Origin of the sequence: Hydrogenophaga electricum, assembly GCF_030160815.1 — a bacterium.
Taxonomy (GTDB): Bacteria; Pseudomonadota; Gammaproteobacteria; order Burkholderiales; family Burkholderiaceae_C; genus Hydrogenophaga; species Hydrogenophaga electricum.
Genome location: NZ_BSPB01000025.1, coordinates 1 through 42,987 on the forward strand (window position 1 = coordinate 1; position 42,987 = coordinate 42,987).

The 42,987-nt window shown below is 67.9% G+C and carries 44 protein-coding genes and 1 pseudogene; 13 read left to right on the forward strand and 32 right to left on the reverse strand.

The features are described 5' to 3' along the window. Positions 1-125: 125 nt before the first annotated feature. The 13 genes and pseudogenes from queC to flgB form a co-directional block, all read right to left on the reverse strand. Positions 126-845: pseudogene (gene queC, locus QQK43_RS14470) on the reverse strand (7-cyano-7-deazaguanine synthase QueC); the annotation flags it as partial. 55 nt (positions 846-900) lie between these two features. After that, positions 901-2,154, reverse strand: a complete 1,254-nt coding sequence (locus QQK43_RS14475; RefSeq protein WP_234265305.1) for an HDOD domain-containing protein — start codon at positions 2,152-2,154, stop codon at positions 901-903. A 23-nt stretch (positions 2,155-2,177) separates the two neighbouring features. Further along, the gene (gene flgL, locus QQK43_RS14480) at positions 2,178-3,392 is read right to left on the reverse strand and encodes a flagellar hook-associated protein FlgL (protein ID WP_284308315.1); all 1,215 of its coding nucleotides are present in this window, start codon (positions 3,390-3,392) and stop codon (positions 2,178-2,180) included. Between the two features lie 20 nt (positions 3,393-3,412). Beyond that, on the reverse strand, positions 3,413-5,323 hold the full coding sequence (gene flgK, locus QQK43_RS14485) for a flagellar hook-associated protein FlgK (RefSeq protein WP_284308316.1): 1,911 nt from the start codon (positions 5,321-5,323) through the stop codon (positions 3,413-3,415). A gap of 13 nt (positions 5,324-5,336) precedes the next feature. Next, positions 5,337-6,257, reverse strand: coding sequence for a flagellar assembly peptidoglycan hydrolase FlgJ (gene flgJ / locus QQK43_RS14490; protein WP_284308317.1), 921 nt, complete (start codon positions 6,255-6,257; stop codon positions 5,337-5,339). A 7-nt stretch (positions 6,258-6,264) separates the two neighbouring features. Next, on the reverse strand, positions 6,265-7,368 hold the full coding sequence (locus QQK43_RS14495) for a flagellar basal body P-ring protein FlgI (RefSeq protein WP_284308337.1): 1,104 nt from the start codon (positions 7,366-7,368) through the stop codon (positions 6,265-6,267). 125 nt (positions 7,369-7,493) lie between these two features. Then, positions 7,494-8,192: a flagellar basal body L-ring protein FlgH gene (locus QQK43_RS14500; protein WP_284308318.1), complete on the reverse strand. Its 699-nt coding sequence runs from the start codon at positions 8,190-8,192 to the stop codon at positions 7,494-7,496. A 31-nt stretch (positions 8,193-8,223) separates the two neighbouring features. Beyond that, positions 8,224-9,006 carry a flagellar basal-body rod protein FlgG gene (gene flgG / locus QQK43_RS14505; protein ID WP_234265310.1) on the reverse strand — a complete coding sequence of 261 codons (783 nt, stop codon included), beginning with the start codon at positions 9,004-9,006 and terminating at the stop codon, positions 8,224-8,226. 20 nt (positions 9,007-9,026) lie between these two features. Next, positions 9,027-9,767, reverse strand: coding sequence for a flagellar basal-body rod protein FlgF (gene flgF, locus QQK43_RS14510; protein WP_284308319.1), 741 nt, complete (start codon positions 9,765-9,767; stop codon positions 9,027-9,029). A gap of 34 nt (positions 9,768-9,801) precedes the next feature. Continuing rightward, positions 9,802-11,010 (reverse strand): flagellar hook protein FlgE, encoded by a 1,209-nt coding sequence (gene flgE / locus QQK43_RS14515; RefSeq protein ID WP_284308320.1) that lies wholly within the window; start codon positions 11,008-11,010, stop codon positions 9,802-9,804. A gap of 37 nt (positions 11,011-11,047) precedes the next feature. Continuing rightward, the gene (locus QQK43_RS14520; protein ID WP_234265313.1) at positions 11,048-11,710 is read right to left on the reverse strand and encodes a flagellar hook assembly protein FlgD; all 663 of its coding nucleotides are present in this window, start codon (positions 11,708-11,710) and stop codon (positions 11,048-11,050) included. A 15-nt stretch (positions 11,711-11,725) separates the two neighbouring features. After that, positions 11,726-12,130 carry a flagellar basal body rod protein FlgC gene (gene flgC / locus QQK43_RS14525; RefSeq protein WP_284308321.1) on the reverse strand — a complete coding sequence of 135 codons (405 nt, stop codon included), beginning with the start codon at positions 12,128-12,130 and terminating at the stop codon, positions 11,726-11,728. Between the two features lie 24 nt (positions 12,131-12,154). Beyond that, positions 12,155-12,556 carry a flagellar basal body rod protein FlgB gene (gene flgB, locus QQK43_RS14530; RefSeq protein WP_234265315.1) on the reverse strand — a complete coding sequence of 134 codons (402 nt, stop codon included), beginning with the start codon at positions 12,554-12,556 and terminating at the stop codon, positions 12,155-12,157. Positions 12,557-12,736: 180 nt separating this feature from the next. Between flgB and flgA the strand changes: the two genes are divergently transcribed. The 3 genes from flgA to QQK43_RS14545 all read left to right on the forward strand — a co-directional run bounded on the left by flgA (position 12,737) and on the right by QQK43_RS14545 (position 14,382). Beyond that, positions 12,737-13,525, forward strand: coding sequence for a flagellar basal body P-ring formation chaperone FlgA (flgA, locus tag QQK43_RS14535; protein WP_284308322.1), 789 nt, complete (start codon positions 12,737-12,739; stop codon positions 13,523-13,525). A gap of 114 nt (positions 13,526-13,639) precedes the next feature. Then, complete coding sequence (gene flgM / locus QQK43_RS14540) at positions 13,640-13,984, forward strand: flagellar biosynthesis anti-sigma factor FlgM (protein WP_234265317.1); 345 nt, start codon at positions 13,640-13,642, stop codon at positions 13,982-13,984. A 23-nt stretch (positions 13,985-14,007) separates the two neighbouring features. Continuing rightward, positions 14,008-14,382, forward strand: coding sequence for a hypothetical protein (locus tag QQK43_RS14545; RefSeq protein ID WP_234265318.1), 375 nt, complete (start codon positions 14,008-14,010; stop codon positions 14,380-14,382). Positions 14,383-14,446: 64 nt separating this feature from the next. Here the strand turns inward: QQK43_RS14545 and QQK43_RS14550 are convergent, their stop codons facing one another. The 18 genes from QQK43_RS14550 to flhD all read right to left on the reverse strand — a co-directional run bounded on the left by QQK43_RS14550 (position 14,447) and on the right by flhD (position 32,120). Then, positions 14,447-15,157 carry a haloacid dehalogenase type II gene (locus QQK43_RS14550; protein WP_284308323.1) on the reverse strand — a complete coding sequence of 237 codons (711 nt, stop codon included), beginning with the start codon at positions 15,155-15,157 and terminating at the stop codon, positions 14,447-14,449. Between the two features lie 30 nt (positions 15,158-15,187). Continuing rightward, positions 15,188-16,321, reverse strand: coding sequence for a PQQ-dependent sugar dehydrogenase (locus QQK43_RS14555; protein WP_284308324.1), 1,134 nt, complete (start codon positions 16,319-16,321; stop codon positions 15,188-15,190). 71 nt (positions 16,322-16,392) lie between these two features. Further along, positions 16,393-16,989, reverse strand: coding sequence for an NnrU family protein (locus QQK43_RS14560; RefSeq protein ID WP_234265321.1), 597 nt, complete (start codon positions 16,987-16,989; stop codon positions 16,393-16,395). 70 nt (positions 16,990-17,059) lie between these two features. Then, positions 17,060-17,842: an NUDIX hydrolase gene (locus QQK43_RS14565; RefSeq protein WP_234265322.1), complete on the reverse strand. Its 783-nt coding sequence runs from the start codon at positions 17,840-17,842 to the stop codon at positions 17,060-17,062. Positions 17,843-17,905: 63 nt separating this feature from the next. Continuing rightward, positions 17,906-18,748 carry a methyltransferase domain-containing protein gene (locus QQK43_RS14570; RefSeq protein WP_284308325.1) on the reverse strand — a complete coding sequence of 281 codons (843 nt, stop codon included), beginning with the start codon at positions 18,746-18,748 and terminating at the stop codon, positions 17,906-17,908. Then, positions 18,741-20,081, reverse strand: a complete 1,341-nt coding sequence (locus tag QQK43_RS14575) for a bifunctional cytidylyltransferase/SDR family oxidoreductase (RefSeq protein ID WP_284308326.1) — start codon at positions 20,079-20,081, stop codon at positions 18,741-18,743. Before QQK43_RS14575 ends, QQK43_RS14570 begins: the two co-directional genes overlap by 8 nt. Beyond that, positions 20,075-21,697 carry a LicD family protein gene (locus tag QQK43_RS14580; RefSeq protein WP_284308327.1) on the reverse strand — a complete coding sequence of 541 codons (1,623 nt, stop codon included), beginning with the start codon at positions 21,695-21,697 and terminating at the stop codon, positions 20,075-20,077. Before QQK43_RS14580 ends, QQK43_RS14575 begins: the two co-directional genes overlap by 7 nt. Before the next feature lie 27 nt (positions 21,698-21,724). Then, positions 21,725-22,441, reverse strand: coding sequence for an RNA polymerase sigma factor FliA (locus QQK43_RS14585; RefSeq protein ID WP_234265326.1), 717 nt, complete (start codon positions 22,439-22,441; stop codon positions 21,725-21,727). Between the two features lie 4 nt (positions 22,442-22,445). Next, the gene (locus QQK43_RS14590; protein WP_234265327.1) at positions 22,446-23,249 is read right to left on the reverse strand and encodes a hypothetical protein; all 804 of its coding nucleotides are present in this window, start codon (positions 23,247-23,249) and stop codon (positions 22,446-22,448) included. Beyond that, a complete protein-coding gene (flhF, locus tag QQK43_RS14595) occupies positions 23,242-24,717 on the reverse strand; it encodes a flagellar biosynthesis GTPase FlhF (RefSeq protein ID WP_234265328.1) in 1,476 nt (491 codons plus the stop codon). The genes QQK43_RS14590 and flhF overlap by 8 nt, the downstream gene beginning before the upstream one ends. After that, positions 24,714-26,795 (reverse strand): flagellar biosynthesis protein FlhA, encoded by a 2,082-nt coding sequence (gene flhA / locus QQK43_RS14600; protein ID WP_234265329.1) that lies wholly within the window; start codon positions 26,793-26,795, stop codon positions 24,714-24,716. The genes flhF and flhA overlap by 4 nt, the downstream gene beginning before the upstream one ends. Further along, positions 26,792-27,952, reverse strand: coding sequence for an EscU/YscU/HrcU family type III secretion system export apparatus switch protein (locus QQK43_RS14605; RefSeq protein WP_284308328.1), 1,161 nt, complete (start codon positions 27,950-27,952; stop codon positions 26,792-26,794). The genes flhA and QQK43_RS14605 overlap by 4 nt, the downstream gene beginning before the upstream one ends. A 192-nt stretch (positions 27,953-28,144) precedes the next feature. Further along, positions 28,145-28,771 (reverse strand): protein phosphatase CheZ, encoded by a 627-nt coding sequence (locus QQK43_RS14610; RefSeq protein ID WP_234265331.1) that lies wholly within the window; start codon positions 28,769-28,771, stop codon positions 28,145-28,147. Positions 28,772-28,791: 20 nt separating this feature from the next. Then, entirely contained in the window at positions 28,792-29,166 is a 375-nt protein-coding gene (cheY, locus tag QQK43_RS14615) for a chemotaxis response regulator CheY (RefSeq protein WP_234265332.1), read from the reverse strand. 27 nt (positions 29,167-29,193) lie between these two features. After that, positions 29,194-30,162 (reverse strand): flagellar motor protein MotB, encoded by a 969-nt coding sequence (motB, locus tag QQK43_RS14620; protein ID WP_234265333.1) that lies wholly within the window; start codon positions 30,160-30,162, stop codon positions 29,194-29,196. Between the two features lie 44 nt (positions 30,163-30,206). Beyond that, entirely contained in the window at positions 30,207-31,067 is an 861-nt protein-coding gene (motA, locus tag QQK43_RS14625) for a flagellar motor stator protein MotA (RefSeq protein ID WP_234265334.1), read from the reverse strand. 151 nt (positions 31,068-31,218) lie between these two features. After that, positions 31,219-31,755, reverse strand: coding sequence for a flagellar transcriptional regulator FlhC (gene flhC, locus QQK43_RS14630; protein ID WP_234265335.1), 537 nt, complete (start codon positions 31,753-31,755; stop codon positions 31,219-31,221). Positions 31,756-31,784: 29 nt separating this feature from the next. Further along, entirely contained in the window at positions 31,785-32,120 is a 336-nt protein-coding gene (flhD, locus tag QQK43_RS14635) for a flagellar transcriptional regulator FlhD (RefSeq protein WP_234265336.1), read from the reverse strand. 516 nt (positions 32,121-32,636) lie between these two features. On the opposite strand from flhD, the gene QQK43_RS14640 reads away from it, so the two are divergent. From QQK43_RS14640 to QQK43_RS14655, 4 genes are all read left to right on the forward strand, one after another. Beyond that, entirely contained in the window at positions 32,637-33,461 is an 825-nt protein-coding gene (locus tag QQK43_RS14640; RefSeq protein WP_234265337.1) for a flagellin N-terminal helical domain-containing protein, read from the forward strand. A 146-nt stretch (positions 33,462-33,607) separates the two neighbouring features. Next, complete coding sequence (gene fliD, locus QQK43_RS14645) at positions 33,608-35,026, forward strand: flagellar filament capping protein FliD (RefSeq protein ID WP_284308329.1); 1,419 nt, start codon at positions 33,608-33,610, stop codon at positions 35,024-35,026. A 200-nt stretch (positions 35,027-35,226) separates the two neighbouring features. Beyond that, positions 35,227-35,661, forward strand: a complete 435-nt coding sequence (gene fliS, locus QQK43_RS14650; protein ID WP_234265339.1) for a flagellar export chaperone FliS — start codon at positions 35,227-35,229, stop codon at positions 35,659-35,661. 2 nt (positions 35,662-35,663) lie between these two features. After that, the gene (locus QQK43_RS14655; protein WP_234265340.1) at positions 35,664-35,960 is read left to right on the forward strand and encodes a flagellar protein FliT; all 297 of its coding nucleotides are present in this window, start codon (positions 35,664-35,666) and stop codon (positions 35,958-35,960) included. A gap of 148 nt (positions 35,961-36,108) precedes the next feature. Here the strand turns inward: QQK43_RS14655 and fliE are convergent, their stop codons facing one another. Next, complete coding sequence (gene fliE / locus QQK43_RS14660) at positions 36,109-36,432, reverse strand: flagellar hook-basal body complex protein FliE (protein ID WP_234265341.1); 324 nt, start codon at positions 36,430-36,432, stop codon at positions 36,109-36,111. A 184-nt stretch (positions 36,433-36,616) separates the two neighbouring features. Between fliE and fliF the strand changes: the two genes are divergently transcribed. The 6 genes from fliF to QQK43_RS14690 all read left to right on the forward strand — a co-directional run. Further along, complete coding sequence (fliF, locus tag QQK43_RS14665; protein ID WP_284308330.1) at positions 36,617-38,287, forward strand: flagellar basal-body MS-ring/collar protein FliF; 1,671 nt, start codon at positions 36,617-36,619, stop codon at positions 38,285-38,287. A gap of 29 nt (positions 38,288-38,316) precedes the next feature. Continuing rightward, positions 38,317-39,312: a flagellar motor switch protein FliG gene (gene fliG / locus QQK43_RS14670; protein WP_234265343.1), complete on the forward strand. Its 996-nt coding sequence runs from the start codon at positions 38,317-38,319 to the stop codon at positions 39,310-39,312. Beyond that, a complete protein-coding gene (locus tag QQK43_RS14675) occupies positions 39,296-40,027 on the forward strand; it encodes a FliH/SctL family protein (protein WP_234265344.1) in 732 nt (243 codons plus the stop codon). Before fliG ends, QQK43_RS14675 begins: the two co-directional genes overlap by 17 nt. Beyond that, positions 40,020-41,474 (forward strand): flagellar protein export ATPase FliI, encoded by a 1,455-nt coding sequence (gene fliI, locus QQK43_RS14680; protein WP_234265345.1) that lies wholly within the window; start codon positions 40,020-40,022, stop codon positions 41,472-41,474. The genes QQK43_RS14675 and fliI overlap by 8 nt, the downstream gene beginning before the upstream one ends. Before the next feature lie 5 nt (positions 41,475-41,479). Further along, a complete protein-coding gene (fliJ, locus tag QQK43_RS14685; RefSeq protein ID WP_234265346.1) occupies positions 41,480-41,947 on the forward strand; it encodes a flagellar export protein FliJ in 468 nt (155 codons plus the stop codon). Then, positions 41,944-42,987: hypothetical protein (locus tag QQK43_RS14690; RefSeq protein ID WP_284308331.1), on the forward strand; the 1,044-nt coding region annotated here is incomplete at its 3' end. The genes fliJ and QQK43_RS14690, both read left to right, overlap by 4 nt.

Sequence of the window (42,987 nt, forward strand, 5' to 3'; positions counted from 1 at the left end):
CGGGTCGAGGTCTCGGCGCTGCCGATATCACCGGCGGGTGCCGGCGGCTCCGGGGCCGCTTCGGCCGGCTGATCCGGCGCGGCGGGCAGCGGCGCCGCCTCGGCGGTGGCGGCTGTGTCTTCGCCCCGGTACTGGTGCCAGCCGCGCGCACGCAGCTCGCACGCGGGGCAGGTGCCACAACCGTAGCCCCAGTCGTGGCGGTGTTCGCGGTCACCCAGGTAGCAGGTGTGGCTCTGCTCGATGATGATCTGCTCCAGCCGCTCACCGCCCTGCGGCACCCGGGTGGCGTCCCCGAGCCGGCGCGCCAGACGCCAGGTTTCGGCCTTGTCGATCCACATCAGCGGGGTTTCGATCAGGAAGCGCCGGTCCATGCCCAGCGACAGCGCCAGCTGCATGGCCTTCATGGTGTCGTCGCGGCAATCGGGATAGCCGGAGAAGTCGGTCTCGCAGACGCCGGTGATGATGACCGGGATGCCGCGCCGGTAGGCCAGGGCTCCCGCCAGGGTGAGGAACATCAGGTTGCGGCCGGGCACGAAGGTGTTGGGCAGCCCGCTGCTCTCCATGCGGAACGCTTCGTCGCGCGTCAGCGAGGTTTCGCTGATCTGCCCCAGCACCGACAGGTCGAGCACGTGGTCCTGGCCGAGCCGGGCGCCCCAGGCCGGAAAACCATCGCGCAGGGCCTGCAACACCTGGCCCCGGGCGGTCATCTCCACGCTGTGGCGCTGGCCGTAGCTGAAGCCCACGGTTTCCACCCGCAGGTAGCGCGAGAGCGCATGGGCCAGGCAGGTGGTGGAGTCCTGCCCGCCGGAGAACAGGACGAGGGCGGCGGTGTGGTGCTGGATCATGGGCCGATGGTAGCGCCGCCCCCCGCCAGCACCGGGCCTGGGGTCTTGCGGTGGATCAGGCCGGCCGCTGCGCGCGGAAGGCGATGCGGTGGTCGCGGCTGCTCGACAGCATGCGGATGAGCGCGCGGTTGGCGTCTTCCAGATCGATGTCGTGCTGCTCGCAGACCTTGGGCAAGCTGGCCAGCCGCGCCGGGTCGCCCTGCGCCCGGGCCACGTCCACGTAGGCGTTGTAGGGACCGGTCTCGCGCAGCACCGCGTCGAGCACCCGTTCGGGCAGCGGCAGCTTGCGCACCAGGTCGGCCAGCGGCTCCTGGAACAGCTCGCCCATGTGCGAAAGCATCGCGCTCAGGAACACCTCGGCCCGCAGGTTGTCCGGCGAGCCCGGATCGAGCAGGTGCTGCGCCATGCGGGCGTGCATCACCATGGCGTAGCGCACCGGGTGCAGCGCCGGATCGCTTTCCGCCCCGGGGCGCTGATCAAGCAGCCACTGGGTCAGCCGGGTGAAGCCGACCATCATCAGCGCGTGGCGCAGGGAATCGACCTCGCTGCGCAGGTTGAACGCCGCCGAGTTGACGAACAGCAGCAGCCGGTAGACCAGCACCGGATCCTGGCGCACCAGGCGCTCGATCTGGTCGAGCGAGACGTCGCGCTCGATGGCCAGCAGCAGGTGCGTGATCATGTGGGCGTCGCACGACGGCGGGCGGTGGCGGCGGGCGTAGAGCACGTCGGCATCGGGCCAGTCCAGGACGCCCCAGGCACCGGCTTCGTCAAGGCAATGGTCGGCCAGCGCGCGCGAAGCCACGCCCTCGTAGATCTGGCCCGGCATCACCGGGCTGCGGCGGGTGGGCGGCGGCCCGCCTTCGACCGGGCGCGCGGCCAGCGCCTGCAAGACCTCTTCGGGGCTGAGGGTCAGGAGGCTGAGCACGTCCAGCGGCGCGATGACTTCGCCCTGCACCTCGGCCAGATCGGCGTGGCGCAGCAGGCGGTGCCCCTTGCGGACGGCGATCGCCAGCCAGGCCATGCCCTCGGGCGTGCGGAACGGCGCCGAGGGCACTTCGATCCAGGTGTTGGGCACCGGTTCGCACGCCAGCGCCTGCATGAGCATGCGCGGGGTGTCGGGTGCGACGATGAGCGCGGGCGCGGAGATGGGCCAGTCGTCGCCCAGCACCTGCATGAGGTGGCGCGCGTCCACCGCCTTCGGGTTGAGCGTGCACATGGGCATGCGCACGGCCGCCAACTGGCGGGACCGGTTCCAGACGGGCTGGTACCCGAGCGCGATGCTGTCGAGAACGGTGCGGCTGTGACCCATGGCGTCTCCGGTTCAGCGCCGGCTCATCCGAGGTACTGGAACAGCGACAGGCGCTGCACCTGGGCATAAGACTGGAGCGCCGCCTGCAGACCCACCTGCTGATTCTGGAAATCAGAGATGCCCTTGATCATGTCCATGTCCACCAGCGACGACTGTTCGGCTTCGTACTCCACCTGACGGTCGGCCAGCCGATTGTCCAACGAATCGGCCCGGTTGAGCCACTGGCCAGCCTGGCTGCGGGCAGCGAGCACGCGGTCGTAGCCGGCGTCCAGCTCGGTCAGTGCGCGGCCCAGGGCCTGGGTCAGTTGCGGCGTCTGCCCGGTGCTGGCGCCGTTGAGGGCGTCGATGGCGTCCTGCATCACCCGGAACAGGTCGGTCGACCCGCTCACCGGATCGACGGCCACGCTGTCACCGGCCTTCGGCTGCCCTTTCAGCTCGACGGCCAGACCGTCGAATTCGATGGTGCCCGGCTGGTAGGCGACACCGCTGTGCGCGGGCACCGGCAGGCCGGTGGTGGTGTCGGTCACCGTGTACTGCAGGGTGCCCCCGGCGTTGGCGAAACTGATGCTGTAGCCGTGGCCGGTCACCGCAGCAGGGTCGGCCACGCGGCCGATGTCGGTGGTGACACTGCCGGCGTTGCCGCTGCCCAGCGCCACGGTGAAGGTGCCGTTGCCCGGTGGCACGCTCATCCAGACCGACTGACCATCAAGCGATTGCGGCAGTGTGAGGTCGCCAGCGGCCACCTGGCCGCTCTGCCCGTCAAAGCGCACACCGTTGCCGCCGGGGCCGTACACCTCGACAAACGGCACCGAGGAGCCGCCCTGCCCCCCAAAGAGCGTGCGCCCCATGCTGTCGGTCTGGTTGGCCACGGCGAGCAACTGGTCGCGCAGACCTTCGATTTCCTGCGCGATGCTTTTGTAGTCGGCGCTGCCGTAGGTGGCGTTGCCGGCCTTCAGGAACAGTTCACGCACCTGCTGGATGGTTTCGCCCGCCGAGCCGAGCGCACTCTCGACCTGGGCCAGACTGGTGCGCGAAGCCTCCACCGCGCGCTGGTCGGCCACGGCGCGGGCCAGGCGGTTCTGCGCCGCTTCGGCCTGCACGGCGGCGGCCGGGTCGTCGCTGGCGCGCTGCACGCGCTTGCCCGCAGACAGCTGCGCCTGCAGTTGCGCCAGATCCGACTGGCGCTTGTTGAGGTTCGCGACGGTCGTGTCGTAGCTGTGGGCGGTGGCGACTCGCATGACGGGGATCTCTCAGTTCATCAACGCACGGTCTGCAAAATGGTGTCGAACATGCTCTGCGCCATCTGCAGCAGCTTGGCCGAGGCCTGGTATGCCTGCTGGTACTGCAGCAGGCGCGCGGCTTCTTCGTCGAGGTTCACCCCCGACACCGACTGGCGCGCCGTTTCGGCGCTGGCGGCGATGCTGCTCGAATAGGTGGCCGCGAACTGGGCGCCCTGCACCCGCGTCCCCAGATCGGAGATCACCGTGCCGTAGCCGTTGGACAGACTCACACCGTCGTAGGTCGTCAGATCGCGCAGGGCCAGCATGCCGTTGGCGTTGCCGGCGTTCTGCTGCCCACCACCGGCCGGAGTGGCCGTGACGGAGAACGAATCGCCCGCCGAGGGTGTGCCCCGCAGCGTCAGGCTCCAGCCGTTGAACTGCATCGGCTGACCCGGGGTGTAGTTGTAACTGGCCGGCGGGCCCGGGTTGTCGGGCGCGGGATTGTCCGGGCCCAGGCCCGTGACGGTGAAGCTGCCGTCGGCCTGGAACGTGATGGTCACCGGATCGGTGAGGTTGGCGGAATCGCTGACCGCGTACAGGTTCTCGATCGACGCGCCGCCGGTGTTGCCGCTGGCGGGCGTGATGATCACCGGGCTGCCGGCTGCCAGGCGGTCGGCCGCGCTCACGGCCATCTGCATGTTGCGCGCGACGTCGGCATAGGGTTTGATGAGGAACACGTCCCCCACCGCCCCGGAGCCGCTGGCGGCCTCGAACTGCAGGCCGTCGAACGTGGCGGGCAGGCTGCCGAACGACTGGCTGGTGCCGTCGGACAGGCGCACCAGGGTCACCCCGCTGGCATCGAAACGCATTTCGTAGTTCGACGCCTGGAGCTGCGTCGCGTCGGCCACCGACGCGGCGATCTGCGCGGTGCCGGTATTGCCGACCGCCGCCAGGCCCTGTGCAGGGGCCGCGGCGACGAAGAAATCGCCACCGGCATTGCCCTGCAGGTCCACCCCCAGCTGGTGCTGCGCGTTGACCGTGCTCGACAGCACGAGCGCCATGCGCCCGAGCTGGTTCTGCGCCGACGCCAGGTCCTGCGTCATGAAGGTCATCAGGCCACCGAGTTCACCGCCCAGCGAGCTGGGTGCCAGCGTCATGGAATAGCCCGACTGCTTGAAGACCACGTTGATCTGCGACGGATCGGTGGTGTTGCGCTCCACCGCCAGGCTGGACGCCTTGGTGCCCAGCACCAGCGGCTGGCTGCCGCCGGCGAACACGCTGAGCGTGCCGTCGTCGGCGGCCACGGTGGACACCTGCATGAGCTGGCTGAGCTCGGCCACCAGCTTGTCGCGCTGGTCGAGCAGGTCGTTGGGCGAGCTCTTGCTGCCCTGCGCCTCGATGATCTTCTGGTTGATCTTGGCAATGTCCTCGGACAGCCGGTTGACCTGCGTCACCGTGTCGGTGACCTGCTGCGACGTGGTGCGCGCCAGCAGGTCGATCTGGGTGGCCGTCTCGCGCAGGCGGGAGGCCAGTTCCTCGCCACGGCCGAGCACCACCACGCGCGCGGCCTGGTTGGTCGGCGACGAGGCCACGTCGGTCCAGGCGTTGAGCAGTTCGTTGACGGAGGCACCCAGCCCGTCTTCGCCCACCGGGAACAGGTTCTCCAGCTGCTGCAGGCGTGCCAGACGGGTGCTGTCGGCGGCCGCCAGCGAGGCCGTGAGTTGCGCCTCCCGGGTGAGGTACACGTCGTGGGCCCGGGTCACGGAGTCGATCTGGACCCCCATGCCGTAGTACTGCGAACCCAGTTGCTGGTAACCGGCCGACGCCAGGTTGGCCGTCTGCCGCGAATACCCGGCCGTGTTGACGTTGGCGATGTTGTTGCCGATGACCTGCAGCGTCGACAGGTTGGTGTTGAGCGCCCGGGTGGCGATGTTCAGAACCGATGCCATGTTGCGCCCCGTGTCAGCTGTTCAGGCGCTGCAGGCTCAGCGCGGTGTTGATCGCCCGCCCCAGCTTGTGGGCGTACTGCGGGTCGGTCGCGTAGCCGGCCTTCTGCAGGCTGCTGGCGAAACCGTGCGCCGAGTCGAGCTGGTCCATGACCTTGCCATAGCGAGGGCTCTGGCTGATCAGGCGCGCATAGTCGCGGAACGAATCGGCGTAGGAGTCGTAGGCGCGGAACTTGGCCACGGTCTTGCGCGGCACGCCATCGACGTATTCGGTGGTGGTGATCTCGGCAACCTTGCCCTTCCAGTTCGCACCGGCCTTGATGCCGAACAGGTTGAACGCGGGCGAGCCGTCCTTCATGCGGATCTCGCTGCGGCCCCAGCCGGTCTCGTGGCCGGCCTGCCCGAGCATGAAGCTGGCCGGAATGCCGGACTCGCTCGCCACCTGGGCCGCCGCCTCGCCGTGCTGGGCCACAAAGCCGCTCTGCCGCGTGCTGGCCGCGCCAACGCGGCTGACGGTGCTGGGCACGCCCGCCACGTCGGTGCCGGCGGCCTCGCGCTGCACCGCCCGCACGGCGGAGCGGTTCAGCGGCTTGAACACGGGCGCTTCCGTCGGTGCGCCCTCGGGGTTCATCTGGCGCGAGAGCTGGCGCTCGATGGCTTCGCTCAGGCCCCCGGGCATGCCGGTCATCTGCACGGCGAACTGCTGGTCGAGCAGGTCGCTGCCCAGCGCCGAGCCGTCGTTGTCCATGAGGCCGGACTTCTGCGTGGCCTCGCGCATGCTCTTGAGCAACTCACGCATGAACAGGGCTTCAAACTGCCGCGCAGCTTCCTTGACCGATTGCCGGTCGCCGCCCTTGGCCACGCCGTAGCGCAGCGCATTGAGCGCCGACGGATCGGCCGCCAGGCCTTGCGGGGTGAGCATCGACGGCGTGCTCATGGCGGCCTCAGATCACTTCCAGCTCGGCGTTCATGGCGCCGGCGGCCTTGATGGCCTGGAGGATGGCGAGCAGGTCCTGCGGCGTGGCACCCAGGCCATTGAGCAGGCGCACCAGGTCGGCCAGTTGCGGGGCCGCGTCCATCTGGATGACCGCACCACCGTCCTGACTGATCTTGATGTCGGCCTTTTCAGCCACCACGGTCTGCCCGCCCGACAGCGGGTTCGGCTGGCTGACCACCGGGGTCGAGCTGATGCTCACCGACAGATTGCCGTGCGCCACCGCACAGGCGCTCAGGGTGACGGCCTGGTTCATCACGATGGAGCCGGTGCGCGTGTTCACGATCACCCGCGCGGCGGGCACCGTGGCTTCGAGCTGCAGCTCTTCCACTTCGGCCATGAACACCACGCGGGCGTTCGGATCGATCGGCGCGCGCAGGCGCACCACCCGGCCGTCGAGCGCCTGGGCCACGTCGGTGCCCATGCGGTCGTTGATCGCCTGCGCCACGCGGCGGGCGGTCTGGAAGTCGGCGGCATTCAGCCCCAGATCGATGGTGTCGCCGAGCGCGAACGGGGTCGGCACGCTGCGTTCGACCTGGGCGCCCGACGGGATGCGGCCCGCGCTCAGGTGGTTGATCTGCACCTTGCTGCCACCGGCCGACGCCCCGGCGCCGCCCACCAGCATGTTGCCCTGGGCGAGCGCATAGATTTCGCCGTCGGCGCCTTTGAGCGGTGTGGCAATCAGCGTGCCGCCACGCAGCGACTTGGCATTGCCGATGCTGGAGACGGTCACATCGATCAACTGGCCCGGCTGCGCGAACGGCGGCAGTTGCGCCGTGACCATGACGGCCGCCACATTCTTCATCTGCACCTTGGCATCGGCCGGCAGCGTCAGGCCGAGCTGCTGCAGGTAGTTGCTCATGCTCTGCGTGGTGTAGGGCATCTGCGTGGTCTGGTCGCCGGTGCCGTCCAGACCCACGACCAGGCCAAACCCGGTGAGCTGGTTGGTGCGCACGCCCTGCACGGCCGCAATCTCCTTGATGCGGATGGCGTGCGCCGTCTGCGGTACGGCCAGCCACAGGGCCAGGCCGGCGGCCAGCAGCAGCCAGACCATGGCGCGGCGCAGGCGGGCGGTGGGCGTCGCGCTCCGGGCCCGGGCCACGAAGATGCCGCGCCGGAAGCCGCCCTGGCGGTAGGGGGAGCGGAGGAGGAACTTCATGACGCGATCCTAGGTCGCCGTCAGAACGGCATAACGTTCAAAAAGAACCGCCCGAGCCAGCCAATTGAGAGCGCTTCGTTCGTGGCGCCGCGCCCCTTGGACTCGATGCGCGCATTGGCCACCTGGGTCGAGGCGACCACGTTGCCCGGCCGGATGTTGCGCGGATCGACCGTGCCGGAAAAGCGCAGCACGTCGACGTTGTGGTTGACCCCGATCTGCTTGTCGCCCACCACCACGAGGTGACCGTTGGGCAGCACCTGCTGCACGGTGACGGTGATCACGCCGGAGAAGTCGTTGGCGTTTTCGTTGTCGCCCTTGCCCGAGAAGGTGTTGGACGATTCGCCACCGAGATTGAAGTTGCGGTCGCGCGTGAGTTCCTTGGCCCGGATGCCGGGAATGGCCGAGACGCTGCCGGAGACGCTGCCGCTGCGATCGAGCGAAGCGGTCGACGACTGGCTCGCGCTGACCTTCTCGGTGATCTGGATGGTCAGCGTGTCGCCCGGCAGGCGGGCGCGGGCGTCTTCGAACGCCGGCCGGTACGCCACGGCCTGGAAGATGCCGCCCGTGGCCACCGCCGGCGCCTGCGGCGCGGCCGGGTACTGGATGGGCGTGGCGGGCAGCACCTCGACCGGCTGGGTGGTGCAGCCGGCCAGCGCCAGCAGCGCGCCCAGGCCCACCCAGCGGGCCCAGGACGACAAAGACAACAGGGTGCGCTTCATGGCACGCTCCTTGGATCGGGGGCGACAGACCTCACAGCTGCGACAGACGCTGGAGCATCTGGTCGGAAGTCTGGATGGCCTTGGAATTCATTTCGTAGGCACGCTGGGTCTGGATCATGGTCACCAGCTCCTGCACCACGTTGACGTTGGAGGTCTCGACGTAACCCTGCATCAGGTTGCCCAGCCCGCCGGTGCCCGGCGCGCCGTTGATCGGGTTGCCCGAGGCCACCGTCTCGGCGTAGAGGTTCTGGCCCAGCGGCTCCAGGCCGGCCGGGTTGACGAAGCCGGCCAGTTCGATGTTGCCCACCTGCTGCGGCTGGGCATTGCCCGGCAGCTTGACCGTGACCACGCCATCCGCACCGACCGTCACGCTCTGCGCCTCGGCCGGGATGGTGATGTCGCCGGCGATGGGCATGCCGTTGGCGGTCACCAGGCGGCCCTGCGCATCGACCTGCAGGCTGCCGTCGCGGGTGTAGCCGATATTGCCGTCGGGCATGGTCACCTGCAGGAAGCCGTTGCCGTTGACCGCGATGTCGAGCTGGTTGCCCGACTGCTGCAGGTTGCCCTGGGTGAACGAGCGCGAAGTGGCCACGGTGCGCACACCCAGGCCCAGCTGCAAGCCAGTGGGCAGGTTGTTCTGCTCGGTGGCCGCGCCACCGACCTGGCGCAGGTTCTGGTACATCAGGTCTTCGAACACGGCATTGGCGCGCTTGAAGCCGTTGGTCGAGCTGTTGGCCAGGTTGTTGGAAATCACGTCCAGCTGCGTCTGCTGGGCCTGCATGCCGGTCTTGGAAATCCAGAGCGAATTGATCATGGTGTTCTCCTGGGAGGGCTTCAGCCGTTGAGACTGAGCAGCTGGGCCGCGGCCCGGTCGTTGGTTTCGCTGTTCTGCAGCAGGCGCATCTGGGCTTCGAACTGGCGGGCCACGGCGATCATCCCGACCATGGCCTCGATGGCGTTGACGTTGCTGCCTTCGAGCGCCCCACCCTGCACGCGCGCCAGGTTGTCGGCCGGCAGCGGTGCGCCCTGCGTGGGCCGGAACAGACCGTCTTCGCTGCGCGCGATGCGGTCCAGATCGTTGGGCGTGACCAGCTTGAGCCGGCCCAGCGCCTGCGCGGGCTGGTCGCCCACCTGCGTGGTGATCGTGCCGTCATCGCCGATGTCGACTTTGGCCCCCTGGGGGATGTTGATCGGGGCGTCGCCCTGGTCGAGCACGGGCAGGCCGTTCGCGGTGACCAGCAAGCCTTCGGCATTCACTTCGAACGCCCCGGCACGGGTGTAGGCCTCGGTGCCGTCCAGCCCCTGCACCGCGAAGTAGGCGCCGCCGCGGGCTGCCACGTCGAGGCTGCGCCCGGTCGGGTTGACCGGTCCGGGCGCGTCGGAATGCCCCGCCGTCGCTTCCAGCGCGAACACCCGCGTGCTGGCCCCGTCGCCGCGCACCGGCACGGCGCGGAACGTGGCCAGCTCGGCGCGGAACCCGGGCGTGGACGCATTGGCCAGGTTGTTCGCCAGCAGTTGCTGGCGATACTGCGCGGCGTTGGCGCCGGTCATGGCGGTGTAGATCATGCGGTCCATACGGGTCTCCGAAAGCGCCGGGTATCAGCCTGCTTCAGCGCATGTTGAGCAGCGTGCTCATGATCTGGTCCTGCGTCTTGATGGTCTGCGCGTTGGCCTGGTAGGCGCGCTGCGCGGTCATCAGGTTGACCAGTTCGCCGGTGAGGTCGACGTTGGAGTCCTCCAGCGCACCGGCCCGCAGGTAGCCCAGCTTGCCTTCGCCGGGTGCACCGCGCACCGGCTCGCCCGACGCGTAGGTGGCCGTCCAGTAACCACCGCTGCTGGGCGACAGGCCCTGCACGTTGCGGAAGTTCACCAGCGCGATCTGGCCCGCGGCCTGGGTCTGTCCGTTCGAATACTGCGCGGTGATGATGCCGTCGTCACCAATGCTCAGGCTGGTGAGTTCACCCGGGCGGTAGCCGTCCTGAGACAGATCGGTCACGGCGTAGTCCAGCCCCATCTGCGACGCGGCGGAAAAGTCCAGATCGACCATGAAGGTCTGCGTCGGGTCGTTGGGCGAAGCCAGTTGCAGTTGCGGCACCACGGTGGCCGGGTCCAGCGTGCCGTCGGCCAGGAAGTTCAGCTGGAACGGCGTCGAGGCGGCCGGGTCGGAGCCGTTGACGCTGGTGTAGACGTTCCAGGTGTTGTTGGCCGTCTTCTCGAACACGAAGCCCACGGGGATTTCGATGCCCTGCGCATCGAAGGCCGTCAGCGAGGTGCTGTAGGTGCCGAAGGGCGTGGACGTGTTCGGCACGATGGGCGAGCGAGCGTCCAGGTTCAGCTCGGCCGCGATGCTGGTCGTGGTCTTGGCCGTGATCACCCCGCCCGTGGGCAGGCTCAGCGGCACGGTGTCGAAGCCGGTGCGGGCACCGTTGGTGTCGGTCTGGTAGCCCATGAGGCGGGCGCCGTCGCCGGTCACGATGTTGCCCGCGGCGTCGAGCTTGAACATGCCGGCCCGCGAATAGGCCATGGTGCCGTCCTGCATCTTCACTTCGAAGAAGCCGTTGCCGTTGATGGCGACATCGAGGTCGTTGCCGGTGACGGTGATGTTGCCTTGCGTGAAGAGCTGCGTGACCGCGGAGACGGTCACGCCGATGCCGGCGTTGGCGCCGCCGGACGAGTTGATCGACTTGGCGTAGAGCTCACCGAATTCGGCGCGCGACGCTTTCATGCCCACGGTGTTGGCGTTGGCGATGTTGTGGCCGATGACGTCCAGATTGCGGCTGGCGCTGTTCAGACCGGAGAGACCTTGCTGGAAAGCCATGGTGTTGTCCTTGAGGAAGGGAAAGAAAGGGTCGCGCTCACATGAAGCCGCGGGCCTGGGTGTAGGCCACGGCACGTCCGTTGGCCAGTTGCAGCGTGATCGCACCGTTGGCGAAACTCACCGAATCGACCTTCTGGGGCGACAGCGCGGTGTTGGCGACCGCGTCGCCGTTGTCGGCCACGGAGCGCACCACGAACTTGGTCACGGTGGTCGGATCGATGCTGCCGGCGTCCCAGTCGAAGGTGTGCTGGCCCGCACCCTGGGCGCCCAGCTTGAGCGTCTCCAGAACCTGGCCGGAACTGCCGATCACGTCGACCTCGACGGTCTTGGCGTCGGCAGCAAGGTTGTAGGCCCCGGTGCCCGTGGTGCCGTCGAAAGCCAGGGTGTTGCCTTCCACCAGGGCATGGCGGCCGATGAGCGCGGCGCCCTGCATGCCGGCCGACTGCGAGGCCATGCTCTTGAGCGTGTCGTTGAGCTGCTGGATGCCGCTGACCGTGTTGATCTGCGCCATCTGCGAGGTCATCTGCGCGTTGTCCATCGGGTTGAGCGGATCCTGGTTGTTGATCTGGGCGACCAGCAGCTTCAGAAAGCGGTCCTGCGAAGATTGCGCGTCGGTGGCGTTGTTCGAGGTCTTGGCCGTGGTACTGCCCACGGTCGTGCCGAGGTTGCTCAGGTCGAGGGCAGATGTCAGCATGGTCATGGCAATGGCTCCTGGTTACTGGCCCATCTGCAGCGTCTTGAGCAGCAGCTGTTTGGCGGTGTTCATGACTTCGACGTTGTTCTGGTAGGAGCGCGAGGCCGAGATCATGTTGACCATCTCCTCCACCGGATTGACGTTGGAATGCGTCACATACCCCTCGGCGTCCGCGCTCGGGTGCTGCGGGTTGAACACGCGGCGCCCCGGGGTTTCGTTTTCGGTGATGGTCTGCACCTTCACGCCCGCGCTGCCGGCATCACCGAACGGCACGGTCTGGAACACCACCTGGCGGGCCTTGTAGGTCTGGCCGTCGGGGCCGGCCACGGCGTCGACGTTGGCCAGGTTGCTGGCCACCACATTCAGGCGCTGTGCCTGGGAGCTGATGGCGCTGCCCGACACATTGAAGATGGAGAACATGGACATGGAAAATCTCCTGGCTGCGCGCCGTCACTGGCCGGTGATGGCGCTGAGCATGGTCTTCACATGCCCGTTGATGAAGCGCAGCGTGGACTCGTAGCGGATGCTGTTGTCGACGAAGTTGGCGCGCTCGCGGTCCAGATCGACCGAGTTGCCGTCCTGGCTGGGTTCGGTCTGCACCGTGTAGGCCAGACGCGGCTTGAGCGGATCGCTGCCGCCCAGGCTCATGTGGCGCGCGTCGGTCAACGCCACCGTGCCCAACTGCCCGCCGCTCTGGGCATTCTTCAGCGCGGCCGCAAAATCGAAGTCCCGCGCCACGTACCCGGGGGTGTCGGCATTGGCGATGTTGCTCGCCAGCACCTGCTGGCGCTGCGCACGCAGCATGAGCGCTTGGGCATGGAAGTCCATGCGGGCGGTCATCTGTTCAAACATGCACACCTCCGGTCCAAAGGGTTCGGGACATGGGCCGCCAGTGACCGGTTTTCCGGCGCAGCGCGACCCGCATGCGACCAAGTATGGGAAAACTTGAGGGCCCGCAAGCCCGGAAAAAGGCGCCGCAATGCCGGGCATTTCGCTGCTTTGTGGCGCCCGGACCCGTCCTACATTGAGGGCATGGTCCACGTTCAAGCTCCCCTTTCTGTCAGCACCGCGCGCCGCGCCGCTGCCTGGCTGGCGCTGGGCGGTGTGCTGCTGGCCGCCGCCCTGGCATCGCCCGCGCGGGCGCAAGGCGCCCTGGTCCCCGCCGCACCCGTGGCCGCCACGGGTGAACTGGCAGGGCTGGAGCAGATCGCGCGCGACTGGCTCGAACCGGCCCTGTCTGCCGGGGGCCTCGAAAACGCCCAGTTGCGCCCCGAGGTGATCGTGGGCCAGCTCGACTCGCGCCTGCGCCTGACCACCTGTCAGCGCATCGAACCCTATCTGCCACCCGGCACCCGGCTCTGGGGCCGCAGCCGGATCGGCCTGCGCTGCCTCGAAGGTCCGGTGCGCTGGAACGTGTTCCTGCCGGTCACCGTCAAGGCCTGGGGCCCGGCCTGGGTGCTCAAGCGCCCCGTGCCGGCCGGCACCGCCCTGGTTCAGGACGACGCCGAACTGGCCGAAATCGACTGGGCGGAGCATCCCGCCAGCGTGCTGGCCGACCCCGGTCTCTGGCAGGGCCAGCAGGCGGCTTTCGCCCTGTCGGCCGGCCAGACCCTGCGCCAGAACATGGTGCGCCCGATCCCGGCCTTCGCCCCGGGCACCCAGGTCCGCGTCTCCACCCGCGCCGGCGCGCTGGAGGTCGTGGTCACCGGCCAGGCCCTGGGCGTGGGCGTCACGGGCCAACTGGTGCGGGTCCGGCTGGCCGGTGGCAAAGTCATCAGCGGCACCGTGCGCGACAGCCAGACGGTCGAAGTCCAGCTCTGAGCGGTAAGCCCTTAGCATCCATTCCCGCCCCGCATCCCGAAAAAAGACCTAAAGTCGCCCTTCAATTCGCCGATAGTCTTTCCAAACGCCCCTTTTGGGGTCATGGAGAGTGCCATGAAAATCGAGTCATCAACCCCGGATTCCTACATCGGTTCCGTGGCCGGCGGCCCCCAGAAGGCCGCCGAGCAGCGTCCCAACGCGGGCGCCGAAGCCGCTGCCGCTGCGGGGGCTGCGGCCCGTCCGGCTGCGCCTGGTGTGACCGTTTCGCTGTCGGCATCGACCACCCAGGCCCTGTCTGGCGCCGGTTCGAGTGGTGGCAGCGAGGTCTTCAACACCGAAAAAGTCGAGGCCATGAAAGCCGCCATCGCCGATGGCAGCTTCAAAGCCAACCCCGAAGCCATTGCCGACAAGCTGCTGTCCAACGCTGCCGAAATGCTCAGCGCCGGCCAGCGCGGCTGATACCCCCTCACCAGGAGCGCCCCATGCCCCCTTCGCAGTCCACCCCCCGGCATCCCTGGACCGTGGCGCTGCAGGTCGGCCTGGATGCGCTCGAATCCGCCCTGCTCCGAGGCGATGCCGATGCGGTCGAACGCGCCAGCACCCATGTGCAGGGCGTGTTGCAGAAAGCGCCGCCGACCGCTGAATTTGGTGTGCCGGGCAGCCTGCTGCGCCTGGAAATGACCCAGGCCGCGCACCGCTTCGGCCAACTGCGGCAGGCCGTGATGCGCGCCGCCGCCCAGAACCAGCGCGCCATCCAGAGCCTGATGCCGTCGCAAGCCCCAACCTACGGCCGCCCCCTGGCGGGCGCCGCCCGTTCGTCCACCGGCGGTGCGGGCCACGCCTACCTGAGCGCCTGACCCCCGGTCACCAGCCCGCCCCTTGCGGGCACCCACAGGCCGCCTTCGGGCGGCCTCGGTGTTTTCAGGTGCCCAGCAACTGGTCCGCCAGATGCCCGATGTCGCGGGCATGCCACGGGTTGTCGGGTGACGGCGTCACGTCCTTGGGCCGCTGGCGCCCGAATTCCCAGGGCCGCTCCACGTAGGCGGTCATCAGGCCGTGGGAGCGGGCAGCGTCCAAATCGTCTTGGTGGGCCGCGGCCATCAGTACCTCGCCCGGCTGCAGACCGAAGGCCTCGACCGCCCCCAGGTAGGTGCGCGGATCGGGCTTGTAGGCCTGGAACACCTCGGTCGACAGCACGCAGTCCCAGGGCAGGCCAGCGCGTTTGGCCATGGCGGTCAGCAAGGCCAGGTTGCCGTTCGACAGCGGTGCGATGGTGAAACGGCTGCGCAAACGGGTCAGCCCGGCCACGCTGTCGGGCCAGGGATCGAGACGGTGCCAGACGCGGTTGAGATCGGCTCTCTCGGCTTCGCTCAGGCCCCCCAGGCCGAAACGGGGCAGCAGACCATCCAGAATCTCCCGGTGCAGCACGTCCAGGCGCACCCAGCCGCGCGCGCCCGAACGCACCCCCTGCATGGCCGGCTGGTAGCCGGCGCGCCAGGCGAGTGCCAAGCCATTGGCATCCACCGAAGGAAAGCGTTCGCTCACTTCTTTGACAATGCTGCCGTGCCAGTCGACGACGGTGCCGAAAACATCAAAGACGATCAGACGGGGCTGGGCGGCAGGCATGTTCATGCCGGTCATCATAGACACCCGCCACCGCCCTCAAGGGCCGGGCAGCAGGCGAAGCACGCGCCCCTGGCGCTCATCGGTGAGCACATACAGGAAGCCGTCGGGGCCCTGGCGCACGTCGCGCAGGCGCTCGCCGATGTCGGGCAGCAGGCGGTCCTCCCGCACCACGCGGGCGCCGTCGAGCTGCAGCCGGGCCAGATAGCGGAATTTGAGCGATGCCACCAGCAGGCTGCTGCGCAACGCCGGGCCGTAACGGTCGCTGGTCACAAACGCCATGCCGGCCGGCGCGATCGACGGAGTCCACTGGTGCAGGGGCTGCTCCATCCCCGGCTGTGCCGTGAGACCGGCACCGATCGGGCCACCACCGTAGTTTTCGCCATACGTGATGACCGGCCAGCCGTAATTTTTGCCGGCTTCGGGGCGGTTGATCTCGTCGCCCCCCTGCGGGCCGTGTTCGCTGGTCCAGAGGCGCCCGTCCGGGCCGATGGCGGCGCCTTGCAGGTTGCGGTGGCCCAGGCTCCAGATCTCGGGCCTGGCCCCAGCCTGGCCGACAAACGGGTTGTCGGGCGGCACGCTGCCGTCCTTGCGGATGCGCACCACCTTGCCGTGGTGGTTGTCCAGGGTCTGCGCATCGTCCTTGCGGAAAAAGCGGTCGCCCAGGGTGAGAAACAGCGTGCCGTCGGCCGCCTCGGCGATGCGGCAGCCGAAATGCAGCCGGCTGTCGGTCTTGGGCTGCTGGCTGAAGATCACCTGCACCGCTGCCAAGCGGCGGGCGTCGGCCGACAGTTGCGCCCGCGCCAGCGCCGTGGAATGGCCCGGCCCTTCGGCCGCCGGCTCCGCGTAACACAGGTACACGGTGCGGTTGGTGGCAAAGCCGCTGTCGACCGCCACGTCGAGCAAACCACCCTGCCCGACCGCTGCCACCCGGGGAACGCCGTCCAGCGGCGGCCCCACCCGGCCGTCGGCGTCAATGAGCCGCAAGCGCCCGGGGCGTTCGGTCACCAGCATCCGGCCATCGCCGAGGAAAGCCAGCCCCCAGGGGTTGACCAGCCCGCGGGCCACGGTTTCCACCTGCAGCGCCGGCAGGTCTTGGGCCCGGGCGGGCACCGTGTTCAGGACAACGGCCAGCAACAGGCCGCCATGGAAGGCAAGACGGGACAGGGGCATGGGCATGGACTCCGGCCACACAAGATACCGGCTTGACCCCGCCCCCGCGCAGGGGTTCCCGCGCACGCGGCTCAGCCGAACGGGCGCACCCCGATCAGCGCCGCGTGGGCCCAGAACACGAAGACGGCGTACAGGGCCAGGCCCCCGATCAGGGCGATGGCGTCGTTGGCCCGCCCCGCGGGCAAGGCCGGCACCGCCCGCGGATGGCCGGCCGCCTCACGCCGCCGCACCGCGATGCGGTCGGCCACGGCCCAGGCCAGAAAGCCGCCGAACAGCAGCACGTCGGCCAGGCTACCGCCCGTCACCGACTGCGCCAGCAGGTGCGAAAGCGCCCAGAGCTTGACCGCCAGCAGCATGGGGTGACGCGTCCGCCGCTGGATGCGCCCGGGCAGGTAGGCCGCGAGCAGCAGCACGAACACCGGCAGCATCAGCAGGGCGGCCAGATGGCGCATGCCCGCAGGCAGGCTGTAGAGCAGCACCGGGGTTTCGCGGGCCAGGCCGTAGCCCCAGATGATGAGCCCGAAGCCCACGATCGCCACCAGCGAATACAGGCCTTTGTAGGCACCTTCGCCCCGGCCGGCGATCCAGCGCTGACGCGCAGCAGGCGCGACGATGCCGATCGAATGCACGCCGAGAAACAAGACAAGGCCAAGAATCAGTGGAATCATGCGTGGGGCTCCTTGGTTCGGTGCCCCACTGTAGCGCGAGCGCGTGACCGCGCCACGCCCTGGGGCAGGATCAGTCCAGCAGGGCTGCGAGACCGCCTTCGGGTTCGAAACGCTGGTTGCGGTGGGTCAGCCGCGTCGGCCCCGCCCACAACCGCGTGGGCAGCGGGTGGCGCGGATCGCCGGGGTAGCAGATCACGCGCTGGCCCCCTTCGTCGTCGAAGGGTTCGGGCTCGATGCAAGGCGGGCGGCGGGTGCCGGCCAGCGCGAGCGCATCGGCCACACGCGGCAGCCGCGCCAGTTCGGCCAGGCTCATGATCTGCGGCGGCGCCAGATCGATGGCGCCGTCCCAGTAGCGCTGCAAGGCCTGGCGCGGCGTGGTCCAGACCGCCTCCGTCGCCTCGTGGTTGTCGTGCACCACCGTCTGCCCGGCCGGAGCCGGGGCCACGAAGAAGCGCGTATCGAAGCGCTTGTTGGTGACCGAGGGTTGGCGCGGGGTGATCCAGCGCGACCACGGCAACAGCTGCGCCGGGTCCAGCCGCAGGCCGCACTCTTCGGCCGTCTCGCGCAGCGCCGCCACGTACAGCGCCACCGCCACGCCGGGGGGCAGGTCGGGCTCGCCCAGGGCGGCGTGCCAGTCGCCAGCGGCACGCAGGCCCAGCCAGTCCGGTGCGTGGTGATCGGCCGCATCGAGCTTGCCGCCGGGAAACACGTGCACGCCACCGAGCACGCCGGAGCGCACATGGCGGCGGATCAGCAGCACCTCCAGACCGTCGGAGGCATCGCGCACCACCATCACGGTGGCAGCGGGCAGGGGTGGGGTCAGAACGACTTCGGCGTTGAGCGGGATGGCCATGCCGGGATTGTGGCAGCGGCCCCGGCGACCACCTGTCCGGTCGCCGACAGGCCGGTCAGGCGTTCAGGTCTTCTCGGAGGGCGCGAACATGTGGGTGCCGAAGTACAGACTCATGCGGTACAGCGTCTCGACCTGGCGGTAGAAGATGATGTATTTCTTGCGCGGACCGCCCCGGGTGAGGCTCATCTCAGGCGTACGGAAATCCACAAAAAAACCGGCATCGGATGCCACCTTCACCAGCGAAAGCGGGGTCCAGTACGCGACGTGCCCATTCTCGAACGGGTACTGGTGCAGGTTGATGTCGGTGCCATCGTAGATGTTGGAGCTGCAGATCAGGATGCCGTCGTCTTTCACCAGCCGCAGCAACGAAGCGAAGTGCGCCACCGGCTCGGTGAAATGCTCGATCACTTCGCAGGCAATCACCACATCGGACGGTGTAGCGTCGGCAATCGGCTCAAAGTTGGCGGCTTCCTGGAAATTCTCCATATCGGTCAGCTTGGTCTTGGCCTGGGGAAACCGCTTCTCCAGCCAGCGCCAATCGGTATTCATGCCCGAGCCGAAAAAACTGACTTCGGCAGTGGGGCGGTCAAGTACCTCGATACCCATCTCCGCCATGTAGAACTCACGCCCGGGCCGCTCGTCGTTGGCGTTACGCAGTGCACGCAACGAACCACCCATGCTGTCCTTGCGGATGTCCCTGAAAAACACCGCGACATTTTCGGGAAAACGAACCAGACCGCAGGTCTGGCAGTGGCAACCCGTCATGGCCTTTCCCTGGTGGGGTCGTACCCGGCAGACATAGTGCTGGCGAAAGACCTCGCCGCCACACACAGGACACGGTCCGGCATCGGGCTCAACCGCCTGGGTTGCGGCAGCAGCTCCTTCGGGCATAGGAATTTCAGACACGGGCAACGACTCCTGTATCGGTGGAACTCATCAGCTTGGCGGCCGTCAGGGCCACCTCGTACGGGCTGAGCAGGGTGCGCGAATCCTCGCCGCTGAAGTTGCTGCGGCGCATGGCGGTGTCGGTGCGGCCGGGCACGATGCAGTTGACCCGGATGCCGTCGGCCATCCACTCGTCGGCCAGCGCCTGGGTGAGGTTGACCACGCCCGCCTTGCATGCCGAATACGCCGAATACTCCGCGCGGCCACGGGTGAACGACGACGACGAAAACTGCAGCAACATGCCGCGCGACGCCTTCAGCGCCGCGTGGCTGCACTGCGCCACGTTGAGCGCGCCGAGCAGGTTCACGGCCACCTGCTGGGCCACGTCCTGCGCCGACTGCGTCGCCAGCGGACCTTTCATGAGCAGCCCCGCGGCATTCACCACGTGGTCCACCCGGCCCCAGTCCGCCTGCGCAGCAGCCAGCGCCGCCGCCACCTGGGCCGGATCGGCGACGTCGCAACCGTTGCGGCGCGAGAGGCTGCGCACGGTGCAGCCAGCCTCTTCCAGCACCTGCACGATGGCCTTGCCGATGCCCAGGCTGCCGCCGAACACCAGCGCGTGGCGGCGCTTGAAATCGAGCCCCGACAGGTTGGGCGAGCGCCGCTGCTGCCGGATGCGGAACAGCTCGTCGGCCAGCACCAGGTCGACAGCGTCGGTGATCTTGATGTTCTCCGAGCTGCCCTTGACGATGCGCACCGGGCTCAGCGGATTGCAGGCCAGGTAGATGCCGCAGTCGTCGGTGAAGCCACCGAGCTTTTCCTGGCCGAGCTCCTCGTAGCACTGGAGCAGCGCCGCATAACGGAAACCCTGCGGCGTCTGGCCACGGAAGATGTGGTCGCGCTTGGGGATGTTCTGGATGAAGCCGTCGCGCTCGACGATGATGGTGTCGGCCGTCTTGATGGCCACGTCGACCGCGTCACAGGTCTGCAGCGCCGCCACCACCTCGTGAATGATCTGGTGATCCAGAAACGGCCGCGCCGCATCGTGCAGGATCACGTGCCGGGGTGCGGCGTCCTTCAGGTGCCGCAGCGCGGCCCAGGCCGAGTCCTGGCGCGACGAGCCCCCGACGATGACTTCGGCCGGCGTGCCCTTGAACATCTCGCGCACGAATTCCAGCGAGTCCGCGGGCACCGTGATCAGGATGCGTGCCTGCGGGGCAAAAGACGCCAGGCAGGCGTAGCTGTGCTCCAGGATGGTCTTGCCCGCCACGCGAATGAACTGCTTGGGCACGGGCGCGTCCAGGCGCGTCCCGCTGCCGCCAGCCAGCAGCACGAAAGCGAAGTCGTTCAACATGCTTCGGCCACCTCGTGCGGGATTTCGGCGGCCAGGGTGTCGCGCACCCAACCCAGGCGCTGCAGGGTGTCTTCGCCCATGCCGCCAGGATGTGAGCGGTGCGCCCGCATCAGATCGATCACCCGCGTGAGCTTGTCCACCTGCCCGGCCTTGATCGCTTCCAGCGCCCGCAGGCGCCCGACCACCTGATAGACCTCACCGCCCACGTCCACCGTGGAAGGGGACTCCAGGTGCGAGATGTAGCCCGGATCAGGCACCCGCCAGTCGCCGAAGTTTTCGGCCAGGTTGCGCTCCACATCGTCCGGTACGTGGAAAGGAATGCCCAGGAATTGGACCGACTTCAGCTCGAACGGGGTGAAGGCGAATTTCTGCAGGTAGCCGAAGTACGACTGCACGCCCGTGACCAGCTTCCCGTTTTCGCGGTGGTAGATGAAGATGTCGATGCTGACACCGGTGGCCAGGTGCTTGATGGGGATGTGGTAGGTCTGCGCGCCCCCGATGCGGCGTGTGTCCACCGCGAAAGCACCGCTTTGCAGCAGCGCATGGATCACGGTGAACTGGTCTTCCCAGCCGATGATGCCGACGTCGACATCCTTGTCGTGGGCCAGCAACTGGCCCTCGCGCGCATAACCCAACAGCGTGCCCGACACCAGAAAGGCCTTCTGGCCCACCGGCTCCAGCGTCTGTTGCAGCGCCACCAGCGCCTGCGAGGCTTCGATCGGGTCGAACTTGGGCGGCGCCTCGGCGTCGAGCTCCCGGGTCTCGCGCTCGGCCTTGAACTCCGCCAGCTTCTCGGGCACGGCAACCTGGGCGATGAGCTGGTCCAGCCAGACCAGGGCCTGCTGGAGCTGGCCCGCATGGCAGTGCGCCTTGGCCAGATCGATCAGGCGCAGCAGCGTGTCCTGCGGCGCCTTGGCCTGATCGGCCATGGCGATGGCGGCCGCGGGCTTGCCTGCCTGCAAGTAGCACTGGCTGGCATACAGCGCCAGGCGGCTGCGGGAGTTGACGAGCGGCAGGCTGTGTGTCGGGAGCATCGCGCGGATGCGCTCATAGCACCGGCCCAGGGGCTCGGGATCGGCCTGGCGCCCCAGCAGTTGGTGGCGCACGAACAGCGATTTGGTGAGGTTCAGCCAGTCGATCAGGGGTTGCTTGCGGCGCTCACCGTCCGCGATCAGCGCTTCCAGGAGATCAAAACGGGCATGGTCGACCGCCAACTCGGCCGCGGCCAGCCAGTCGCCGGCCTGCCCCTTGCATTTGCGCAGGGTCGCGGTGTCCGGGGCCGTGGCCGCCAGCAACTGGCGCACGACCCATTTCAGGGGCAGGCGCTCTGGCAGGCGCGCCAGGGCCTCGCTGGCCTGACCCCGGCCCAGCGACTGGTACGCCGCGAGCCAGACCGGCCGGTCACCCGGGGCGGGCAGGTTTTCGATGCCCAGCGTCGCCAGGTAAATGGCGGTCGCCGGCAGGCGCAGCGCGCGCGCGGCCTGAAGCGTTTGCGCGTCCAGCAGCCCCCGCCCCACTTCATCGACCGTCACGCGCTCCAGAAAGGCATGGTCTTTCTGCTGCAGCAGCCGGTCGATGAGCTGGAGCCGCTCGGCCTCGTGGGATAAGACGTACATGGAGACTCCTTGGCGCAACGGCGGCGCTCAATGCTCGCGCAGCTTGGCGCGCAGCCGGGCAATGGACTGGCTGTGCAACTGGCAGATGCGCGACTCGGTCACCCCGAGCACGGCGGCGATTTCCTTGAGGTTCATGTCGTGCTCGTAGTACATCGACATGATGTGCTGCTCGCGCTCGGGCAGGTTCTTGATCGCTTCCACCAGGGCCATGCGCATGCGCTGGTCCTGCAGCATCGCGGCCGGGTCGGCCTCGGTGTCGCCCATGTGGCGGTCGAGGAAGCTCTCGTCGTCATCGCCCTGACCGGTGATGTCTTCGAGGTAGACCAGTTGCGTGCCGCGCACCTTGGCCAGCAGGGTCTGGTAATCGGCCAGACCCATGCCAAGCTCCTGCGCGATCTCGCTTTCCATCGGTGCGCGGTGGAGCTTCTGCTGCAGCCGGTGCACAGCCTGTTCGATTTCTTTCTGGCTCTTGCGCGAGCCGCGGCTCATCCAGTCGCCGTCGCGCAGCTCGTCGATCATCGCGCCACGGATGCGCTGGCTGGCAAAGGTTTCGAACTGCACGCCTTGCGAGGGTTCGTAGCGGGCGATGGCTTCGGTCAGGCCGATCATGCCGACCTGGATCAGGTCGTCGAGCTCCACGCTGGGCGGGAGCTTGGCGATCATGTGGTGCGCCAGACGCCGGACCAGCGGGCTGTACTTGCGCAGTTGGTCGTCGCGATCGAGAGTGCCTTTGGCGGTGTACATGTCCTCAACTCCATTGGGTGCCGGCCACGCCACCGGGCTGCCAGCCCCGGAACACCGGGGCCGAAGCGTCCGGTGTGCCGGGTGTCACCCGAAGGTCCCTGGGCCGGCCCAGTGCGCATTCCTGCACCCGGGTTCCCCATGCAGCGGCCGGCCACACCTCGGCATCGTAGTCGAGATGGCGCCGGGCGCAATCGGTCACGGTGTCCAGCACCTTGTGCAGCACGTCGGGCGCGCCTTCGTCCGGCAGGGGCGCCAGCACGGGCGCCAGCCCCTGGGAACGCAGCAGCTTCAGCGCGCCGTAGGCATCGATGCTGGACTGGGCGAGCCCCAGCACCGGCACCAGCACGCGGGCTTCCAGATCGCGGAACAGCGTGGCCAGGGTGGCCGCGGGCGCCAGCAGCAGGAGCGCGGCCCCGTCGCCGAACGGCGCCAGCAGCCGTGTGAGGGCGGGCCGGCTGCCGCCGGCACGGGCGGTTTCCTGCAGGCGCTCCAGACCACGGGCGGCCGGCAGCACCAGCCATTCGCCGCCACCGGTCGGGCGCTCCAGGTTGGCGATGGACGGGTCCTGCAGCAGGTGCAGCAGGCCGAGGTGGCTGCCGTCCGGCCCGCTGCGGCGTTGCAGCGATTCGGCGGCGCTGCCGTCGAGCACGACCGGATGCCGGCCGGCCGCGGCCAGTTGCAGCGAGAGCTGGCACAGCAATTCGTAGGCGCGGGCCGGCTGGGCCGGACTGGCCACCGGCATCACCACCGGCGAGCCGGGCCGGCGGGTGCGCAATCCGGCCGCCTGGTCGAAACCGGGCTCAAACATAGGCACCTCCGAGGTCGATGCCACGGGCGGAGGACTGCGCAAAGTAAAAACCCATTTCGCTGGCACGGGGGTCGTAGGCCGACTTGCCCTCGCTGCCCAGCGACAGCCGGACCAGGGCGGCGGCGTCGGCACCCGACCAGTCTTCCGGCACACGCTGGCCGTTGGCCAGTCCCCGCAACACCACCTGGTGGCGGATCAGCGCGTCCACGGCCGGGCCGAGCTTGACCGCCTCGTCCACCTTGGACAGCACCACACCGTGCAGGGTGCTGGCCTTGAAGGCCACCAGCACGTCGTCCAACGTGTCGCCGTGGGCGCCGGCGTTGAGCACCAGCGTCTTCTTGATCGCCGGCATGTCCAGCAGGTCGAGCATTTCCTGGATGCGCTGGTCGCGCTGGCCCAGGCCGGCCGTGTCGATGATCACCATGCGCTTGCCGGCCAGCAGGTTCAGCAGATCGACCAGCGCCGCGCGGTCGTGTGCCTGGTGCGCGACCACGCCCAGCATGCGGCCGTAGGCACGCAGTTGTTCGAAGCCCGCGACCCGGTAGGTGTCGAGCGTGATCAGCCCGACGCTGGCCGTGCCGTACTTGTGCACGCACTGGGCCGCCAGCTTGGCGGCGGTGGTGGTCTTGCCGACGCCGGTGGCGCCGATCAGTGCGACCACCCCGCCTTCGTCGGCCAGGCCGGCCCCGGGCGCCGCGATCTTGAGGTTGCGCGCCAGCACGTCCATGACCCAGCGCACCGCCTCGGCGGGGCTCAGCTCGGCCGGCATGCGTTCAAGCACCGCGCGCGACATGGTGGGCGAAAAGCCGGCGCGGATGAGCTTGAGCATCAGGTTCGACTGGATCGGGTTCTGCTTGGACGAGCCCAGCCAGGCCAGCGTGTTGAAGCGCTCCTCGATCATGTCCTTGAGCGCCGACAGCTCCTCCGAGATGCGGTGGTCACCCGCTCCCAGCGAGGGCGCGGCCACCACCGGTTCTTCCCAGCTCGGCGCAGCCGGACGGGTGCGGATGGGCGGCGGCACCTGGGCCGATGCCATGCCCAGATCGCCCAGGCGTTGCGCCGACATCGGCTGGCGCTCGGGCGCCGGCATGGGCGCGGCACGCGGCGCTTCGGCGCGCTGGGGCGCGACCGGGGCCTCCGGGGCTTCCGCGCCCTGGGCCGCACGGCGCTTGCGCAGCATGCGCTCGCGCACATAGTCCTGGAACGACAGGGTGCTCATGGCCATGGTGGCGGTGTCGTCCTCGACATCGGCCACGGCAGGCGACTGCGGGGCCGGCGCGGCGGCCTGGGTGCTGATCTGGCGCGGCGCGGGTGCCAGCGCGCTCAGGCTCTCTTCAGCCGCCGCCATCACCTCGAAGCCGTCTTCGGTCGAGCGCGTCGAGAGGATCACCGCGCTCTCGCCGAAGGTGCTGCGTGCCTTGGCCATGGCTTCGCGCGAGGTCGAGGCGGTGAAACGCTGGATGTTCATGCTGCAAGCTCCCCAAGAATCGGGCCGATACGGATGAGGTGGGTTTCAGGAATTTCGCTGTGGGCGAGCACCTGCAGGCGCGGCGCGGCGCGGCGCAGCAGGCGGGCCATGGCGGTGCGGATGGCGTCGGGCACCAGCAGGCAGGCAGGCACGCCCTTCTCTTCCTGCCGGTTGGCCACGTCGGTGGCCGACTTGCTCAGCATTTCGGCCACGCCGGGATCGAGCGACGTGCCGTTGGTGCCGGCCAGTGCCTGCATCAGCAGCCGCTCCAGACCAGGCTCGATGGCGATCACTTCGAGGTCTTTGACCGGGCCGTAGATCTGCTGGACGATGGCCGGGGCCAGGGCGATGCGCACGCGGCGTGCCAGTTCCTGCGGGTCGGTGACGACACCGGCGTTTTCGGCCAGCGTCTCGACGATGGTGCGGATGTCGCGCACGTGCACACCCTCTTCCAGCAGCAACTGCAACACTCGCTGGAACGTGGGGATGGGCACCATTTTGGGCACGACTTCCTCGATCAGTTTCGGGGCCAGGCGGGTCACGTGTTCGACCAGGTCCTGGGTCTCCGTCCGGCTCAGCAAGCGCGCGGCCTGGACTTGCATCAAGTGTGAAAGATGGGTCGCCAGCACGGTCTCGGAATCAACCACGGTAAAACCGGCCATTTGCGCGCTCTCCCGCTGCCGTTCTTCGATCCAGTGCGCGGGCAGGCCGAAAGCGGGGTCTTTCGTGGGAGTGCCGATCAGCGGCATGTTGACGCCACCGGGGTTGATCGCCAGGAACATGCCGGGGAACACCTCGCCCTCGCCCACCACCACGCCGCGCAAGGTGATGCGGTAGGCACTGGGGTGCAGCTCCAGGTTGTCGCGCACATGCACCGCGGGCGGCAGGAAACCCACCTCCTGCGCGAACTTCTTGCGCACGCCCTTGATGCGGGTGAGCAGATCGCCCTGGCGGCTCTTGTCGACCATGGCGATCAGGCGGTAGCCCAGCTCCAGGCCCAGCAGGTCGACCGGCTGCAGGTCGTCCCAGGTGGCCTCGCCGTCGCTGGCGGGGGCCGGCGTCTCGTCGCTGGGCGGGGGCTTGCGCTCTTCCTTGAAGCGCCACCAGGCGAGCGCCCCGAGCGCGCTGGCAAACAGCAGGAAGACCAGGTTGGGCATGCCCGGGATCACGCCCAGCAGGGCCAGCACGGCGGCGGTGATGCCGAGCACGCGTGAGGACATGAACATCTGCTCGACCAGTTGCACGCCGACGTCCTCGTCCTTGCCGACACGCGACACCACCATGGCGGCGGCCACCGAGATCAGCAGCGCCGGCACCTGGGCCACCAGCGCGTCGCCCACCGCCAGCAGGATGTAGCTGTCCGCCGCTTCGCCCGCGCCCAGCCCGTGCTGGACCATGCCGATGATCAGGCCACCGATGATGTTGATGAACAGGATCAGGATGCCGGCGATGGCGTCGCCGCGCACGAACTTGGAGGCACCGTCCATGGAGCCGAAGAACTCGGCCTCCTCGCCCACCTCGGTGCGGCGGCGCCGGGCCTCTTTCTCGTCGATCATGCCGGCGTTCAGGTCGGCGTCGATGGCCATCTGCTTGCCGGGCATGGCGTCCAGGGTGAAGCGCGCCGACACTTCGGCGATCCGCTCCGACCCCTTGGTGATCACGATGAAGTTGATCACCACCAGGATCGCGAACACGATCAGGCCGACGGCAAAGTTGCCGCCGATCAGGAAGTGGCCGAAGGCCTCGATCACCGCCCCCGCAGCGGCCGGTCCGGTGTGCCCTTCCATGAGCACCACTCGGGTCGAGGCGACGTTCAGCGACAGGCGCAGCAGCGTGGTGAGCAGTAGCACCGTCGGGAACACCGAGAAGTCGAGCGGCCGCTTCATGTAGGCCGCGACCATCATCACCACCAGCGCCATGCCGATGTTGAAGGTGAAGAAGGTGTCCAGCATCCAGGCCGGCATCGGCAGGATCATCATGGACAGCACCAGCACCACCAGCAGCGGTGCGGCCAGACCCTTGGCCCAGGCGGCGTTCTGCTCCAGCCATTGCTGGACACGCTGCAGTTGCGCGTTCATGCGTCACCCCCGGTGTTGGGTTTTTTCTTGTTGTGCGGATCCAGCTCGGGCGGCACCTGCGGCGTGGGCACGGCGCCGGGCATCACGCCACGGCCCGCGAGCGCGGCCTTGAGCTGGTAGACATAGGCCAGCACCTGGGCCACCGCGGTGTACAGGGCCGACGGAATTTCCTGGTCGATCTCGGCGTGCGCGAACAGGGCCCGCGCGAGCATGGGCGACTCCAGCACCGGCACCTGGGCCGACTTGGCCACGTCGCGGATCTTCAGCGCCAGCAGGTCGGCGCCCTTGGCGATCACGCGCGGCGCGTTCATGGTGGCATCGTCGTACTGGATGGCCACTGCGTAGTGGGTCGGGTTCATCACCACCAGATCGGCGGCGGGTACCCGCGTGATGCTCTGGCGCATGGCCAGCTCGCGCTGGCGCTGACGGCGCTTGCCCTTGATGTGCGGATCGCCTTCGCTTTCCTTGTGCTCGCGCTTGACCTCGTCCATCGACATGCGCAGGCGCTGCGCGTGCAGGAATTTCTGCATCGGGAAATCGACCGCCGCGAACAGCGCCACCGTCAGCAGCAGAAAGCCCACCCCCAGCGACAGCCAGGACCCGAGCTGGCCCAGGCCGCCTTCCAGCGGCTGCATCAGCAGGCTGCCGAACGGCTGCAGATGGCTCTGGAGAAACTGCCAGCCGACAGCCCCGAGCACCACTGCCATGCCCACCAGCTTGACGGTTTCGAACAGTTGCTGCTTGGAGAAGAGCCGACCGATGCCGGCCAGGGGGTCGAGCCGCTTGAGGTCCGGCACCAGGGGCTTGGTCGACAGGGTCCAGGCCCCCGACGCGAAGGCCACGCCCAGCGCCAGCGCCAGCACCAGCAGCCCCAGCGGCAGGTACAGCAGCAAGGCGCGGCCGACGCCGTCGGTCAGGCGCTCCAGCATGGTCTGCGGCACCAGCAGCGCCTGGTGGTCAAAATGCAATTGCCGCGCCATGCCGGCCTTGAGCGCCGCGAAAGCCGACGGCAGCAGCGCCATGAACACGGCCGCACCACCGCCCAGGACCGCAAAGTGTCCGAGGTCGCGCGAGCGCGCGATCTGCCCTTCGTCACGCGCCTTCTTCAGGCGCTTGGCAGTGGCCGGTAGGTTTTTGTCCTGGCTGGAGCCTTCCATGATGCGGTCTCATCAAGCGATGCGACCGATTGTGGAAGCGAGGCGCCAAAACTAAAGGGGAATAAAGGCCCTGTCCGGGCCGTTTTTCCGGCGCACAGCGCCCTGATCCTGCTATGCCCGTGCGATGGCTGATCCGCCGCCTGCATGCGACGGCAGCAGCACCGCGTGCTCGGCCGGAACCGCCCGGCCTGCTCAGAACCCCAGGCTGGCCAGCAGGTCGTCCACCTGCTCCTGGTTGCTGACCACGTCGGTGCGGCTGGCCGGATCGACCACCGGGCCGCCCAGGCCCGGGTGCAGCTCGATGGCCTTGTCCTGTCCGGGCTTGCCCCCTGGCGCGGCCTGCAGCAGCAGCGCCAGCAACTGCTCTTCAATGGTGGCCGCCAGCATGACCACGCGGTTGATCACCTGCCCGGTGAGGTCGTGAAAATCCTGCGCCATCATGATTTCGGTCAGCCGCCCGTCGCAGCGCCGGCTGCTCTCGACCACCTCGTTCGACCAGACCAGCAGCTCCGGCATGGCGCGGGCCAGGCCCGGCACGCTGGCGATGGTGCGCGCGAGCTGTTCGCCGCGCTCGGCGATCAGGGTCTGCTCGGCCTTGGCCTTGTCGACGTGATTGAGCACCTTTTCCGCGGCTTCGCCGGTCAGGCGCGCAATGTAGTGCAGGCGGCTCTGCGCGTCGGGCAACTGGTCCACCGTGCCCATCAGCTTGTCGGTGTAGCCCAGCTCCTTGAGGGCTTCGTGCAGTTGCCGCGTGATGGCCCCCAGACGCTGGAACATCTCGGGATTGCCAGCGGCCCCCGTGTCTTTGTCGTCATCCATGGCTGCGTCTCCCGCAGGGCTCAGAGGCCCATCTTCTTGAAGATGTTGGCCAGCTTTTCTTCCAGCGTGGCCTTGGTAAAGGGTTTGACGATGTAGCCCGCAGCGCCGCCCTGGGCGGCCTGCACGATGTCTTCCTTGCGCGCCTCGGCCGTCACCATCAGCACCGGCAGGTGCTTGAGCGCATCGTCCTTCTTGATTTCCGCCAGCAGCTGGAAGCCGTTCATGTTGGGCATGTTGATGTCGGTCACCACGAAACCGAAGTTGCCTTCGCGCAACTTGTTCAGCGCAATGGCACCGTCTTCGGCCTCGTCGGCGTCGTTGTGACCGATCTCTTTGAGCAGGTTGCGCACGATCCGGCGCATGGTGGAGAAGTCGTCAACGATCAGGAATTTCATCAGGAGCTCCGGGCAAGGCGGGTGATCTCAACGGCTTTTGACCGTTTCGAACTCTTCTCGTGGTTTCGGCACTTCCACGTGGTTCTGTAGGAATGACAGGGGCAGCGGCCCCGCAGCCGGCGGCAAGTCGGCCGGTGTCAGCCTTTCTTCCGCCTCTTTGGTCATCACCAGGATGCTGATGCGCCGGTTCACCGCCGCGCCCGGGTTGGCCGCATCGTAGGGCCGGCTCGATGCCAGGCCCTCCACCCGCACCAGTTTGTCGTCCGGCAGGCCGCCGGCCACCAGTTCGCGGCGCGAGGCGTTGGCGCGGTCCGAAGACAGCTCCCAGTTGCTGTAGCCGCGGTCGCCGCTGCCATAGGGCGTGGCGTCGGTGTGTCCGGCCAGCGCGATGCGGTTCTCGACGTCCGTCAGCCCGGCGCCGATGCTGCGCAGGATGTCGCGCATATAGGGTTTCACCACCGCCGAGCCGACGTCGAACATCGGCCGGTTCTGGTCGTCCACGATCTGGATCTGCAGACCGTCGGCGGTGCGTTCAAGCTTGATCTGCCCGCCGAAGTCGCGCAGCGTGGGGTTGTTGGCCACCAGGTCGCGGATCTTGGCGTGCAGCGCGTCGATGCGCATGGCATCTTGCCGCGCCAGTTCGGCCCGCGCCATCTGGGCGCCCCGCACCTTTTCAGCGCGCTGGGCGTCGCCGCCATCGACCTGACCGGCCGCCCGGCTCAGGTCGCGCCCACCGCCGGGCAGCACGCTCTCGCTGTTGCCGGTGCCGTCGCCGCCCATCAGGGTGACCAGCGGCGGCGTGTTGAAGTAGTCCGCAATCCCCTGCAGATCGCCCTTGGACGTGGAGCCCAGCAGCCACATCATCAGGAAGAAGGCCATCATGGCGGTCACGAAGTCGGCGTACGCGATCTTCCACGCCCCGCCGTGGGCCGCGTGACCGCCCTTCTTGATGCGCTTGATGATGATGGGCTGTAGCTTCTTGCCGTCGCCTGCCATGTGCAATCCCCTGTCGGTTCGCCGCGGTTACAGATGGTCCGCCGTCACTTCTTGCCCTTGACGTGGCCTTCGAGCTCGGTGAAGGTCGGGCGCACGTCGGAATACAGCACTTTGCGCCCGAACTCGATCGCCGTCGAGGGGGCATAGCCCTGCATGCTGGCGAGCAGGGTGGTCTTGATGCACTGGAATTCCTTGGACGCCTCTTCCACCTTCTGCTCCAGCATGCCGGCAAACGGCTCGAACACCGCATAGGACAACAGAATCCCGAGGAAGGTACCGACCAGGGCCGAGCCGATCATGCCCCCCAGCACCGCTGGCGGCTGCCCGACCGAGCCCATGGTGTTGACCACGCCCAGCACGGCCGCCACGATGCCGAAGGCCGGCAGACCGCCGGCCAGGCGGGTCAGTGCCGCCACAGGAGCGTGCGCTTCCTGGTGATGGGTCTCGATTTCCGCGTCCATCAGCGACTCGATCTCGTGAGCGTTGAGGTTGCCCGAGACCATCATGCGCAGGTAGTCGGTCACGAACTCGACCACGTGGTGATCGGCCGAGATGGTCGGGTACTTCTTGAACAGGGGCGACTGCTCGGGCGATTCCACGTCCTGCTCGATCGCCATCAGCCCTTCCTTGCGCGCCTTCTGCAGGATGTCGAACATCAGGGCCAGCAGCTCCATGTAACGGGCCTTGGTGAAACGGCTGCCCTTGAAACACTGGCCGATGCCCTTGAGCGACTGCTTGACCACTTTCATGGGGTTGGCCACCAGGAAGGCACCGAGCGCGGCACCCATGATGGTGGCCATTTCGAAGGGCAAGGCCTTGAGCACCACCCCGATGTTGCCCCCGTGGGCGATGAACACCCCGAAGACGCAGATCATCGAGAACAACAGACCGACGATGGCAAACATGTGTGTAGTTCAGTGAGGTTGCAGGCCCAGGAGGACACCCCCTGCCACGGCCACTGCCTTTCGTATCGACCGACTCTAGGAGGGATTGAGGGCCACCGTGAACGCAAAAAAGACCCGCAAGCGGGTCCTTTTTGGGCTTTGAAGCCGGGTTTCAGTGCAAACGCAGGCCGCCGGAGGCGCTGCCTTTGCCCGCTCGCGCCGGTGGCTCGCACAGGCCGCAGACGAACTGGCGGGCATTTTCGTAGGGCTCGGTCACGAAGTGGCCCCCGCAGCATGAGCACTTGGTCAGGGTCAGCATGCCGCTGTTGACGAATTTCACCAGGCGCCAGGCGCGGGTGATCGACAGCAGGGGCTCGATCTGGCTGGCCTGGGTCTGCTCGCTGTAGAGGCGGAAGGCCTTGATGACCGTGTCGATCTCTTCGAGCTCGCTGGCCTTGGACAGGTACTCGTGGATGTTCAGGAACAGCGAGGCGTGGATATTGGGCTGCCAGGTCAGGAACCAGTCGGTCGAAAACGGCAGTTGCCCCTTGGACGGGCTCTTGCCCGCCACTTCCTTGTACAGGCGCAACAGGCGCTCGTAGGACAGGCTGGTCTCGTACTCCAGCACCTGCAGGCGGGCGCCGAGCTGGATCAGGGCCACCGCGCGTTCGATGTCGCGCGACTCGTTCAGGATGCTTTTGGTGGCCATGGTGTCCTCCGTGTGCCCGTGCTCGCCACTCAGTGAGCGGCCATGGAGTCGGCGAAACGGCCGGCCATGAGGATGTTGGCGTGCAGCTGGGTCGTCGTGGCGTTGTCCACCTTCTTGACGTTGTGGTTCGTCAGCAGGTTCCAGACCAGGTCGTCGTCGACGCGGAAGCGGCACAGCAGCATGTTGGTCGAAGCGATCTTGAGCAGCTGGGCGGTGGTCAGCATGGCGAGCATGTCGGCGGCTTCTTCGGTCAGGCCCAGGCGGAACAGCGCTTCGGCACGGTCCTGACGGATCAGGTTCTGCGCCAACATCAGGTAGGTCAGGTTGGCTTCGCGGATCTCGGCCAGAAGTTGTTCGCTGTTCATGAGTCTCTCCTAGAGGGTCAGGCGGGAGATGGGGGCGATCTGCTTACATCTGCTTGCCTGTTGTGTGTAATTGTGTCGGCCGGTAAAAAAACTTGAATCGGGAAACATCTGTTCCCGTCGTCATCCGGATACCGACACCTTGTCAGCCTTTTTCCTACAACCAAGGCATTCACCCGGGCGCGAACTCCGGACCCGTCCACCCCCCCTGCAACGCCCTCGCCTGACAGAGCTCGCACCCACCGAAAGAACCGAACAGCGCCCCCGGAAGCCGCCTTTTTCGTGCAAAGCCACACACACAGGCGCTAAAGAATATGGCCGGACCTCCGAAATTGAACTCAACGAACTTCTAAACAGGTTCGTCGTCCGGCAAGCGAAGCGGCGAGGCGGTCAGTGGTCCCAGGGCCGAACCGGCAGGCGCTTCCAGCATTTCCGGTCATGGCGGCCAGTCCACAGGGGGCTGGCGTTGAGATGGGCAGCGATGCCGGATTACTTTTGTTCTGTTCTTAGGAGTTAACGATGAGCACCATCAACACCAATGTGATGTCCCTCAATGCGCAGCGCAACCTGGCCTCGACGACCAGCTCGCTCGCCACATCGATGCAACGCCTGTCTTCGGGCCTGCGTGTCAACAGTGCCAAGGACGACTCGGCCGGCCTGGCCATCGCCGAACGCATGAACGCCCAGGTCAAGGGCATGAACGTGGCCATCCGCAACGCCAACGACGGCATCTCCCTGGCGCAGACCGCTGAAGGCGCGCTGGGCAAGGTGGGCGATTCGCTGCAACGCATGCGCGAACTGGCTGTTCAGGCCGCCAACGCCTCGAACTCCGGCACCGACCGCGCCAACCTGGACGCCGAATACCAGGAACTGGCCAAGGAAGTGACCCGCGTGCTGACCGGCACCAAGTTCAACGGCACCAACCTGCTGAACACCTCCGCCGGCCTGCAGTTCCAAGTGGGCGCCAACAACGTGTCGCAAGACCAGATCAGCATCAACACGACCAACCTGACCGCAGGCTCGGGCATCACCGCGGTCGTGGGTGGCGACCTCACCAGCGCCACCAACGCCTTGGCCGCCATGGACAACCTCGATGCGGCCATCGACGAGATCACCACGGCCCGCGCCACCTTCGGTGCGACGCAGAACCGCTTTGAATCGGTGATCTCCAACCTGCAGGTGGCGTCGGAAAACCAGGCAGCCTCGCGCGGCCGGATCATGGACGCGGACTTCGCGGTCGAAACGGCCAACCTGTCGCGCACGCAGATCCTGCAACAGGCCGGTACGGCGATGGTGGCCCAGGCCAACCAGCTGCCGCAAGGTGTGCTGTCGCTCCTGCGCTGATCCTGGCCCCATCCCCAGGCGCGGCTTCGGCCGCGCCGTTCAGGCGGCGGCACCTCCCGGTGCCTGGCCGCCTTCCCGCTTGCAGCGGGATGTGCAGACCGCATGCCGCCCGGCGTGCGGTGCGTTCATCCTGAGGAGGAGCCCCCATGGCCACGATTTCATCCCCCGGCATTGGCAGCGGCCTCGATGTCTCGTCCATCGTCTCCCAACTGGTGGCGCTGGAGAAGGCGCCGCTGGCCCCGCTGCAGACCCAGGCCAGCTCCCTCAAAACCAAACTCTCGCTCTACGGCACCATCAAGTCCCAGGTGTCGGCCCTCGGTGACGCAGCTGCCAAACTGGCCGGCACCAGCGGCTGGAACACGGCGTCGGCCACGTCCTCCAACAGCGCGGCCATCAGCGTCAAGGCCTCGGCGGGCGCCACACCCACCACGCTGTCGATGCAGGTGCAGCAACTGGCCCGCAGCCAGACCACCACCTCCACCAGCGTGGCCACGGATGCGACCATCGGCAGCGGCACGCTGTCGATCCAGCTTGGCCAGTGGAGCGGCAGCAGCTTTGCGGCCGGCAGCGCCGATGCGGTGGACATCACCGTCGCCGACACCGACACGCTCACCGACATCGCTGCCAAGATCAACAACGCCGGCGCCGGCGTCAACGCAACCGTGCTCAAGGACGCCAATGGCGAGCGGCTGCTGCTCAACGCCAAGGACACCGGGCTGGCCAACGGCTTTCGCATCACCGCCAGCGACGACGACGGCAACGACGCCGACGCCAGCGGGCTGTCACGTCTGGCCTTCGATGGCTCCGGCACGACCGGCACCATACAGACCCAGTCGGCGCAAAACGCGCTGGCCACGATCAACGGGGCATCCATCGAGACGGCGAGCAACCAGCTGTCCGACACCGTCCCCGGACTGACCCTGCAACTGTCGCAGGTGACGACCTCACCGGTGTCCATCAACGTCGTGATCGACAACGACACCATCCGCAGCAACGTGCAGGCCTTTGTCACCGCCTACAACGCCCTCAACACCACCCTGGCGAACGCCACCAAATACGACGAGGCGACCCAGACCGCCGGCACGCTGCAGGGCGATTCCACCGCGGTGGGGCTGCAGAACGCCCTGCGCTCGATGATGCGGTCGTACACCGACGGCGGCAGCTACACGCGCCTGGCCGACATCGGCATCAGCCTCCAGACCGGCGGCACCATGACCCTGGACTCGACCAAGTTCGACAAGGCGCTGACCAGCAACTTCGACGGGCTCAAGAACCTGTTTACGGTCAACAGCGGCAGCACCACGTCCGACGGCTTTGGCCGCAAGATCAAGACCTTCGCGCAAGGCCTGCTCGACAGCGAAGGCACGCTGACCAACCGCTCCGACGCGCTGCAGAAGGCCATCACCCGCAACAGCGACGAGCAGACCAAAGTGACGGACCGGGCCACGCGGGCCGAGGCCCGCTTCCTGGCGCAATACAACGCCATGGACGCTGCGGTGGCCAAGTTCAACGGGTTGAGCAGTTTTGTGTCACAGCAGATCACGCTGTGGAACAAGTCGTCCTGACGCCGACGGCGGACAGGCGCTCCGGCAGGCCTGTGGCGGTGCGGACGGCACGGCCGCAGGCCTTTTTTTCTTGAGCCAGACGGCTCCATTGCAAGCCGCGGAAAACGTACCAATTTTTACCGCTTATGTCCTCAGAGGCCACTTCAGACCCGCGTGTCGATGCCGATAAAAATCAGCATCAGACCCAAGGAATCGAGCCCATGTTCACCTCTGTCCGCTCCCGTGCCGTCGCCGCCTACCAGCGCATTGCCGCCGAGACCAGCGTGCAGAGCGCGGACCCGCACCAGCTGGTAGACCTGCTGTTCGACGCCCTGCTGCAATCGATCTCGAACGCCCGCGGTGCCATGGCACGGGGCGACATCGCGGCCAAGGGCGCTGCCATCGGCAAGGCCGTCCGCATCATCGAGGAAGGCCTCAAGGCAGGCCTGAACCAGCAGCAGGGGGGCGAGATCGCTGCGAGCCTGCACCAACTCTACAGCTACAGCGTGCTGCGCCTGACCCAGGCCAACCTGCGCAACGACCCGCAGGCGCTGGAAGAAGTGCTCCACCTCATGGAACCCGTCGCCGAATCATGGAAGCTCATCAAAACGCCCTCGCCCACCCAGCCCACCGTCGTTTCGAGCCATGGAGCGTGATCATGTCGCATTCGCTGCTTGACTACTACAAGGCCATCGAAAACGCCAGCCAGAAGATGCTGGAAGCGGCCCAGTCGGAAGACTGGGACCAGGTGGTGCGGCTCGAAGGCGCCTGCGCCGTGCTGATCGCGCAGCTGCGCCACAAGTCGCGCAGCAGCGATCTGGGCCCGGAAGAGCGCAAGGAAAAGAGCCGCATCATGCAGCGCATCCTGCGCACCGACGCCGAAATCCGCTGTCTGGCCGAGCCCTGGCTCAACGACCTCGAACAGCTGATGGACGCCAAGGGCCAGGTGCACTGAGGCCACGGCCATGCACCCCCTCGCCCGCCTCCTGCCACGGCCCACGGCCGCGGCGCCCGCGTGGCAGACGCCAGGCGGGCAGGGGTTGGGCAGGATCGAACGGGGAGTGCGGAGAAAAGGCGCGGGCCGACGGTGCGCCGCGGCAGCGTCAGACGCTCATGTTCATGATGTCGGTGTAGGCCTGCACCATGCGGTTGCGCACGTTCAGGGTGGCCTGAAAACCGATCTGCGCCTTCTGCACCGCCAGCATGGTTTCTTCCAGGCTGACCTGCGGATCGCCCATCTGGACACGGGTCTGCAGTTGCGTGGCCGCCTCCTGCGCCGCGCTGACCGACTGCAGCGCCGTCTTGAAATTGTCGGCAAACCCGGTGCCCACGCCCCCGGCGGCGGCCGTGCCCGCAGGTCGGCGCAGGCCGGCCTGGGTGGCCGATGACAGGGACGGGTTGTTCAGGGCGTTGAGTCGCAGGTCCATGGGGAAACCCTTGCGGAAGGAATGACGGCCCAATGCTAGGGGGCGTGTGAAGCCTGGGGTCGGGAAATAGCGGGAAAAAGGCACACCTTTTCTGCGCTATGCCGGGGGGCGAGGCCCCGAATAATCGGTCGCATGCAGGGGCTCCATGCCCCCGCCACCGGAACCGACCACCGCCCTTGCCGCCATGAATACCGCCGTCGCTCCCCTCGCCACGCCGCCCGCCGCGCCGGGGGGTCTGCTCGCCGGTCTCGCGCGCCTGGACAAGACCCAGAAGATCCGGCTGGGCATCGGCGCCGCCGCGCTGGTCGCCATCGCCCTGGCATTCTTCTTCATGGGACGGCAGCCCGATTACCGGGTGCTCTACGCCAACCTGGGCGACAAGGACGGTGGCGCCATCGTCGCGCAGCTCGCGCAGATGAACGTGCCCTACCGCTACACCGAAGGGGGTGGCGCGATCATGGTGCCCTCGGACAAGGTGCACGACGTGCGCCTGAAGCTGGCCTCCCAAGGCCTGCCCAAGGGCTCCGTCAGCGGTTTCGAGCTGATGGAAAACAACCGCTTCGGCATGACCCAGTTCCAGGAGCGCCTGACCTTCCAGCGCGGCCTGGAAGGTGAACTCACGCGCTCCATCCAGTCGCTGGCTTCGGTCCAGTCGGCGCGCGTGCACCTGGCGCTGCCCAACCAGAACGGCTTTTTCCGCGAGCAGCAGAAGCCCTCGGCCTCGATCCTGCTGACCCTGTACCCCGGGCGCAGCCTGGACAAGGCCCAGATCGCCGGCATCGTGCACCTGGTGGCTTCGAGCGTGCCGGAGATGAACCCCAAGGCGGTCAGCGTGGTCGACGACAGCGGCAAGCTGTTGTCGGCATCGCCCGACGACAACGCCCAGGGCGTGGATCTGCAGCGCCTGCAGTACACGCAGCAAATCGAACAGATGTACACCCGCCGCATCCTGGACATGCTGGAGCCGCTGGTGGGGGCCGACAACATCAAGGCCCAGGTCAGCGCCGAAGTCGACTTCGCGCAGGTCGAATCGACCAGCGAACAGCACCGCCCCAACCAGGGTGGCGAGCCCGGCGCCGTGCGCAGCCAGCAACTGGTGGAAGACGGCACGGGCGCGCAGGCGCAGCCGGCCGGTGTGCCGGGCGCCACGAGCAACCAGCCACCGACCACGGGCACGGCCCCGATCAACGCCGCCGCCGCCCCGCTGGGCAGCAGCGCCAACGGCGACAAGGCCGGCAGCACGCGCCGCGAATCGGTCATCAACTACGAGGTCGACAAGACCGTCAAGGTGGTGCGCGAAGCCACGGGTTCGATCAAGCGCCTGACGGCCGCCGTGGTCGTGAACCACCGCAGCACGGTAGACCGGTCCGGCAAGCCGGTGACCGAGGCGATCCCGCCCGAGCAGGTCGAGCAGATGGCCGCGCTGGTGCGCGAAACCATCGGCTTCAACAAGGACCGCGGCGACTCGGTGAACGTCGTCAACGCGCCTTTCAACGCGCCCAAGGCCGAACCCGAAGCCCCGCCCGCCTGGTGGCAGGTACCGGACAATCAGCAGATGCTGCGCGACCTGGTCTTCCCCGCCGCCATGGTGCTGCTGGCCCTGCTGGTGCTGCTGGGCATGGTGCGGCCCGTGATCAAGGCGCTGCGCGCCGGCAACCAGACCCCGGCGCCCGCGCCGCAACTCAGCGCCCTGCTGGACGAAACCCCGGAACGCCCGGGTCTGCCCCAGCCCGCCAGCGTCGAGCCGACGCCCGAGCAGTTGCGCCTGACGGATGCCAAGCGCCTGGCCCGCGACAACCCCGTGGCCGTGGCCAACATCGTCAAGGGTTGGGTCAACGGCGAGGTGCCGGCCTGACCGGCTGAGCCCCGGACAAGGACATCGCCATGGAAGACCAGGGTATCCACGACGCCGCGATTTTTCTGATGTCCCTCGGCGAGGAAGAGGCGGCCGAGGTGTTCAAGCACCTCTCGCCCAAGGAAGTGCAGAAGCTGGGCGAGACCATCGCCAGCATGCGCACCGTCTCGCGCGAGCGCGTGGAACAGGTCATCTCCCGCTTCACCGACGAAGCCGCCTCGCAAAGCCTGCTGGTGTCGGACACGAACAACTACGTCAAGTCGGTGCTCAAGCGCGCGCTGGGCGACGACAAGGCCTCGCTGCTGATCGACCGCATCATGCAGGGCAGCGACGTTTCCGGCATCGAAAGCCTCAAGTGGATGGACCCGCAGTCCATCGCCGAGCTGCTGCGCAACGAGCACCCGCAGATCATGGCCGCCATCCTGGTGCACCTGGAAGCCGACCTCACGGCCGGCGTGCTCAAGCACCTGAACGAGCGCATGCGCAACGAAGTGATGCTGCGCATCGCCACGCTCGAAGGCATCCAGCCGACCGCGCTCAACGACCTCAACGAAGTGCTCTACCAGGTGCTGGCCGGTGGCGACAAGGTGCGCAAGACCTCGCTGGGCGGCATCCAGACCGCGGCCGACATCCTCAACCTCATGGGCACGGGCATCGAGGGCACGGTGATCGAATCGATCCGCAACGTCGACGCCGATCTGGCCCAGAAGATCATGGACAAGATGTTCGTGTTCGAGGACCTGCTCAAACTGGACAACAAGTCGGTGCAGATGGTGCTCAAGGAAGTGTCCACCGACATGCTGGTCATCGCGCTCAAGGGGGCGTCGCAGGAGCTCAAGGAACACATCCTCGCCAACATGTCGTCACGCGCTGCCGAAGGTCTGCGCGAGGACCTCGAATCGCGCGGCCCGGTGCGCCTGTCCGAAGTCGAGGGCCAGCAGAAGGAAATCCTCAAGACCGTGCGGCGCCTGTCGGACGAAGGCTCCATCGTGATCGGTGGAGGCGGCGATGACAGCTTCGTCTAAGCCCACGGCCAAGCCGAGCTTCTCGCGCATCATCCCGCGCGAGGAAATCGGGGCTGTGCGCAGCTGGCACTTTTCTGCCGTGGACGGCAGCGAGCCGGAACCCCCGATCGAACCCGACGAGCCGGCGGGCGCGCCGGCGCCGGACGCCGAAGAGCGCCTGCAGGCGGCCCTGGACCAGGCCCGCGAAGAGGCCTTCGCCGCCGGGTTCGCCCAGGGCCACGACACCGGCAGCCGCGAAACCCGCGAGGCGCTCGAAGCCCCCATCCAGCAGGCGGCGGCCGACACCGCCGAGCGCATGGCGCAGTTGCTGCACGGCATGGCCGAGCAGCTCATCGCCGCCGAACAGAAGATGTCGCGCCAATTGCTCGACCTGGCCTGCGACCTGGCGCGCCAGGTGGTGCGCCAGGAGTTGATGGTCAACACCCAGCACATGCGCCCGGTGATCGAGGAGGCGCTGGAACAGGTGATCGACGACGGCCTGCCGGCCACCGTGCGCCTGAACCCGAACGACCTCGCCCTGCTGCAGGACAGCCTGACGCAGGCGATGGGCGAGAACGCTCCCGAACTGGTGGCCGACGACAGCGTCTCGCCCGGTGGCTGCATCGTGCAGACCCCGCACTCGCTGGTCGACGCCAGCGTGGAAAAGCGCTGGGCCCGCGCCATCGGCAACCTCGGGCTGAGCGTGCCGTGGAACCCGGAGGACACCGATGTCTGACCTGGCCGACGACGACAAAGGCCGCTGGGGCGATTTCCTCCAGGACCTGCGCACCTGCGCATCGGTGCACACGCCGCTGGAGGTCAGCGGCACGCTGACGCGACTGGCCGGCCTGGTGCTGGAAGCCGTGGGCCTGAAGGTACCGGTCGGCTCGCAATGCCTGATCAGCAACGGCCAGCGCAAACCCGTGCTGGCCGAGGTGGTCGGCTTCGCCAGCGACCGCGCCTTCCTCATGCCGGCCGGCGACACGCACGGCCTGTCCAGCGGCGCCAGCGTCACCCCGCTCTCGCCCTACCGCCCGGTGCCCCGTTTCGGGCAGGCCAACAAGCCGCCCTCGGCCGACGACCGCGGCGCGCTGCGCCTGCCGCTGGGCGCCGGGCTGCTGGGGCGCGTGGTCGATTCGCACGGCAACCCGCTCGACCACCAGGGCCCGATCCAGAACGTGGACATCGAAGCCCTGGACCGTGCCCCGCTCAACGCCATGGACCGCGACCCCGTGCGCGAGCCGCTGGACACCGGCGTGCGCGCCATCAATGCGCTGCTCACCGTCGGCCGCGGCCAGCGGCTGGGCCTGTTCGCCGGCTCCGGCGTGGGCAAGAGCGTGCTGCTGGGCATGATGGCGCGCTACACCCGCGCCGATGTGATCGTGGTCGGCCTGATCGGCGAGCGCGGCCGCGAGGTCAAGGAGTTCATCGAAGACATCCTGGGCGAAGACGGCCGCCAGCGCTCCGTCGTGGTGGCCGCCCCGGCCGACGCCCCGCCGCTGGCACGCATGCAGGGCGCGGCCTACGCCACCGCCATCGCCGAGCGCTTCCGCGACGACGGGCTGCACGTGCTGCTGCTGATGGATTCGCTGACGCGCTACGCCATGGCGCAGCGCGAGATCGCCCTGGCCATCGGCGAGCCGCCCGCGACCAAGGGCTACCCGCCTTCGTGCTTCGCGCGCCTGCCGCAACTGGTGGAGCGCAGCGGCAATGGCCTCAACGGCGTCGGCTCGATCACCGCGTTCTACACGGTGCTCTCCGAAGGCGACGACCAGCAGGACCCGATCGCCGACGCGGCACGCGCCATCCTGGACGGTCACATCGTGCTCTCGCGCACGCTGGCCGAATCGGGCCACTACCCGGCCATCGACATCGAGGCCTCGGCCTCGCGCGTGATGCACAACGTCACCGGCGCCACGCACCTGGAACTGGCCCGGCGCTTCCGCGCGCTGTATTCGCGCTACCAGAAGAGCCGCGACCTGATCCAGCTCGGCGCCTACGTGCCGGGCAGCGACCCGGAGACCGACCGCGCCATCGCCCTGCACCCCCAGATGCAGCGATTTCTTCAACAAGACATGCGCGAAGCTGCTACGCTGGAATCGAGCCTGCAGCAGATGGCGCTGATCCTGCAGGACGACCGCAGCCAGCCGCGCGCCCAGCGCCCTTCCTCTTCTGACCGTTGACCTCCATGACACCGATCCACACCCTGAACAAAGTGGTCGAGCTGGCCGAGAAACGCCGTGACGAAGCGGTGGGCAAGCTGGCGCAGCAGCAACGCGAAATGCAGGCCGCGCAGGACCAGATGAACCAGTTGCAGTCCTACGCGCTGGAAGCGCAGGCACGCTGGACCACCCGCTGCCAGCAGGGCGTGGATGCGCAGTTCCTGTTCCACCACCGCCAGTTCATGCAGAAGATCGACCACGCCATCGCCTTCCAGGAAGGCGTGCTCAGCAGCCGGCAGGAGCTGATCGACAGCTGCCAGCAGCAGGTGATCGCCGCCGAGCGCGACGTGGCCGGCCTGCGCAAATACGCCGAACGCCAGCAGCACGCGCTGCAGCAGCGCGCCCAGCGCCAGGAGCAGAAAGCCACCGACGAGATGGCGCTGTCCATCCACCTGCGCCAGAGCCTCGCGTCCTTTCACGGAGTCCGCCCATGAGCCAGGTCAACGCCTCCTCAGGCTCACCGTCCGCCCACGCCGCCATATCGCCCCACGCCGCAGGCCGGCAGGACGCGCAGCCCGGCCGCCAGAACCTGTTTGCCCAGTTGCTGCTGGGCCTCGGCGCCGACGCGGCCGACCCGAACGGCTGGCTGGGCACAGCCGCCGACCCGGGCCTCGCCGATACCGATCTCGGCAGTCCTGCCAGGGGTCGGGGCAAACGCGCGGCCCCTGCGGGCGACGACGGCAGCGAAACGCCCCTGGCCCTGCTGGGCGCCGGCCTGCCGGGCACAGCCCTCGCACCGACCGGCACCCCCCAGCCCGCCTCCGCGCCCGGTGATACCAACTTGCCCACCGACGGCGGCGAGGCCCTGGCAACAGACACACAGGCGGACAACGCCCTGGCGACACCCGCCGGACCTTCCGGGCGCCAGAGCCCGACCAGCCAGCCGCTGCAGGGCCCCGGCTGGACCGCCACCAACGAACCGCTCAAGGACACCCCACCCGCCACCCCGGACGGCGTCAGCACCGAGCTGCGCTTCGGCGACCCCGCAGCCAGCGGCAACGACGCCACGCGCGCCACAGCAGCGGCGGCCCAGGCGCCACGCGGTCAGCACGGCGCCGCGGTGACGGGCTGGCGCTCGACCGTCATGGACACCGCCACCCTGCAACAGCGGCAGGCCCCTGCCCAGACCACCGCCGTGGCCACCCAGCGCGCCACGACCGAACTCGCCAGCCAGACACCAAGCACCTGGCGCGTCGACAACGGCCTCTGGGTCGACCGGCGTGTGCGCCCCGACGCCAGCGCGGGCCTGACGCCCGAGGGCGCTGCCCCGGTGCCCCTCGCTGTCGGCGGCCTGGCCACCGAATCCGGCGGCCAGCACGGCCAGCCGGGTCACGCTTTCGGCGGCGCCCCCGATCTGGCGGCCGTGGAGGGCACGGCGTCGCGCGACGGCACACAGGCCCCGGACGAACCCGACCTGTTCTCACAGGAGCTGGCCGATGCCGGCGACGCCAGCGCCGAGGCCGACGCGGCCTGG

Coding starts and splice junctions, on each gene's coding strand:
- QQK43_RS14475 (WP_234265305.1), bottom strand. CDS start 2,154: ATGGGTCACAGCCGCACCGTTCTCGACAGCATCGCGCTCGGGTACCAG.
- flgL (WP_284308315.1), bottom strand. CDS start 3,392: ATGCGAGTCGCCACCGCCCACAGCTACGACACGACCGTCGCGAACCTC.
- flgK (WP_284308316.1), bottom strand. CDS start 5,323: ATGGCATCGGTTCTGAACATCGCCACCCGGGCGCTCAACACCAACCTG.
- flgJ (WP_284308317.1), bottom strand. CDS start 6,257: ATGAGCACGCCGTCGATGCTCACCCCGCAAGGCCTGGCGGCCGATCCG.
- QQK43_RS14495 (WP_284308337.1), bottom strand. CDS start 7,368: ATGGTCTGGCTGCTGCTGGCCGCCGGCCTGGCCCTGTGGCTGGCCGTA.
- QQK43_RS14500 (WP_284308318.1), bottom strand. CDS start 8,192: ATGAAGCGCACCCTGTTGTCTTTGTCGTCCTGGGCCCGCTGGGTGGGC.
- flgG (WP_234265310.1), bottom strand. CDS start 9,006: ATGATCAATTCGCTCTGGATTTCCAAGACCGGCATGCAGGCCCAGCAG.
- flgF (WP_284308319.1), bottom strand. CDS start 9,767: ATGGACCGCATGATCTACACCGCCATGACCGGCGCCAACGCCGCGCAG.
- flgE (WP_284308320.1), bottom strand. CDS start 11,010: ATGGCTTTCCAGCAAGGTCTCTCCGGTCTGAACAGCGCCAGCCGCAAT.
- QQK43_RS14520 (WP_234265313.1), bottom strand. CDS start 11,710: ATGACCATGCTGACATCTGCCCTCGACCTGAGCAACCTCGGCACGACC.
- flgC (WP_284308321.1), bottom strand. CDS start 12,130: ATGTCCATGTTCTCCATCTTCAATGTGTCGGGCAGCGCCATCAGCTCC.
- flgB (WP_234265315.1), bottom strand. CDS start 12,556: ATGTTTGAACAGATGACCGCCCGCATGGACTTCCATGCCCAAGCGCTC.
- flgA (WP_284308322.1), top strand. CDS start 12,737: ATGGTCCACGTTCAAGCTCCCCTTTCTGTCAGCACCGCGCGCCGCGCC.
- flgM (WP_234265317.1), top strand. CDS start 13,640: ATGAAAATCGAGTCATCAACCCCGGATTCCTACATCGGTTCCGTGGCC.
- QQK43_RS14545 (WP_234265318.1), top strand. CDS start 14,008: ATGCCCCCTTCGCAGTCCACCCCCCGGCATCCCTGGACCGTGGCGCTG.
- QQK43_RS14550 (WP_284308323.1), bottom strand. CDS start 15,157: ATGAACATGCCTGCCGCCCAGCCCCGTCTGATCGTCTTTGATGTTTTC.
- QQK43_RS14555 (WP_284308324.1), bottom strand. CDS start 16,321: ATGCCCCTGTCCCGTCTTGCCTTCCATGGCGGCCTGTTGCTGGCCGTT.
- QQK43_RS14560 (WP_234265321.1), bottom strand. CDS start 16,989: ATGATTCCACTGATTCTTGGCCTTGTCTTGTTTCTCGGCGTGCATTCG.
- QQK43_RS14565 (WP_234265322.1), bottom strand. CDS start 17,842: ATGGCCATCCCGCTCAACGCCGAAGTCGTTCTGACCCCACCCCTGCCC.
- QQK43_RS14575 (WP_284308326.1), bottom strand. CDS start 20,081: ATGTTGAACGACTTCGCTTTCGTGCTGCTGGCTGGCGGCAGCGGGACG.
- QQK43_RS14580 (WP_284308327.1), bottom strand. CDS start 21,697: ATGTACGTCTTATCCCACGAGGCCGAGCGGCTCCAGCTCATCGACCGG.
- QQK43_RS14585 (WP_234265326.1), bottom strand. CDS start 22,441: ATGTACACCGCCAAAGGCACTCTCGATCGCGACGACCAACTGCGCAAG.
- QQK43_RS14590 (WP_234265327.1), bottom strand. CDS start 23,249: ATGTTTGAGCCCGGTTTCGACCAGGCGGCCGGATTGCGCACCCGCCGG.
- flhF (WP_234265328.1), bottom strand. CDS start 24,717: ATGAACATCCAGCGTTTCACCGCCTCGACCTCGCGCGAAGCCATGGCC.
- flhA (WP_234265329.1), bottom strand. CDS start 26,795: ATGAACGCGCAACTGCAGCGTGTCCAGCAATGGCTGGAGCAGAACGCC.
- QQK43_RS14605 (WP_284308328.1), bottom strand. CDS start 27,952: ATGGAAGGCTCCAGCCAGGACAAAAACCTACCGGCCACTGCCAAGCGC.
- QQK43_RS14610 (WP_234265331.1), bottom strand. CDS start 28,771: ATGGATGACGACAAAGACACGGGGGCCGCTGGCAATCCCGAGATGTTC.
- cheY (WP_234265332.1), bottom strand. CDS start 29,166: ATGAAATTCCTGATCGTTGACGACTTCTCCACCATGCGCCGGATCGTG.
- motB (WP_234265333.1), bottom strand. CDS start 30,162: ATGGCAGGCGACGGCAAGAAGCTACAGCCCATCATCATCAAGCGCATC.
- motA (WP_234265334.1), bottom strand. CDS start 31,067: ATGTTTGCCATCGTCGGTCTGTTGTTCTCGATGATCTGCGTCTTCGGG.
- flhC (WP_234265335.1), bottom strand. CDS start 31,755: ATGGCCACCAAAAGCATCCTGAACGAGTCGCGCGACATCGAACGCGCG.
- flhD (WP_234265336.1), bottom strand. CDS start 32,120: ATGAACAGCGAACAACTTCTGGCCGAGATCCGCGAAGCCAACCTGACC.
- QQK43_RS14640 (WP_234265337.1), top strand. CDS start 32,637: ATGAGCACCATCAACACCAATGTGATGTCCCTCAATGCGCAGCGCAAC.
- fliD (WP_284308329.1), top strand. CDS start 33,608: ATGGCCACGATTTCATCCCCCGGCATTGGCAGCGGCCTCGATGTCTCG.
- fliS (WP_234265339.1), top strand. CDS start 35,227: ATGTTCACCTCTGTCCGCTCCCGTGCCGTCGCCGCCTACCAGCGCATT.
- QQK43_RS14655 (WP_234265340.1), top strand. CDS start 35,664: ATGTCGCATTCGCTGCTTGACTACTACAAGGCCATCGAAAACGCCAGC.
- fliE (WP_234265341.1), bottom strand. CDS start 36,432: ATGGACCTGCGACTCAACGCCCTGAACAACCCGTCCCTGTCATCGGCC.
- fliF (WP_284308330.1), top strand. CDS start 36,617: ATGAATACCGCCGTCGCTCCCCTCGCCACGCCGCCCGCCGCGCCGGGG.
- fliG (WP_234265343.1), top strand. CDS start 38,317: ATGGAAGACCAGGGTATCCACGACGCCGCGATTTTTCTGATGTCCCTC.
- QQK43_RS14675 (WP_234265344.1), top strand. CDS start 39,296: ATGACAGCTTCGTCTAAGCCCACGGCCAAGCCGAGCTTCTCGCGCATC.
- fliI (WP_234265345.1), top strand. CDS start 40,020: ATGTCTGACCTGGCCGACGACGACAAAGGCCGCTGGGGCGATTTCCTC.
- fliJ (WP_234265346.1), top strand. CDS start 41,480: ATGACACCGATCCACACCCTGAACAAAGTGGTCGAGCTGGCCGAGAAA.